This is a genomic window from Pectobacterium carotovorum, from assembly GCA_016415585.1.
GTDB classification, from domain to species: Bacteria; Pseudomonadota; Gammaproteobacteria; order Enterobacterales; family Enterobacteriaceae; genus Pectobacterium; species Pectobacterium carotovorum_K.
In genome coordinates this window covers 1-57671 of record CP066552.1, presented here as the reverse complement: position 1 = coordinate 57671, position 57671 = coordinate 1, and the positions used below count along the sequence as shown (strand labels likewise).

The window sequence follows — 57671 nt, the reverse complement described above, 5'->3', positions numbered from 1 at the left end:
CTTCCCTGGCAGGAATTCATCAATAGCGTGGAAGAGACGCGGTTCCTGTCACGTAAGGACAACTTCGACCCATTGCATCTGATCACAGAAAAATACAGCACGCTGCGTAAATACGTCCCCCGGATGCTGTCCGCGTTGCAGTTCAGGGCAGCCCCCGCCGCAATGAAGCTTAGTGATGCGCTGGATACCGTCAGAGAGATGTATCGAAAGCAACTCCGAAAAGTACCGTCTTCCGCGCCAACCGGGTTCATCCCGGAAAGCTGGAGAAAGGTTGTGATCACGTCCAACGGCATTGACCGAAAATATTACGAATTTTGCGTGCTGAATGAGCTGAAGGGAGCTTTACGTTCAGGTGACATCTGGGTGAAAGGATCTCGTCGCTACAGGAATTTCGATGATTATTTGATCCCTTCTGGCGATTTTGAAAAATCACTCCGGGATAACCAGTTACCTCTCGCTATTCCAATCGATTGCCATGAATACATCGAGAACCGTATGACGCTTCTGGCATCGCGTCTGGAGGAAGTGAATGCAATGGCGCTGGCCGGTGATTTGCCCGATGTTGATATCTCGGATAAAGGCGTCAAAATTACCCCGCTGGATAACAGTGTTCCTTCAGCAGCATCCCCCTTTGGTGATGTGGTTTATGGCATGCTCCCTCACCCTAAAATTACTGAAATGCTGGATGAAGTGGATGGCTGGACGGGTTTTACCCGCCATTTCACCCATCTCAAAAATAATCACGTCAGACCTAAAGACAGAAAATGGTTACTGACCACCATCCTGGCCGATGGCATCAACCTTGGGCTGACAAAAATGGCCGAATCCTGCCCGGGAACGACAAAATCGTCACTTGAGGGCATTCAAGCCTGGTATATCAGGGATGAAACTTATTCAGCCGCACTGGCCGAGTTGGTCAATGCCCAGAAAAAACGACCTCTGGCGGCATTCTGGGGCGATGGAACAACGTCATCGTCTGACGGACAGAACTTTCGAGTAGGGAGTCATGGGCGTTATGCGGGTCAGGTCAATCTGAAATACGGTCAGGAGCCAGGCGTGCAGATTTATACGCATATTTCGGATCAATACAGCCCGTTTTACACCAAAGTCATCAGCCGCGTGCGGGACTCAACACACGTGCTTGATGGTCTGCTGTACCACGAAACCGATCTGAATATTACAGAGCATTACACCGACACCGCAGGCTTCACTGAGCATGTATTCGCGCTAATGCATCTGCTCGGATTCGCTTTTGCGCCAAGGATCAGGGACCTTCATGACAAACGGCTGTTTATTCATGGAAAAGCGGACTTGTATCCGGGGCTTCAGTCAATCATCTCCTCAACAAACCTGAATCTTAAGGAAATTGAAACCCACTGGCATGAGGTACTGCGTCTGGCAAGTTCTATAAAGCAGGGAACGGTAACAGCATCACTGATGATGAAAAAGCTGGCCAGCTATCCGAAACAGAATGGTCTGGCAAAGGCTCTGAGGGAGATTGGCCGCATCGAAAGGTCATTGTTTATGCTGGACTGGTTCCGGGATCCTTCCCTACGTCGACGAGTACAGGCAGGGTTGAATAAAGGTGAGGCCCGCAATGCCCTTGCTCGAGCAGTCTTTATGCACCGACTGGGGGAAATCAGAGACCGGGGACTGGAAAACCAGAGCTACCGGGCCAGTGGGCTGACATTGCTGACTGCGGCGATCTCACTGTGGAATACGATATATATAGAAAGAGCCATTGATGCTCTGAAGCGAAAAGGGATTCAGGTAAATGAACAGCTTATTGCTCATCTGTCCCCGTTGGGATGGGAGCACATAAATCTGAGTGGGGATTACGTCTGGCGAACAAATCTCAAGCTGGGACAGGGTAAATACCGCTCATTACGCTCAATGGATAGTAGTTTGTACAAAAAACAGGCTTAGCGTAGGATATTTTCCGTTTTCCAAACGGACCCCAATATCTATCGCCCAGTTTGCTACGGGTGTGATTTGAATACCGGCACCGTAAGCAAAGCGCGTTTCCTTCTCACTACCAAAATCAGCAAAAGTACCGTAATCGTATTTCCAATCCACTTTGCCGTGACCAATGCCCGCAAGGCCATAAACACTAATGACATCATTAAAACGGTAAGATGGCCCAGCCATCAAGGAGTAGTATTTAATTTTAGTCGTATCATTGGAGTTGAAGTCACGATCATAATAATCTTATTTTGCTCCCAGATAAGTGAAAGAACCGATAATACCAAGCGCAGAATCGCCCTGATAATGGTATTTGGCCGTAATCCCTTTTGGATCTTTAAAGTTATCAACTTTCGCCTGAGCATAACCCAAAGACACTGTTTGTGTCGCCTGAGCAGCAGACATTCCCATGGCACAAGCAATCAAAGTGGAGAGTAGCAGTGTTGTTTTTTTCATGATCGAAACATCTTCCATATTTGAATAAAAAGACGGCTTCAACAAAGCAAATATATAAGTATCGCGAATGTTGTCCGCACATAAACTTACATTTAAATACGGGTAGGTAAAGTCAGTATTATTCTTAAATAACTGGAATTGTTTTTATTTAAACCATTAAAAAACAAAAAGATAGGTATTGTTTATAATAATTAACGTGCGGTTTTTCACGCTATTTTTGGGAGCATTCTTAACTGAAAATAGAGGGCATATGGAAATTTCCGACGATAAAGAACACGGAGATAAAACCCTGTATTTATAAAGGACAACGTTCACAATCGACTATTTTTTAAACGAAAACGCTCTTAAAACGAGACTATTTTTAAACAAATAGTGTGCATAGACTTTTAAACAAATAGTGTGCATAGACGATGATTGAAACGGGAGAAAAACTAAGAATGACTTACTGAGGAAGTGTGTTGGTCGGCGAGAGAGGATTCGAACCTCCGACCCACTGGTCCCAAACCAGTTGCGCTACCAAGCTGCGCTACTCGCCGAATGCGGGCGCATATTACTGCTACCTTATTAGAGCGTCAATACCTTTTTAGCAAAAGGACTTCAGCTGCCGTTAAAGTATCCATCTCTTGTATTTACAGCCTGAAACCGACGTCCTTGTCCGTGATTCATATCAATTAGCGGGTTTCTGACACCAGTTATTTTTAGGGTTAATACCACCATCAGGCGACGTGTATCCCACACATCCAAGAATCGTATCAAACAGCTCTTCATGACGATGTGTTTTGCCAACGCGCTGCTGAGCCTTCAACTGCTCGAACGCATGCTGATTATCGGCGTCAGCTAGGAATTTATCTGAAGTCCAGACCATCATCGGTGAACGGAACTGCTCGGGTGGTGCCATCTCACGCGGCGTGCCGTGCAAATGGTAGTTATCATCAATGGATTCACCGTGATCGGAGGCATAAAACACGATCGCTTTCTTATCCCGAACCTGATCGATCACGCTATCGATAAAGCTATCGGTATAGAGCACGCTATTATCAAACGCATTAATCAACTGCTCACGGGTACAGGAGGCATCAACGCCCATGCACTCTGGTTGATAGCGCGCATAGCTGCGGGGATATCGCATGGAATACAGGTAGTGAGAGCCTTTGGTATGCAGCACAATCAGATGCTTACCTTTGGGGTAACGTGCCAGCGACTCCTTGACCTCATCGACCAGCAACATATCCTGCACCGATTTACCGTCATTGTGTTTCTCTGACGCAATCATTTCGCGGAAGGAATAGTTATTCGCCTCAATGCTATTGTAAAACCACACCTCACTTTGCATAGCAAACAGCTCAGAGGTAAAGCCCAACTCTTTCATTACAGCAAAGATGTTCCGCTCTTTCAGCGTTCGCTGCGGGTTGTCTTCCGTACCGCCTTCTCGCACAAACATACAGCGCATGGAAAGCTTGGTTGAGGTATCACACGACTGACCACGGAATGCGACCAGGTTTTTTTCTTTTGATAGCTTTGGCGTCGTGTCTCGCTCGTAGCCTAACAGCCCCATATGATCCCAGCGGGTTGTTTCACCGATAATGAAAACCACGTAGGTATCGTCAATGCCTTTCGGCGGGACATAGGTAAAATGCTGAGCCGGATCGAAAAGATTGGAGGAATCCTGGTTCTCGTCATACTTGGTATACGCAAATAATCCTAATGCAGACAACCAGTTAGAAGGGAGATACGAGTGAGCCACTACGCCGCCATAGCTGGGTAAATCCACATTGGATTCTAGCTCGGACACTGACTGAACGTTGTCCATATAGCGAAGCGGCATCCAAACCAGCGCAACAACAGCGGCAAGAACCACAAGAGGAACCAAACGCTTTCCCGGTGATTTAAGCTGTTCGATCAGCGTATGACGCAGCGAGTTCTTCCAGATCAAAAACAGCGGCAGCGCACTCACCGCCAGCATCCACAGGAAAAAACGAAAACCAATAACTTCTTTAGAAAGATCAATATCCGTAGTCATGACCGCCGCAATAATGCCATAGCCAATCACGACATTAAAAAATGTCATGTAATAGCTGGCAGCAACGGAAATCAACACCAAAAGAGACGCGAGAATCCGATAAAAACGACGTCCCCCGAGTGAAATAATTCTCATCAGGAAAAAGGTGAATAAGATACTCACGGTCAATTCGACAAGAGCGGGAATAAACGTTGGAACCTGGCTACCAGCAGAGAGTGAAAAATAATCAAATCGGCGATAATACACTGAGATATTGAGAAAAAGGCCAATATAAATTGCCAGGACAAACGATAACTTGGGTTGCGAAAAAGATGCTACAAACTTCATTATGACAAGTGCTCCAACAAAACCTTTCTTATTATCTGAAGCTATACGACAACATCTCTATGCCTGAGTTCAACGGAAATAATCTGGCTCTCAGGCATTTCTATATCGCAAACAGCAAATAGGCTCATACCATTTAATTCGTAAATTTTACTTATGATTACATGAAGAAAACAGGAAAAGATTATCCTTTTATGTGAATGAATCCACGAAAAAATAAAAAGCACGACCCCTGCATTTTCTTAAAATTCACTACCGCTTATCTATGTATGCCTTCACGATGTAATCGAGTGATTAATTCCACAACGATGGGGTGTTTCAGGAATGCCATAATCTCTTCTGCACGCCGTTCTCCAATCCCTGAAAGTTGTCGCCACTGTTGCACAGTCCATTGCTGTAACGCCAGCCAATCTACATTATCCAATGCGCGACTTGCTGAGCGGGGAACAGGAATACCCAGTGCAAACAACCAGCGGGATAGCGGCATCTGCCGTGCCGATTGCAAACTCTCATAGATATCTCGCGCCCGTTTATCGCCCATGCCATTAACCGCATTAAGCTGTGCCTCCGTCAGAGATAGCCATGACAGCACATCCTCCAGTAAATCATGTTGTATCAGGCGCAGCCACATCCCTTCACGCACTCCCGCCAGATTTAAACCGTGATCTCCACTCAACCAGACTAAACGCGCCAGAAATTGCTGCTGGCAAACCGCGCTATACCGAAAACAGCTAAAAGCATGGAAATCATGTTCATTAGGGGAAACAATGGCAGGCCGCTCAGAACCACGCCATACCACATTATCCAGACGTGGAATCCCCTGCCCGGCCAGACTGATGCTCACCCGATCACCGGGCAACACGTCCCACTGTTTCCAACGCGACAGCGAGCCCACATTCACCCGACTGACCGATTTGTCATCCAATTTAAGAGGATTGAGTTTTAACACCACGGCGATCTTACCCGTCCGCCCGACAGAAAACATCACATCAACCACTTCCGCAACCTGATGAACAGGCGGGTATTTCCATGCGATCGCCCAGTCGGCCGATGTATTACGCCAATAGCGCCCCTGCGGCTCTTTAGTCTGGCGGATAACTACGCCATCCGTCACAAAAGGCAGCGGACCGTGATACCAGTCATGACGCCATTTCTCCGCGTCGGTGAATGACCTAATAGCGTGGGTATAGTCCGCCGCCATGGCAAACCCCATTTCCTTCAATTTCTCCAGACGTTCAGGCATCGTCTTTGGGCCATCCGGCCATTCCCAGACAAACAGACCAATCTGCGACAACACAGGAGATGGCTGATGCCGACGCATTTCACCGGCCACGACCGAGCGGGCATTAACGCCGCCCTGAGTACGCTGCCGATGATCGGTCATCTTCAGGAAAAGCTCCCCTTGTAGTACCAATGAGGGAGGCGCATCGGTTAGTAAATGAGGGATGCCTGGGATCTGGCGCACTTTTGCCGTCCAGTCTTCGCCTTGCAGACCGTTGCCTCTGCTAACCGCAGACACGAGCTTACCGTGCTGGTAGACCAGCGTAACAGCCACACCATCAACTTTTGGCTGAATCCATAAATCCTCACGCTGTGCGATCCATTGCATCAACTGTCTACGATCGGACAATTTTTTCAGTCCCGTATGGGCAACAGGATGAGGCTGCTTGCCATTATCGGGTAACCGGACGGGAATAGGGTTTTGGGGCTGAAAACACCCTAGCCACTGGTTTAACTGTTCCCGAAGCTGATCATAAACATCATCTTCTATCGGGCTTCTCCCTTCGGTGTAATACACGTCATCCCACTTTTCTAACTGGTGACGCAATGCATCAATTTCTTTGCCGGAACGCGTGCTATCCCAATCGGGGCACACTGCAGCCACGGCAGGGAAATTGCTAATGCCCCCCATGACGATGATGATCAAAAATATACGGATCCTGAGCCACATAGAACCTCCTGCCATCCATTAGCGAAGGGCCGCAGTACATAGCAACGCAGAGGAAAATACGAGGCGAAAAAAGGAGAGATGCCAAGCGCGCCGCAAGATGATTCATCGTTTGCAGCACCGATAAAAAAGATGGGAACGTGCTTCGCAATCTAAAAAAGAAACGTTGGAAAGAAGTTTTCCTGATGGCATAACGAAAAAACAGTCAGCGGAGAATTTATCGCAGCGCGACTGATGACATATAGGCGTGTATAATACGGAGAAATGCGCATTTTTCTGCGGCATATCACCATTCACCATCGTAACCGTTAATAAAACTTCATTATGGCTCAAGGCACGTTATATATCGTTTCTGCTCCCAGTGGAGCTGGGAAATCCAGCCTGATTCAGGCGTTATTAAAAACTCAGCCGCTTTACGACACTCAGGTATCGATTTCGCATACCACGCGAGCGAAACGACCGGGAGAAAACCACGGCGAACACTATTTCTTCGTCGAAGTCGATGAATTTAAGCGTATGATTCAGGATAACGAGTTTCTGGAACACGCTGAAGTCTTTGGCAATTACTATGGTACATCCCGGCCGGCAATTGAGCAGGTATTAGCGACTGGCGTTGATGTTTTTCTGGATATCGACTGGCAAGGAGCCAAGCAAATCCGTGCCCAAATGACGCACGCGCGCAGTATTTTCATCCTGCCGCCGTCAAAAGAAGAGTTGGCTCGCCGCCTGCGTGGGCGTGGACAAGACAGCGATGAAGTGATTGCCCGCCGTATGTCTCAGGCAGTGGCTGAAATGACGCACTACGGCGAGTATGATTACCTGATTGTGAATGATGATTTCGATCTGGCGCTGCTCGATCTAAAAACCATTATTCGTGCCGAACGTCTGCGTTTGAGCAGACAACAGGTTCGGCATGATGCATTAATCACCAAACTATTGGCAGACTGACGCCTCTTTCAGTATGATGCGCAGTCATTTTATTTCCTGTGGAGTAGCACATTATGGCACGCGTAACTGTTCAAGACGCTGTAGAGAAAATTGGTAACCGTTTTGACCTGGTGTTGGTCGCTGCTCGTCGCGCCCGTCAAATCCAGACTGGCGGCAAAGATCCGCTGGTTCCTGAAGAAAACGATAAGTACACCGTGATCGCACTGCGTGAAATCGAAGAAGGTCTGATCAACAACCAGATTCTGGATGTTCGTGACCGTCAGGAACAGCAAGAGCAGGAAGCCGCAGAGATTCAGGCGGTTACCGCGATTGCTGAAGGCCGTCGTTAATCACACCACGAGTCGCCCTTGTACATTTTTGAAAGCCTTAATCTGCTGATTCAACGTTATCTGCCAGAAGATCAAATCAAACGTTTACAGCAGGCTTACTTAGTTGCACGTGATGCTCACGAGGGGCAGACTCGCTCCAGCGGTGAACCCTACATCACACACCCTGTTGCCGTCGCCTGTATTCTGGCGGAGATGCGTCTCGATTACGAAACGCTGATGGCAGCACTGCTGCATGATGTCATAGAAGACACCCCCGCCACCTATCAGGACATGGAACAGCTTTTCGGTAAAAGCGTTGCTGAACTGGTAGAGGGCGTGTCCAAGCTGGACAAACTGAAGTTCCGCGATAAGAAAGAAGCGCAGGCTGAAAACTTTCGCAAAATGATCATGGCGATGGTGCAAGATATTCGCGTCATCCTGATCAAACTCGCAGACCGTACCCATAACATGCGCACGTTGGGCTCATTGCGTCCGGACAAGCGCCGCCGTATTGCCCGCGAAACGCTGGAAATATACAGTCCGCTGGCACATCGACTGGGTATCCATCACCTCAAAACCGAGCTGGAAGAGCTGGGTTTTGAGGCGCTTTATCCGAACCGTTATCGCGTCATTAAAGAGGTCGTCAAGGCCGCACGCGGTAACCGCAAGGAAATGATTCAAAAAATCCTGTCGGAAATCGAAGGGCGTTTGACTGAGGCCGGAATTGCCTGCCGCGTCAGCGGTCGCGAAAAACACCTGTATTCCATCTACTGCAAAATGCACCTGAAAGAGCAGCGTTTTCATTCCATCATGGATATTTACGCGTTTCGGGTCATCGTGAAAGAGTTGGACACCTGCTATCGCGTGCTCGGTCAGGTTCACAGCCTGTATAAGCCGCGCCCAGGCCGGGTAAAAGACTACATTGCCATTCCCAAAGCCAACGGCTATCAGTCGCTGCACACGTCTCTGATTGGCCCGCATGGCGTGCCGGTCGAAGTACAAATTCGTACTGACGACATGGATCAAATGGCGGAAATGGGTGTCGCTGCACACTGGGCCTATAAAGAAGGCGAGAGCAGCACTACTGCGCAGGTACGCGCCCAACGCTGGATGCAAAGCCTGCTGGAACTCCAGCAAAGTGCCGGTAGCTCATTCGAATTTATCGAAAGCGTGAAGTCCGATCTCTTCCCTGACGAGATGTACGTCTTTACGCCGGAAGGCCGTATTGTGGAACTCCCCGCAGGCGCGACGCCCGTCGATTTCGCCTACGCGGTACACACCGATATTGGGCATGCCTGCGTAGGCGCCCGCGTCGACCGCCAGCCTTACCCACTGTCACAGTCGCTCACCAGCGGCCAAACCGTTGAAATCATTACCGCCCCGGGTGCCAGACCGAATGCCGCGTGGCTTAACTTCGTGGTCAGCTCCAGAGCGCGTTCCAAAATCCGCCAGATGCTGAAAAACCTCAAGCGTGATGATTCCGTGAGTCTCGGTCGCCGTTTGCTGAACCACGCATTGGGCAACGGCCGCAAACTCTCCGACATCCCGGAAAAGTCGATTCAGCTTGAGCTTGAGCGCATGAAGCTCGCTACGCTGGACGATCTGATGGCAGAGATTGGTATGGGTAATGCCATGAGCGTCGTTGTGGCGAAAAATCTGCTGAACGAACAATCTGAGCTGGGAACAACTGGGCTACGCAAGTTACCGATCAAAGGCGCAGATGGCGTCATGATCTCATTTGCCAAATGCTGCCGCCCCATCCCCGGCGACCCGATTATTGCCCACGTCAGCCCCGGTAAAGGGTTAGTTATTCACCATGAATCCTGTCGCAACATTCGCGGCTATCAGAAAGAACCTGAAAAATTCATGGCGGTAGAGTGGGATAAGGTGACGGAACAAGAGTTCATCGCCGAAATCAAAGTGGATATGTTCAACCATCAGGGCGCGCTGGCGAACCTGACGGCAGCGATCAACGCCGCGAATTCCAATATTCAGAGCATCAACACGGAAGAGAAGGATGGCCGCGTATACAGCGCCTTTATCCGTCTCACGACTCTCGATCGCGTTCATCTGGCCAATATTATGCGTAAAATTCGCGTGATGCCGGATGTCATCAAAGTTAACCGTAACCGAAATTAATCGTCATGACCCCTCAACGTTATGCACGTATAAAAGAAATGCTCAACTGTCGTCAGCCCGATCTGACGATTTGCATGGAGCAGGTGCATAAACCTCATAACGTTTCTGCGGTTATCCGTACTGCGGATGCTGTCGGTGTGCATGAGATCCATGCGATTTGGCCCACCAGTCGGATGAAAACACTGGTCTCCTCCGCCGCAGGTAGCAATAGCTGGGTGCAGGTTAAAACCCATCGCAACATAGGTGATGCGGTTGGTCACCTGAAGGCCGAAGGCATGCAGGTTTTGGCGACCAATTTGTCTGAACACGCCGTCGATTTTCGGGAAATTGATTACACCCGCCCTACCTGTATTCTGCTCGGGCAAGAAAAAACCGGTATTACAGCCGAAGCGCTCAAACTGGCCGATCGAGATATCATCATTCCGATGACCGGCATGGTGCAGTCGCTGAATGTGTCCGTAGCCTCGGCATTGATCTTGTATGAAGCCCAGCGCCAACGCCAGATCGCCGGTATGTATCAGCGTGAAGACAGTCCGTTGGATGAAGAAGAGCAGCAGCGTCTGCTTTTTGAAGGGGGCTACCCGGTACTGGCACGCGTCGCAAAACGCAAAGGGCTACCTCGCCCCCATATCGACCATCAGGGTCAGATTGTCGCGGATACCCCGTGGTGGGCCGCGATGCAATCCTCGGAGTGCTGATGAAAGGCCGCCTGCTGAACACCCAACCGCTGAGTACACTTACCGGTGTGGGTGCAAGTCAGGCAGCGAAGCTTGCGCGACTCGGGCTGGAAACCGTGCAGGATCTCCTGCTGCACTTACCTCTGCGCTACGAAGACCGTACGCATCTTTATCCTATTGGCGACCTCCTTCCCGGTATGTATGCCACTGTGGAAGGTGAAATCCTACGTAACGACATCACCTTTGGCAGCCGTCGCATGTTGACCTGCCAGATCAGCGACGGCAGCGGTATGCTGACCATGCGCTTCTTCAATTTCAGCGCCGCGATGAAAAACAGCCTCGCACCGGGACAGCGCGTTACCGCTTATGGCGAAATCAAGCGCGGTAAAATCGGTGCGGAGATCATCCATCCTGAATATCGTGTTCAGGGGGATAGTACGCAGGTCGAGTTACAAGAATCACTCACGCCGGTTTACCCCTCCACAGAGGGCGTTCGTCAGGCCACGCTCCGCAAACTTACCGATCAGGCATTGGCATTGCTCGATGCAAACCCCATCGATGAGTTGCTGCCTGAATCCCTGAGCCGATCGCTCATTAGCCTGCCGGACGCGCTGCGCACGTTACATCGCCCCCCGCCGGATATGCAACTCAGCGAGCTTGAGCACGGGAAACACCCAGCACAGCAGCGGTTGATTATGGAAGAACTGCTGGCGCATAACCTGAGTATGCTCGCGGTACGAGCGGGGGAGCAGCGGCATAAAGCTTCGCCGCTACAGGCGCAAGACGGTTTGAAGCAACGGCTGCTCGCTGCCCTGCCGTTCAAACCCACACAGGCGCAAGAACGTGTCGTAGCCGAAATTGAAACGGATATGGCGAAAGACTTCCCGATGATGCGTCTGGTGCAGGGCGATGTCGGTTCAGGGAAAACGCTGGTCGCCGCACTGGCAGCATTACGCGCCATTGCCAACGGCAAACAGGTCGCGCTGATGGCACCCACAGAGCTATTGGCCGAACAGCACGCCCATAATTTCCGTCAGTGGTTTGAACCGCTAGGGCTTGAAGTGGGCTGGCTGGCTGGCAAACAAAAAGGGAAAGCGCGTCAGGCCCAGCAGGATGCCATCGCCAGCGGTCAGGTTTCCATGGTGGTCGGGACGCACGCTATTTTCCAGCAGCAGGTTAAATTCAACGGGCTGGCATTGGTCATTATTGATGAACAGCACCGCTTTGGCGTGCATCAACGCCTTGCGCTGTGGGAAAAAGGCGAAGAACAGGGCTTTCATGCCCATCAATTGATTATGACCGCCACACCGATTCCTCGTACGCTGGCGATGACAGCCTATGCCGATCTGGATACATCCGTCATTGATGAACTGCCGCCGGGCAGAACCCCCGTCACCACAGTCGCTATACCGGATTCACGCCGCAGCGACATCATCGAGCGCGTGAATAATGCCTGTCAGCAGGAAGGGCGGCAGGCCTATTGGGTATGTACGCTGATCGAAGAATCCGACCTGCTGGAAGCACAGGCAGCTGAAGCCACCAGCGAAGAGTTGAAGGCTGCTCTGCCAAATCTCAAGGTTGGATTGGTTCACGGCCGCATGAAAGCGCAGGAAAAGCAGGCGGTGATGCAAGCCTTCAAACAGGGCGAACTGCAACTGCTGGTAGCGACCACCGTCATCGAGGTGGGTGTGGATGTACCGAATGCCAGCCTGATGATCATTGAGAACCCGGAGCGCCTGGGTTTAGCACAACTGCACCAGTTGCGCGGGCGCGTCGGACGCGGCGCGGTAGCATCTCACTGCGTGCTGCTCTACAAAACGCCGATGAGCAAGACCGCACAAAAACGGCTTCAGGTTCTACGCGATAGCAACGATGGTTTTGTCATCGCGCAGCGCGATCTGGAAATTCGCGGGCCGGGAGAATTACTCGGTACGCGCCAGACGGGCAATGCCGAGTTTAAAGTCGCTGACCTCCTGCGCGATCAGGAACTGATTCCACAGGTACAGCGCGTTGCGCGCCATCTTCATGAGCACTACCTCGAGCATGCCATCGCGCTAATCGAACGCTGGCTACCAGAGCGCGCACGCTACACCAACGCCTAATCGCAGCAGCGCTTCTTCACTTTTCTTAAAAGTATCCCCTTAAATAATAAGGCCTTGCTTGTTAGACAAAATTCATATCGAAAAGATGAGTTAGCAAACGTTTGCTTTCGGCAAAGAGAGCATTAAAATGCGCTCTTTGTCGTTTCAGGAACGCCAACTTACATCATGACTACCACCACGGAAACGTCCCAAACAGAAGCCGCTGCCGCACCTCAGCGCAGTGAACTCATCTATCATCTTGAAGACCGGCCACCGCTGCCGCAAACGCTGTTCGCCGCCAGTCAGCACCTGCTGGCCATGTTTGTTGCGGTGATTACCCCTGCGCTACTGATCTGTCAGGCATTAGGTTTACCCGCTGAGGATACGCAGCGCATCATCAGCATGTCGCTTTTCGCTTCCGGTCTGGCCTCTATTCTACAAATTAAAACCTGGGGTCCTGTCGGTTCTGGTCTGCTGTCGATTCAGGGCACCAGCTTTAACTTCGTGACGCCGCTGATTATGGGTGGGCTGGCGCTGAAAAACGGCGGAGCAGATGTTCCCACCATGATGGCAGCACTGTTCGGTACGCTGATGGTCGCTTCCTTCACCGAAATCATTCTTTCACGCTTCCTGCATTTAACCCGCCGCATCATTACCCCGCTGGTTTCCGGCATTGTGGTGATGATCATTGGGCTGTCGCTGATTCAAGTCGGCCTGACCTCTATCGGCGGCGGCTATGCCGCAATGGGTAATAACACCTTCGGCGCCCCCAAGAACTTACTATTAGCGAGTGTGGTATTGCTGGTTATTATTCTACTTAACCGCCAGCGTAACCCTTACCTGCGCGTCGCCTCGCTGGTGATTGCCATGGCGGTGGGTTATCTGGGTGCCTGGTTGATGGGAATGCTGCCGGAAAGCGCCCCTGCTCAAAATGACACGGTCATTATGGTGCCCACCCCGCTGCATTACGGTCTAGGCTTTGACTGGAACCTGTTGATTCCGCTGATGCTGGTCTTCATGGTGACCTCGTTAGAAACCATCGGTGACATCACCGCGACCTCCGACGTTTCCGAGCAGCCGGTCAGAGGCCCGCTGTACATGAAACGCTTAAAAGGCGGCGTGCTGGCAAACGGCTTGAACTCCTGTCTTTCTGCCGTATTCAACACCTTCCCCAACTCTTGCTTCGGCCAGAATAACGGCGTCATCCAGCTTACCGGTGTTGCCAGCCGCTATGTGGGCTTCGTTGTTTCACTAATGCTGATCGCACTGGGTCTATTCCCTGCCGTTAGCGGATTTGTGCAGCATATTCCAGAGCCCGTTCTGGGCGGTGCCACTATCGTGATGTTCGGTACGATCGCAGCCTCCGGTGTGCGCATTGTGTCCCGTGAGCCACTGAATCGTCGTGCGATCATGATTATTGCGCTGTCGCTGGCTGTTGGTCTTGGCGTATCTCAGCAGCCGCTGATTCTGCAGTTCGCGCCGGATTGGATTAAAACATTACTGTCTTCCGGTATCGCCGCTGGCGGGATTACAGCAATCGTGCTGAATATCGTCTTCCCACACGAAGAAAAATAGCGCCAGCCCGCAATAATTTCAGTTCATGTAAAAGCGAGCGGTGATGCAACACCGCTCGCTTTTTACTGTCTGTAACAGCATTACCTATTGAGCCTTCAGGGAAATTGCGGCATAAGAACAGTTCTCCCTGACGATTGGCATGGACTGACACGATGAAATTTATCGGGAAATTATTGCTGACCCTACTGCTGCTGGCCTTTTTAGCGCTGGTGGTCGTATATGTATTACTGCAAACCAGTTGGGCAGCAGGCTGGGTTAGTAATTGGGTAAACCAGAATACCGACTACCAGTTGTCACTGGGCAAAATTAATCATGACTGGTCAACAGCCGATCATATCCAACTCACCGATGTCAGTTTTGGCCAAAAAAATCAGCCGCCGACACTCACTGCAAAGCAGGTTTCAGCCGGGTTTAGCGCCCGTCAAATTACCGAACCACGCCATTTCGCTAGCCTGGAGCTGGAAGGCGGCACGCTAAACCTTTCCTCACAGGCCGCCACACTCCCTATCGAAGCCGATGTGCTACAGCTGCGTGCGATGGCGTTGCAGGCAAAGGACGGCGATTGGCGTCTGAATGGTCAACAGATCAACGGCGGAATGATGCCGTGGCAGCCCGAGGCAGGCTATCTGCTGGGTAAACAGGGACAGTTCCAGCTCAGCGCCCGCTCACTCGAACTCAACGATATCCCTGCCAGTCAGGTCTTGGTTCAGGGCGAAATAAACCACAATCAGCTGATTCTGAGCAATTTCGGCGCGGATGTCGCTCAGGGGCAGCTAACGGGCAATGCCAGCCGCGCAGAAGACGGCAGTTGGCAGATCGGTAGCCTGCGACTCAGTAATGTTCGTTTGCAAACGCAGAGAACGCCGGAGGCCTTCTGGCAACCCGTTACTGAACTTCCTTCTGTTACGGTTGACCGCTTTGATCTTATTGATGCCCGTATTGAAGGGCCGGGATGGGCGTTTATTGACCTTGATGTTGCCCTGCAAAATGTCACGTTTAAGCAGAATGACTGGCAGAGCGAAGGGGGAACACTGTCATTCAATGCGACCGACATTGTGAACGGAAACATGCACCTTATCGACCCTATCGTGAATCTGGATTTGTCACCGGCGGGTGTTAACATCAAGCAGTTTTCTACGCGCTGGGAAGGGGGTCTGCTGCGAACCAACGGCAACTGGCTGCGTAGTAACCACCGTTTACAGCTGAATGAGTTTGTTGTCGCAGGAATGGAATACACGCTCCCCGGCGACTGGCGTCAGCGCTGGCAAGCAACATTGCCATCATGGCTGGCAGAAGTGAATGTGCGAAAATTCACGGCGAACCGCAATCTGCTGATCGATATCAACCCGGATTTCCCTTTCCAGCTCACCGCATTGGATGGCTACGGCAGCGATTTGCTGCTGGCTCGCAACCACCAGTGGGGAATGTGGACAGGCTCGTTAAATCTTAATGCCAGCGATGCGACGTTCAATAAAGTCGATGTGCGCCGTCCTTCGATGGCACTGGTAGCCGACGATAACCAGATCGCCATTAACGAACTCAGCGCATTTACGCAAAATGGCATGCTGGATGCCAAGGCAACGATCAACCAGCAACCGGCACGCAATTTCTCCCTGTCGCTGACAGGACGCGCTGTACCGCTGGATGTTCTGACGCGCTGGGGATGGCCAGAACCCGCGACCGCACCGACAGGTAACACGAATCTGCAATTGCAGTTGAATGGGCGACTTGCCGCTGATACACCGCTTAAGCCGACGCTAAGCGGTACGCTGCAAGGTGTGGATAGTAACGACCACCCAATCAGACAGCAAATGCATCAGGGAACCGTGACAGAAACGCCGTAATTATTACGTTTTCAAAATACGTTTTTTTAAATAAGAACTTTCAAAACATCCGCAACGTTGTTGCATGCTGAAACAGCATCATAAACCCCGTGAAAATCACGGGGTACGACGTGTTTCGAGGGTACTGCCAGCGATTGTGAAGCATGATGTACCGATGGGAATAGTGTCATAATACTTGGCTCTCATAATGCTTAGCCGCGGGCTAATCCACTACTGACCCGCCCTCTTCCAGCGGTGCATCCGGTTGAGCAGGCAGCACGATATAAACCCCTTCGAACAATGCCCCTTTATTATCATCACCGAAAAGCTCAACATTGAGCTGCACGCGCGCCTTACGCCCACGCGCGAGACGATCCAGATCGCCACTCAGCGACCCTAAATCAGCAATAGCGTTCGGTCGGCCACTGACTGGCGTACTGTAACGAATGTGCGCATCCGCCAGAATAATCGTTCCACCGAGGTGCCGTTCACGCAGCAACAGCCAGATTAACCCCCACCCAGTGAGCGTAGCGAGAGAAAACATACTGCCGGCAAAAAGCGTATGATGCGGATTCTGGTTGCCCGTTTCAGGCATGGTGGTAATAAATTGCTTTCCGGTGTACTGGCTTATCCGCACGCCCATTTTTTCACTCAGGGGAATGTGCTCGTACCAGGCCTGCTGCAGCTGTCCACACCAGTCAGGGCGATGCAAAATATCATCCAGCGTCGCCACTGGTTTAATCATCAGGAAGTGCCGCACGGGTGTGGTTTGTGGCGCGGTGATCTCCCCCTGATTAACAAAGCCCAGCTTGGAGAAGAAATCCATTGCGTCTTCACGGGCGCTACAGACCACGCGCTTGACGCCTTCCTGACGCGCGACAGACTCCAGGGTAATCGCAAGCAGCGTTCCTAACCCTTTCCCTCGTACGTCGGGGTGAACGGCTAAAAAACGGATTGCCGCTTCATTATCCGCATTGATAGAAAGACGCCCAATCGCGACCAGTCTCCCATGTTCATCAACCACGGTTTGGTGATGTGCCAGAGCATCATAGGCATCACGCTCGGAGCCCAGCGGCTGGCGTAGAGGTTTGCGCAGCATTTCCCAGCGAAATTGATAGTACGCATCAAGTTCTTCCGCGCTTTCAGGTACTCTCAAATGATACATAACCCTTCCTCTATACCGAGATGCCTTATTACATCAGGGTTCATAAAATCAGACTGTTGACGCAAACTTATACGCGGAACGGCAACGATGATAGCTCGTTACAACACCATGACATCGCAGCGCTATGACGTTACAGCCCTATGTCTGTAGCCAGAACGTCACCGGGCCGTCATTCACCAGTGCCACTTTCATATCCGCCGCAAACTGCCCCGTTTCCGTGTGAACGCCTTGCTCACGACACTGTCCGACAAAATACTGATAGAGGCGATCGGCCTCTGAGGGATGCGCACCACGAGAAAAACCTGGGCGCATGCCACGCTGCGTATCGGCAACGAGCGTAAACTGTGAAACCACCAGCACATTGCCGCCAGCCTGGCGAACATTGAGATTCATTTTCCCGTCATCGTCACCGAATATGCGGTAACCCAATACGCGTTCGCAGAGTCGTGTGGCTTTTTGTTCGTCATCGCCCTGCTCAACGCCCAGCAAGATCAGTAAACCTTTATCGATTTCCCCAACCACACTGCCTTCTACCGTAACGCTGGCGCTGGAGACTCGCTGAATTAGCGCAATCATAAAACCCAACTACTCCTGATGTTATCATTCCCAATAAGGGCTGTGTCCGCCCCTGCGATATAAATCATGCTTTGGTCATCGTCGCCTGCATGGCGAAAAAATCCGGCACCACCTGACGATCGGTCACCAGAATGCTGTGAATACCCAGACTTTGTGCCGCATCGACATTCGCGGCATTATCGTCAAGAAAGACGGCTTGCGCAGGCGGAACGCCTTCCTCTGTCAGGACATATTGATAAATCGCCAATTCCGGCTTACGTAATCCAATATCTTGCGACAGATAGATCCTGTCGGCTGCCGTCGCCACTTCTGGGAATAGCGCAGGCCAGTGTGAACAGTGGAGGCGATTGGTATTCGACAGAATCACCACGCGGTGCCCTTCCTGACGCAGACGCTGCATGATGTCGATAACCTCAGGGCGCAACGCGACAAAAATAGCCTGCCAGCCAGCGGTGAATTGTTCGAAGCTCAGGGCGATGCCCATTTCCTGGCACAGTCTGGTGGCAAACTCTTCGTCGCTGATCTCACCCCGCTCATGCTGTTCAAACGCTTCGCCCATGACAAAGCGCTCTTGCAACGTCGCGAGCGGCGCGCTGCTCAGATTACTCCAGACACCCAATACTCTATTGAAATCAATATCTATGACGACATTGCCTAAATCAAAGATATACAGCATGGCAGTGACCTCCTGACGTAATCGTAGGATTTTCACTGTAGCGGGAAATGAAGAAACTGAACAGGGAGGAAATCTAAAGGAAAGGTTAAAGTGGAAGAAAGCGCATAAAATTCAGGGCACCCGAAGGTGCCCTGTTGCGTAACAAGACAAATCCGTCTGAAATTAGACGTCTTTGCTGCCGCGGCTGGCGCGTTTACGATCGTTTTCGGTCAGGTGACGCTTACGAATACGGATAGACTGCGGCGTAACTTCAACCAGTTCGTCGTCATCGATGAACTCCAGCGCTTGTTCCAGAGACATTTTGATCGCCGGAACCAGCGTGGTTGCTTCATCGGTACCCGATGCACGCATGTTGGTCAGTTTCTTACCGGTCAGACAGTTTACTGTCAGATCGTTAGAACGTGAGTGAATACCGATGATCTGGCCTTCATACACTTCTGCACCGTGTCCGAGGAACAGCTTACCGCGATCCTGCAGGCTGAACAGTGCAAACGCGACGGCTTTACCCTGACCGTTAGAGATCAGTACGCCGTTCTGACGCTGGCCGATTTCACCCGGACGCACGTCATCGTAGTGGCTGAACGTGGAGTACAGCAGACCGGTACCAGACGTCATAGTCATGAATTCGGTACGGAAACCGATCAGACCGCGAGCTGGGATCAGGTAATCCAGACGGATACGACCTTTGCCATCTGGGATCATGTCTTTCACATCACCCTTACGCTCACCCATGGCTTGCATGACTGAACCCTGGTGCTGTTCTTCGATGTCCAGCGTCACGTTTTCAAACGGCTCTTGGTTACGACCGTCGATAACGCGGTTGATAACTTTCGGACGTGATACGGCCAGTTCAAAGCCTTCACGACGCATGTTTTCGATCAGAACTGACAGGTGCAATTCACCACGGCCAGAAACGCGGAACGCATCAGCGTCTTCGGTTTCGTCAACGCGCAGGGCAACGTTGTGCACCAGCTCTTTGTTCAGACGCTCCAGAATCTGGCGCGACGTGACATACTTACCTTCTTTACCGCAGAATGGTGAAGTATTGACGTTGAAGAACATGGTAACGGTAGGTTCATCGACGCTCAGTGCTGGCAGCGCTTCGACATTCTGCGGATCGCAGATGGTGTCGGAAATGTTCAGCTCGCCCAGACCGGTGATCGCGATGATATCGCCTGCTTCCGCTTCAGTCGCGTCGATACGCTCCAGACCCAGGTGAGTCAGAACTTTACCGACTTTACCGTTACGGGTTTTGCCTTCGCTATCAACAATAGTGACTTGTTGGTTAGGCTTAACTTTACCGCGCTTGATACGGCCGATACCGATAACGCCAACATAGTTGTTGTAGTCCAGCTGAGAGATCTGCATCTGGAACGGCGCATCCATCTCAACCTGAGGCGGAGAAACGTGATCGACAATCGCCTGATACAGCGGAGTCATATCTTCCGCCATGTCGGTATGGTCGAGACCCGCGATACCATTCAGCGCAGAAGCATAAATGATCGGGAAATCCAGCTGCTCGTCAGTCGCATCCAGGTTCACGAACAGGTCGAATACCTGATCGACAACCCAGTCAGGACGCGCACCAGGACGGTCAACTTTGTTGATAACCACAATTGGCTTCAGACCGTTGGCAAATGCTTTTTTGGTCACGAAACGCGTTTGCGGCATCGGACCATCCATCGCATCAACAACCAGCAGTACCGAGTCAACCATCGACATTACACGCTCAACCTCGCCGCCGAAATCGGCGTGTCCCGGGGTATCTACGATGTTAATACGGTAGTCTTTCCAATTAATGGCGGTATTTTTTGCGAGGATGGTAATTCCACGCTCTTTCTCCAAATCGTTGGAGTCCATTACACGCTCGGTTGCTTCGACACGTTCACCGAACGTTCCGGATTGTTGCAACAGCTTGTCAACCAGGGTGGTTTTCCCATGGTCAACGTGCGCAATAATGGCGATGTTACGCAAATTTTCGATCACAGCTTTGCCTCAGGCATTTAGAAATAGCGCGCTATTGTACACGTATTAATCGAGGGACTAAACAAGATCACAAGCATCTATGATAAACAACCTAGAGCTGCCTGCTTTGTGATCCCTTTCACGGTGCAAAAGCGCTACAAGCGAACATGAGTGCACCAAATAAGTGCAATAATTCACATATGGAGCACCATTTTGGTGCTTTAGACTATAATGGTGCAGTGGGTTTACGTGAGAAAGCCCCAAGGAGCAACACATTGCACACATTTAAAAAGTTGGCACACTTTTAGCTTTAGTCTACTCACGGCAACAACATCAATCCACAACGATATTCGTTCCACGACGATAAATGACCAATCGGGAGAACCAAGTATGTCCGCAGAACATGTTTTGACGATGCTGAATGAGCACGAAGTGAAGTTTGTTGATTTACGCTTCACTGATACTAAAGGTAAAGAGCAGCACGTCACCATTCCGGCTCATCAAGTCAATGCCGACTTCTTCGAAGAAGGTAAAATGTTTGATGGTTCTTCGATTGGCGGCTGGAAAGGTATTAACGAGTCAGACATGGTTCTGATGCCCGATGCCAGCACGGCGATGATCGATCCGTTCTTCGAAGATTCTACACTGATCATTCGTTGTGACATCCTTGAGCCAGGCACGATGCAAGGCTATGACCGCGACCCGCGTTCTATCGCGAAACGTGCGGAAGATTTCCTGCGTTCTTCCGGCATTGCCGATACCGTACTGTTCGGGCCTGAGCCAGAATTCTTCCTGTTCGATGACATCCGTTTCGGCAGCAGCACGTCCGGTTCTCACGTTGCTATCGACGACATCGAAGCTTACTGGAACTCCGGTAAAGCATACGAAGGCGGTAACAAAGGTCACCGTCCAGGTCTGAAAGGCGGCTACTTCCCAGTTCCACCAGTCGATTCATCACAGGACATCCGTTCTGCTATGTGTCTGACCATGGAGCAAATGGGTCTGGTTGTTGAAGCTCACCACCACGAAGTGGCTACCGCGGGTCAGAACGAAGTGGCTACCCGCTTCAACACCATGACCAAAAAAGCTGACGAAATTCAGATCTACAAATATGTCGTGCATAACGTGGCTCACGCCTACGGTAAAACCGCGACCTTCATGCCAAAACCCATGTTCGGTGATAACGGTTCTGGTATGCACTGCCACATGTCTCTGTCTAAAGACGGCACTAACCTGTTCGCTGGCGACAAATACGGCGGCCTGTCTGAATTGGCGCTGTTCTACATCGGCGGTGTTATCAAGCACGCTAAAGCCATCAACGCTCTGGCGAACCCGACCACTAACTCCTACAAGCGTCTGGTCCCTGGCTACGAAGCACCTGTTATGCTGGCTTACTCTGCCCGTAACCGTTCTGCTTCAATCCGTATCCCAGTGGTTGCTAGCCCGAAAGCACGTCGTATCGAAGCACGCTTCCCGGATCCAGCAGCTAACCCATACCTGTGCTTCGCTGCACTGCTGATGGCTGGCCTCGACGGCATCATCAACAAAATCCACCCTGGCGATGCGATGGACAAAAACCTGTACGACCTGCCGCCAGAAGAAGAAGCAGAGATTCCAAAAGTTGCAGGTTCTCTGGACGAGGCCCTGGCTGCACTGAACGAAGACCGCGAGTTCCTGACTCGTGGTGGCGTGTTCACCGACGATGCTATCGACGCGTACATCGAACTGCGTAAATCTGAGATTGACCGCGTTCGTATGACGCCGCACCCAGTTGAGTTCGAACTGTACTACAGCGTCTAATAACTAAGCGTCTAATTTCTACCTCGGCGTGGTTGGGTGTGCTGATACCCGACCATGACCGGTAACCAACAGAATACTAAGAAGTTTTTTTGTGATGTGCTATCCATGCCCATCACCCCTGTAGGGGCCGTCGCAGAGCGACGTCAAAAATTTTTCCTGAAAATTTTTTGTTGCCGTGGAAACGCTTCAGCCCATCTTCGGATGGGCTTTTTTCACCACCGGCATTGGCCGTTGCGACGTAACATCCATCATCCACACTACAATGCACCACGACGGTGCGGGAGTCTGCGTTATGGCAACAGGCACGCTGCCCGATGCTGGGCAGATCCTAAATTCCCTGATAAACAGCATCTTATTGCTGGATAACGATCTGGCGATTCACTATTCCAACCCGGCAGCACAGCAATTACTGGCACAAAGTTCGCGTAAATTATCCGGCACGCCGCTGCCCGATTTGCTGGGATACTTTTCTCTGAATATCGATTTACTGCGTGAAAGTCTGGATTCAGGACAAGGTTTTACGGATAACGAAGTCACCATCGTCGTAGATGGCAAAGCGCACATCATGTCGCTCACCGCTCAGCGGGTACAAAACGATTTTATCCTACTGGAAATGGCGCCGATGGATAACCAGCGCCGTCTCAGTCAGGAACAGCTTCAACATGCGCAGCAGCAGGCCGCACGTGATTTGGTCCGAGGCCTGGCGCATGAGATAAAAAATCCGCTTGGCGGATTGCGCGGTGCCGCACAGTTGCTTGCCAAAGCATTGCCCGATCCGGCGTTGACGGAATACACCAAGGTCATTATCGAACAGGCGGATCGCCTGCGTAATCTGGTTGATCGCCTGCTCGGGCCACAGCAGCCCGGCTTGCACGTCACCCAAAGCATCCACCAGGTCGCTGAACGCGTTTGCCAGCTTGTCTCTCTGGAAAAGCCCGATAACGTGACGCTGGTGAAAGACTATGACCCCAGCCTGCCGGAACTGACGCACGACCCCGATCAGATTGAACAGGTACTGCTGAATATTACCCGCAATGCTCTACAAGCGCTGGGCGAGGAAGGCGGGACGATTACGATACGTACCCGCACGGCTTTTCAGCTCACGTTACACGGTGTGCGCTATCGTCTCGCCGCTCGAATTGACGTGGAAGATGACGGCCCCGGCGTACCCGCTCAGCTACAGGACACGCTGTTTTACCCGATGGTGAGCGGACGCGAAGGAGGCACCGGTTTAGGGCTTTCCATCGCCCGCAGTCTTATCGACCAGCACTCCGGTAAAATTGAATTTAACAGTTGGCCAGGACACACCGAATTCTCGGTTTATCTGCCTATTCGCCAGTGAGGTTACAATGCAACGAGGGATAGTCTGGATTGTCGATGACGATAGCTCCATCCGTTGGGTGCTTGAGCGCGCGCTTGCTGGTGCGGGTTTAACCTGTGCAACGTTTGAGAACGGAAATCAGGTACTGCATGCGCTGGCGACACAAACGCCTGACGTTCTGCTGTCCGACATCCGTATGCCAGGAATGGATGGATTAGCGCTCTTACAGCAAATCAAACAGCGCCACCCAATGCTCCCGGTCATCATTATGACGGCACATTCCGATTTGGATGCCGCAGTTAGCGCTTATCAACAGGGTGCGTTCGACTATTTGCCGAAGCCATTCGATATTGATGAAGCCGTTGCGCTGGTTGAGCGCGCGATCAGCCATTATCTGGAACAGCAGCAGCCGGTACGTAACCAACCGATCAACGGTCCGACAACGGACATTATCGGCGAAGCCCCTGCGATGCAGGATGTCTTTCGCATCATCGGCCGCCTGTCTCGCTCGTCGATAAGCGTACTGATTAATGGCGAATCGGGAACCGGTAAAGAGCTGGTAGCACACGCCCTGCATCGCCACAGCCCGCGTACCAAAGCCCCTTTTATCGCACTGAATATGGCGGCCATACCCAAGGATCTGATCGAATCAGAACTGTTCGGCCATGAAAAAGGCGCGTTTACGGGCGCAAACCAGATTCGTCAGGGCCGCTTTGAGCAAGCCGATGGCGGTACACTGTTTCTGGATGAAATCGGCGATATGCCGCTAGACGTACAAACACGTCTGTTACGCGTATTGGCAGACGGGCAGTTTTATCGCGTTGGCGGTTATGCTGCGGTAAAAGTGGATGTTCGTATTATCGCGGCAACGCACCAAAATCTTGAACAACGCGTGCAGGAAGGCAAATTCCGCGATGACCTGTTTCATCGCCTGAATGTGATCCGCGTTCATCTGCCACCACTACGTGAACGTCGGGAAGATATCCCCCGCCTGGCGCGTTATTTCTTGCAGGCTACGGCCAAAGAGCTGGGCGTCGAGCCGAAGAATCTGCATCCAGAAGCGGAAACCGCGCTAACTCGTTTACCGTGGCCTGGCAACGTGCGCCAATTGGAAAACACCTGTCGCTGGTTGACCGTCATGGCCGCAGGTCAGGAAGTACTTATTCAGGATCTGCCTCCTGAACTGTTCGAGACCACCGCGCCGGATTCCACCGTGCATATTCTGCCGGACAGTTGGGCAACGCTGTTGGCACAATGGGCCGATCGCGCGCTGCGTTCCGGTCATCAAAACCTGCTAGCGGAAGCACAACCGGAAATGGAAAGAACGCTGCTTACGACAGCATTACGGCATACGCAGGGGCATAAACAGGAAGCGGCAAGGTTGCTGGGATGGGGTAGAAATACCCTGACGCGTAAATTAAAAGAGCTGGGAATGGAGTAGCAAGATTGCTTTTTTATTGCTCAGTTGTTAACAAACAAATTGGTGATAAAAAATACAATCTGGCGCACGAAATTGTCATTAATTTGTACTTTACTTGCCTCGGGTCAGCAGTATGATCGTGTCGCTGATTCGGGAGGAACACCATGCTGGACTCATTGATTTCCGCTGCAACACTTTCTGTTGCAACACATGGCGCTGAAATTGGCTCCGCGGCAAGCCATTCGCCGCAGGCTGCTATTGCCGCCGTTTTGTGTGCCGCACTGATTAACTTCTTTAGTTAATCCAATATACCCTAAATAATTCGAGTTTCAGGAAGGCGGCAAGAGAAGGAATCCCGATGAGCTTACTCAGGTAAGTGATTCGGGTGAGTGAACGCAGCCAACACACCTGCAACTTGAAGTATGACGGGTATAAAACGTTTGAGAACAGCCAGTCGGTACTAACATCGACTGGCTGTTTTTTTTGACTAAATCACGCGGGAAAATTGCTGTGTTCTGAGCTTGTTACGTAGATAGACATCAAAGCACATGCAGATATTGCGAATCAGCAGACGTCCTTTCGGCGTCACCACCAGCCCGTCTTCCTGACTATCAACCAGCCCATCGGCCACCAGCGGTGCCAGCAGCGCTAAGTCCTGCTCAAAGTAGGTTTTAAAATCGATAGCATATTCCGCTTCAATGGGTGCATAGCTGAGCTGGAAATTACAAATAAGCGTCTTAATCACATCGCGGCGGAGACAGTCATCACGCGTCAGCTGTAATCCACGCCACAAACCATTTCCTTGGTCTTTGACCTGCGCATAATACTGCTTCAGCTCTTTCTGGTTCTGAGCATAGCTATCACCGATCATACTAATCGCCGAAACGCCCATACCGAGAAGATCGCTATCGCCCTGCGTCGTATAGCCCTGGAAATTGCGATGCAGCTTCCCTTCGCGCTGCGCCACCGCCAGCTCATCATCTGGACGAGCAAAGTGATCCATACCGATAAACTGATAGCCCGATTCCGTCAGTGACCCAATCGTCTGTTGCAGAATATCCAGCTTTTGCTCCGCGCTCGGTAAATCCGCTTCTTTAATCTTGCGCTGCGCGGCGAACAGGCTGGGTAAATGCGCATAGTTAAAGACGCTAAGCCGGTGCGGGTTTAATTCCGCAACGCGCTGTAGCGTAAAAGCGAAGCTTTCCGGCGTTTGTTTCGGCAGGCCGTAAATCAAATCGATATTGGTTGAGGTGAAGCCAAGCGCCTTTGCCCGCTCAATAAGGGCAAAAATAAAGTCTTCATCCTGCTCGCGATTGACCAGCTTCTGAACGTCTTTATTAAAATCCTGCACGCCCATGCTAAGGCGGTTGAACCCTTCAGCCCGCAGATGATCGAGGACGTCCAGCTCAATTTCTCGCGGATCGACTTCAAGCGACAGCTCAGCCTGATCGGAAAAAGAAAACAGCTCGCGCAGCAGCGACATCAATCGGCTGATTTGTACTTTATTCAGGTAGGTTGGTGTCCCGCCGCCCCAATGCAATTGCGTCACTGTTCGTCCGACGAATAGCGGCGCACGCTGGCGAATTTCCAGCTCCAACACATCAAGGTATTCATCCGCTTTATGCTGCTGACGCGTAACCAGCTTATTACAGCCGCAGAAATAGCACAGCCGATGGCAAAAAGGGATGTGGATATACAACGACAGCGGTCGCTGCGGATAACGGGCGATGGCCTGCTGAAACGCCGGCTCATCGTAAGCTTCACTGAATTCTAACGCTGTGGGATAAGACGTATAACGCGGCCCAGAATAGTTATATTTTTGAATCAGGGCCAGATCCCAGTCAACGGACGGTATCGACATATTCGCTCACTCCTTCCAGTTTTTACTCGGTGGGTTATCCTTCCCCTCCTTCAGATCACCAAAAAATGGCGTTCAAAAACGCTCCCGGCGTTTTGCTACTCGTCTCATCCCTGAAACTCGCCCTAAAGGGCCGTCACATTGTGACGTTCAAAAACGCTCCCAGCGTTTTGCTACTCGTCTCATCCCTGAGACTCGCCCTAAAGGGCCGTCACGCTGTGACGTTCAAAAACGCTCCCAGCGTTTTTGTCTTGGGCGTCGCACCTGATTCATGCGCCCGTTAAACAGGGCGCGATGCAACCGATGCTTACGCTTCGACAATAGCCATAGTTTACTGAACAGACAGAGCAGATAAAACGCAACCAGCAATATCAGGAACAGAAACAGCCATTTCATTGATTAGAACGTGTCTTTCGGGTTATTACGCTTCAAAAGCTGCAACATATCTTCCTGCTGCTCTTCTTCGTCATCATCACCCAGCTCGATCCCAAGCTCTTCCATCAGGATATCGATACGATCCAGCGTTTCATCAACCCATGACTGATCTTTGGCACTCAGCGTCTCGCCGCTATCCAGACGATCCAACAAGGCATCCAGACGCGCATCGTTTTCTAACATTTCCAGCTCTTCTTCCGGTGACATTGTCGGCTTGGCAACAACGACTTTCTCAACAGGCTCAGAAGGCTTCGACTTAGGTTTCGGTTTAGCCACAGCGCTGTCTAACACGCCAAGCTGTACAGGCTTTTTGCTGCCGATACGCGGATCGGCGACTTTACGCTGACCAGAACGCTGATCGGTAGACGCTTTTTCCTGAGTTCGGCTACCCGACGCGTTGCCACGATGCTTTTTATCTTTTTTCCGCTCGCGCGCTTCACGCTCCAGCTCTTCGCGGGTCTTTCTTTTCACTTTGGGTTTCCCTGCCTTATCGGCAGCCCCTTTGACAGGTCGGTTCATAATATTGTTCTCAGGTACACAGATATAAGGGAAGTGCGGCGGAATCTAGCAGAAAGCCCACTAATAAAAAAGCGTCCACATCAGACAGCTGAGCTTTTCTTTTCGCATCAGTCTGCTGCATTTCGAGACAGATAAAACCGCCTTTATTGTCAGTTACAGGTATAATCCCCAACCAGACAGAGATCCAGATAGAGATAACCATCGTGACGCAGCAATATAACTACCACATGACGCGTTTTATCATCAGCGCCCCGGATATTCGCCATCTGGCAACAGATAGCGGTATTGAAGTGGCCTTTGCTGGGCGCTCTAATGCCGGAAAATCCAGCGCGCTTAACACGTTGACCAACCAGAAAAATCTGGCACGAACCAGTAAAACGCCGGGCCGTACTCAGTTGATTAACCTGTTCCAAGTGGTAGACGGCGTGCGTTTGGTCGACCTTCCCGGCTATGGTTATGCCGAAGTGCCGGAGCAAATGAAGATCAAATGGCAACGTGCGCTCGGTGAATACCTGCAAAAGCGTAACAGCCTTAAGGGGCTGGTTGTACTGATGGATATTCGCCATCCGCTGAAAGATCTCGATCAGCAAATGATTCAGTGGGCTGTTGATGTCCAGCTCCCAGTCTTAGTGCTGCTGACCAAAGCCGATAAGTTAGCTTCAGGCGCACGTAAGACACAGTTGAACATGGTTCGCGAGGCTGTCTTGCCATTTATGGGTGATATTCAGGTCGAAGCATTTTCGTCACTGAAAAAGCTCGGCGTCGATAAACTACGACAGAAACTGGATAACTGGTTCAGCACGCTGGAACACGCTGAAGAAGAACAAGAAGCAGAGTAATCCTTTCGCGTGGTGTAGAGTATCATCACTCGCATCACGCCCCCACTTTCCCGCAACGATCGCCCACCCGAGATGTTCTTTTCACACGCGAAACCGTGCTAACCCGCAGCAACCTATCAGGCAGTTACTGGCGTTGTAAGGGCAAAAAAACCTGGATAAAGCCCATAAAAAACGCCCCGCTCAAAACTGAGCGGGGCGGCTAATATTCAGCCAAATCCGATTACGTGAAGTAAAAGGTCTGAAAGATAGAACATCTTACCTCTGTACCCTACGTCTTTAACTCTACCCTATTTTTTCACGGGAACAAAGGCTTTTTTGTTGTTTACTTTCATAGAAAATGGTTATCGATTACACAAAGTTAAACCAGGTCACACAATACTGTTATTTAATTACAGAAACAGCGCAAGAATCGGCCATTAATGTGCTTCATCCCAGTTCATGCCCGTACCGATGTCTACCTGTAATGGAACATTCAATTGCATACAACCTTCCATTAATGCTTTGATTTTACTAATGGATTCTTCAATAACCGAATCATGAATCTCGAAAACCAATTCATCGTGAACCTGCATGATCATCTTCACCTTCGGCGTGTCTTTCTGTAGCCAATCGTCAATCGCGATCATCGCTTTCTTAATAATATCAGCAGCGGTGCCCTGCATTGGGGCGTTAATCGCCGCACGTTCCGCACCTTTGCGCGCCATCGCATTACGAGAATGGATATCAGGCAGATAGAGACGGCGACCGTCAAGCGTGGACACATAGCCATGTTCCGCGGCCTGTTGGCGTGTACGCTCCATGTAATCCTGCACACCGGGATAACGCTCAAAATACAGGTTCATGTATTTCTGCGATTCGCTACGGGGAATATTCAACTGACGCGACAAGCCAAACGCGCTCATGCCATAGATCAGACCGAAGTTGATCGCTTTCGCACTGCGACGCTGTTCCGATGTCACCTTATCCAGCGCGGTACCAAACACTTCTGATGCCGTTGCCCGGTGGATATCCAGCCCGTTCGCGAACGCATTCAACAACCCTTTATCACCCGATAAGTGTGCCATGATACGCAGTTCGATCTGCGAGTAGTCCGCCGCAACAATGCTGTAGCCCTTAGGCGCAATGAACGCCTGACGAATACGGCGTCCTTCGTCATTACGCACCGGGATGTTTTGCAGGTTCGGATCGCTGGAAGACAAACGCCCGGTCGCAGTAACTGCCTGATGATAAGACGTATGCACACGCTTCGTCGCCGGATTGATCATCAGCGGCAGCTTATCGGTGTAAGTAGATTTCAGCTTGGCCAAACCACGATATTCCAAGATCAGCTTCGGCAGAGGGTAATCCAGCGCCAGTTCAGCCAACACTTCTTCATTGGTTGACGGCGCGCCTTTTGGCGTTTTCTTCAGAATCGGCAGCTTTTGCTTTTCATACAGAATGCCCTGTAGCTGCTTGGTCGATGAGAGATTGAACTCTTCGCCCGCCAGCTCATACGCTTGTGTTTCCAGCTCCGCCAAACGGATTGTGAGCTCTTTTGAGTGTTCCGCGAGAATGGCAGGATCGATCAGCACGCCCGTACGCTCGATGCGGGATAAAACCGGCACCAACGGCATATCAATAGTCTGGAAAACCTGGCACAGATCGGTATGCGGCTGGAGTTTCCCCCAGAGCTTCTGGTGCAGATGCAGCGTAACGTCCGCATCCTCGGCTGCATAAGGCCCAGCCTGTTCCAGCGCAATCTGATTAAACGTCAGCTGATTTTTTCCCTTACCCGCGATCTCTTCAAAAGTAATGGTTTTGTGGCTCAGATAGCGTTCGGCCAGGCTATCCATATCGTGGCGGCCCGCCACGCTGTCGAGCACGTAAGATTCAAGCATGGTATCAAACGCGATGCCGCGTAAATCGATGTCATACCGCTGCATCACGCCTTTATCAAATTTGAGATTCTGACCAATCTTAAGCAGCTTCTCATCTTCCAGCAGCGGTTTGAACAAGGCCAACACCTTGGTGCGATCCAACTGTTCTGGCGCATCCAGATAGTCATGCGCCAACGGCAGATAAGCCGCTTCACCTGGCTTAATCGCAAATGACAGACCAATCAGATTGGCGGTGAGCGTATCCAGCCCGTCGGTTTCCGTATCAAAAGCGAAAACCTCAGCCTGTTTTAAACGTTCAACCCAATCGAGCAGCGTTTTTTCATCAAGAATCGTGACATAACCGTCGGCAGAAAGCGTAGGCGCGTTATCTTCTTCAGCAACTTGCTCAACCACCGCGTTACTCACCGCCTGAACAGGCTGGCTGCTCTTTTTACCTTGCATCCAGGTGCCTGATTCAACATCTGATAACCAGCGTTTAAATTCATAACGGGAAAAAAGACGATGTAGCTCATCTACATCCAGCTCGTTAACGGTGAGCTGATCGCAGCTGAGCTCCAGCTCGACATCCGTTTTAATGGTGGCCAGTTGATAAGAGAGGTAGGCCACTTCTTTGTGCTGTTCCAGCTTCGGCGCCATGGTTTTCGCACCACGGAAGGAAAGTCCGGCAATTTTATCAAGATTGGCATACAGCGAGTCCAGCCCACCGAGCCCTTGCAATAGTGCCTGAGCCGTTTTTTCACCGACGCCAGGTACACCAGGAATGTTATCCGATGCATCGCCCATCAGCGCGAGGAAATCGATAATCAGCTCAGGAGGGATACCGTACTTATCGCACACTTCCTGTGGGCCAAGAATCGAGTTATTCATGGTATTGATGAGCGTCACACTCGGCGTCACCAACTGCGCCATATCTTTATCGCCGGTACTAATCAGCACCGACTTACCCACTTTTTCCGCCTGCACCGCGAGCGTGCCAATCACATCGTCCGCTTCTACGCCGGAAACCGCCAGAAGCGGCAGCCCCATCGCTTTCACCATCTTATGCAGAGGCTCTATTTGCTCGCGTAGATCCTCCGGCATCGGTGGACGGTGAGCCTTATAATTTTCAAACAGTTCATCGCGAAACGTTTTCCCTTTCGCATCAAAAACGACGGCAACGTGGCTGGGCTGATATTGCAACAGCAAACTGCGTAGCATATTCAGTACGCCATACATTGCACCGGTGGCTTCTCCCGCGCTGTTTGTTAACGGTGGGAAAGCGTGATAAGCACGATACAAATAGGATGAACCGTCTACCAGTATTAAAGGATTTTCTGCAATCTGAGCCATAGCCTGCCATGATCGTTGTGGTCTGTCATAGCGCTAAGCATGCCATAGGTCAGGGAAAGAGACGATCCTTAACGTGAGATATTGGCTGATTTTGCATGGATCCTCGCAAGATCTTCCTGTGGATAACTTTGTGAATAGTTTTATCCGCTTAATTGCCAATTTCCCCTATTATCTTAAGTTATTTTTTTATAACCATTAATTTCATGAAGTTATAATATAGCCTGATTATTTTTAAGGCGTAATAAACCGTCATCCAATTTGTGGATATAAACAAAAAAGATAAATAGATATTGCGAGCTGATGAGATATAAAAGATAAGAAGATGAATCGCGGGAAGGTATAAGGTCATGCGGTTTTACCCGCATGACTTATTAAATAATTACTTCTTGGTAATGAGGAACTTCACCACGTCAGCGTACTGTTTTACATACCCATCCATTGAACTGGTATCAAGACCATCATTCTTGATCATATATTTACCGTTAACGAACATGGCTGGAACGCCGCGTAATTGTAAATCAGCGGCCGCTTTTTCCTGCTGGGCAACCAGAGATTTCACAACAAAGCTATTCAGAGCACCATCAAATTCTTCCGCACTCACGCCGGCTTTCACAAAGACTTCGCGAATATCTTCCGGTTTTTGTACAGTCTGTGTTTTCTGAACCGCATCAAACATCAGCGGGGTAATTTTATCTTCGACGCCCAGCGCCATAGCGACAGCCCATGCCTGCGTCAGGTTTTTACCCAATGGACCCAAGAAGTCCACGTGATAACGTGTCATCTTCGTACCCTCTGGCAACGCTTTTTTTACTGCATCTGGAACGTGGTAAACCTGTTCAAATTGATAGCAGTGCGGGCAATAGAATGAGAAGAACTCTAGAACCTGAGGCTCTTGGGTTGCAGGTTTATCTAATTCTACATATTGCTTGCCGTCAGAAAACTCTGCAGCAGAAGCACTAAATGCCAGAACAACGCCAATCAGCGCAAACCATAATTTTTTCATAAATTTCACTCTCTCCATTTAATTTCAGTACATTGGCATTAGCTGTAGAGGAGGTTCCTGCAACAGCTGAGTTTGCCCAATAAATATTGCCGTTTGCTTCGACCAGAAATCAGCATCCGTCATCCAAGGGAAATTTTTCGGAAAAGCGGGATCTTCCCAGCGACGGGCAACCCAAGCCAGATAATAAACCTGCCGCATCGCACGAAGAGGCTCAATCAGCGCGAGCTCTTTCTCCTGAAATTCCGCAAATTCGCTATAGGCTTCTAACAAGATATCCAGTTGAATACGTTGTTCACGACGGTCACCGTGCAACAGCATCCATAAATCCTGTATTGCCGGGCCATTGCGGGCATCATCCAAATCCACAAATAGCGGGCCATCACGCCACAAAATATTGCCTGGATGACAATCCCCATGCAGACGCAGTGGCCGCCAGTCGTTATGCCAATAAGTTTCAACTGTATCAATCAGTTGACGAGTCGCCTGTAAAAAATCATGTCGATGTATTTTCGGTATTAGCGGACATGTCTCCAACAGCCGATAAGGTTCATGCAGATATTCATTTACCCCAATCGTCGGACGCTCGATGAATAACGATTTCTGTCCCGTCTGGTGAATCCGGCCGAGAAAACGACCGACCCACTCTAGCTGGTCTTCATTATCCATTTCATACTGCCGCCCGCCCACGCTGGGGAATACGGCAAAATGAAATCCTTCGTAGACATTCAGCGTTTGCCCATTAAGCAAGATGGGAGCAACAATAGGAACTTCATCTTGTGCCAATTGCTGGGCAAAAATATGCTCTTCCTGAATCTGTGCGGCGCTCCACCGTTCCGGGCGATAAAATTTCACCACGAATCGTTTACGATCTTCATCCGCAAACTGGTACACCCGATTCTCATAACTGTTTAATGCCGTTAAACCAGAATCAACGCGCAGCCCAACATCCAGCAAGGCATCCACGATCAGATCTGGGAATAGCGTCTGAAAATTAAATATCGAACTATTCATCACGGCCACAAATGGTTAGAGGCGATGTAAGAGATATGCGTGCAATAGTTAGCATCATGAACGTGTTAATCCTTTCCACTAGTCTTTAATAACTCCCCGGGCACGAAGCAAAGCTGTCTTAAAATCTTCTTCGTAGTCCTTCTTCAAACCGGGGATGACTTGTTCTTTATCTGCATCACGCATTTTTAGATGGTAAATAAGGATATCATCAGTCAGTTCATTTAACTGCCCCTCGAACCCCGCCTCCTGTGCAAGGTTTTGTAAAAATTGCACCAGATTTAAATCGGGTTCTTTTTGCCAGGCTGGGTGCAACAGTTCAATAAGCTCATTAACGCGATGACATTTCATTTTTTTCTCCTTAAAAACGATTTGTACTCAATAAATTTCAATATGCAGGAAGCGACTTGAGCGATATTGAGTATATAGCGATAAAAATAACAGCCTTGCGCATATGAGGAAAGAACTTGGTCTTCTGCGAAAGTTTTCAGAGAATAACGCATGGTTTATCCCCCACAAACTTTCGATACAGAGGAAAGTGGGCATCAATAATTGGAAAGTGAAATGATTACAGGCGTTATTCTCGCTGGCGGACGGGCAACACGTATGGGCGGGCACGATAAAGGTCTGATAGCACTGAACGGTGTGCCGCTATATCTGCACGTTCTATCCCGGCTTAAAGCACAAGTCGATGAGGTCATTATCAGCGCTAACCGCAATCAGGCTGTGTATGCGCAAAGTGGCTGCCGCATTATTGGTGACTTTGATACAAGCTTTCCAGGCCCGTTGGCAGGTATTCTGAGTGGGTTATATGCCTCACCATCCGAATGGGTCGTATTCGTCCCTTGCGATGTCCCTGCTCTCCCCCTCGATCTGGTGCACAGATTGTGGGAAGCACGCGGGGAGGCAAATACGATTTATGCCACTGATGGAGAACGGCCACATCCCACATTACTCTTAATCAATAAAAACCTTATTGAATCACTCGAGACCTATCTGCATCTCGGAAACCGTAAGCTGATGTTATTTATGGAACAGGTTGGAGCAAACGCCGTTTCATTTAGCGATCAGCCTGAAGCTTTTCGCAATATGAATTCGCCTGAAGATTTATCCAATTGGCAGGAGCAACACCGTGAATCCTAATCGTGCCCCCTTGCTCGCTATTACTGCTTATAGCGGTACAGGTAAAACGACATTACTTAAACACGTCATCCCACTGCTGACTCATCATGGTGTTCGAGTCGGACTTATTAAACATACACATCATCAAATGGATATTGATACGCCAGGTAAAGATAGCTATGAGCTCCGTAAAGCAGGCGCAGCACAAACGATTGTCGCCAGCAGCCAAAGGTGGGCGCTAATGACGGAGACTCCTGATCAGGAAGAACCAAATATTTACCATCTAGCTGGAAAAATGGATGCGTCTACTCTCGATCTGGTGCTGGTTGAGGGGTTCAAATACGAGAGGATCGCTAAAATAGCCTTGTTTCGCCAATCGTTGGGTAGAGAATTAAGTGATTTGATCGATGAGTATGTCATCGCGATTGCAGCAGATGGTGAGATCGACACCATGCTTCCAGTGCTTGATATCAATCAACCAGAGCAGGTTGCTACTTTTATCCACCAATGGCTCAAAAATAATAATCTGCAGTGCGGAATAGACAACCGTTAACACTGGACCATTGGGTAATGTCTGGTAGGACGTCTATTTCCGCCCCGCTCCCCTTGGCGGCCAGGTTATCTGCCGGATACACCGCAATAAATACACAACCAGAAAATCTATTGCAGATAAAAACAAAAATACCCCATAGCAAAAAGCCCCTGTCTTTCGACAGGGGCTTTCCACGTAGTTGATGCCTGGCAGTTCCCTACTCTCACATGGGGAAGCCCCACACTACCATCGGCGCTACGGCGTTTCACTTCTGAGTTCGGCATGGGGTCAGGTGGGACCACCGCGCTATCGCCGCCAGGCAAATTCTGTTTCATTCCAACCGCCATGCTTTGCTCTCGCTCTCGCATAACCATCAGAACCAATCCTAAAACAAGCTGATTATCAAAATCTCTTTGAGTCCATCTCAAAACACCTTCGGTGTTGTAAGGTTAAGCCTCTCGGGTCATTAGTACTGGTTAGCTCAACGTATCGCTACGCTTACACACCCAGCCTATCTACGTCGTCGTCTTCAACGGCCCTTCAGGGGCATCTAGTGCCCAGGGAAGACTCATCTCGAGGCAAGTTTCCCGCTTAGATGCTTTCAGCGGTTATCTCTTCCGCACTTAGCTACCGGGCAATGCAATTGGCATCACAACCCGTACACCAGTGGTGCGTTCACTCCGGTCCTCTCGTACTAGGAGCAACCCCTCTCAATCTTCCAACGCCCACGGCAGATAGGGACCGAACTGTCTCACGACGTTCTAAACCCAGCTCGCGTACCACTTTAAATGGCGAACAGCCATACCCTTGGGACCTACTTCAGCCCCAGGATGTGATGAGCCGACATCGAGGTGCCAAACACCGCCGTCGATATGAACTCTTGGGCGGTATCAGCCTGTTATCCCCGGAGTACCTTTTATCCGTTGAGCGATGGCCCTTCCATTCAGAACCACCGGATCACTAAGACCTGCTTTCGCACCTGCTCGAGCTGTCACTCTCGCAGTCAAGCTAGCTTATGCCTTTGCACTAACCTCCTGATGTCCGACCAGGATTAGCTAACCTTCGTGCTCCTCCGTTACGCTTTGGGAGGAGACCGCCCCAGTCAAACTACCCACCAGACACTGTCCGCAACCCGGATTACGGGTCTACGTTAGAACATCAAACATTAAAGGGTGGTATTTCAAGGTTGGCTCCACGCAGACTGGCGTCCACGCTTCAAAGCCTCCCACCTATCCTACACATCAAGGCTCAAGGTTCAGTGTCAAGCTATAGTAAAGGTTCACGGGGTCTTTCCGTCTTGCCGCGGGTACACTGCATCTTCACAGCGAGTTCAATTTCACTGAGTCTCGGGTGGAGACAGCCTGGCCATCATTACGCCATTCGTGCAGGTCGGAACTTACCCGACAAGGAATTTCGCTACCTTAGGACCGTTATAGTTACGGCCGCCGTTTACCGGGGCTTCGATCAAGAGCTTCGCCTTGCGGCTGACCCCATCAATTAACCTTCCGGCACCGGGCAGGCGTCACACCGTATACGTCCACTTTCGTGTTTGCACAGTGCTGTGTTTTTATTAAACAGTTGCAGCCAGCTGGTATCTTCGACTGATTTCAGCTCCATGAGCAAGTCACTTCACCTACCATCAGCGTGCCTTCTCCCGAAGTTACGGCACCATTTTGCCTAGTTCCTTCACCCGAGTTCTCTCAAGCGCCTGAGTATTCTCTACCTGACCACCTGTGTCGGTTTGGGGTACGATTTGATGTTACCTGGAGCTTAGAGGCTTTTCCTGGAAGCGTAGCATTGGTTACTTCATCACCGTAGTGACTCGTCATCACGCCTCAGTGTTAATAATGACCCGGATTTACCAAAGTCATCCACCTTCACGCTTAAACCGGGACAACCGTCGCCCGGATAACCTAGCTTTCTCCGTCCCCCCTTCGCAGTAACACCGAGTACAGGAATATTAACCTGTTTCCCATCGACTACGCTTTTCAGCCTCGCCTTAGGGGTCGACTCACCCTGCCCCGATTAACGTTGGACAGGAACCCTTGGTCTTCCGGCGTGCGGGTTTTTCACCCGCATTATCGTTACTTATGTCAGCATTCGCACTTCTGATACCTCCAGCAACCCTCACAGGCCACCTTCGACGGCTTACAGAACGCTCCCCTACCCAACAACACCTGAGTGTCGCTGCCGCAGCTTCGGTGCATGGTTTAGCCCCGTTACATCTTCCGCGCAGGCCGACTCGACCAGTGAGCTATTACGCTTTCTTTAAATGATGGCTGCTTCTAAGCCAACATCCTGGCTGTCTGTGCCTTCCCACATCGTTTCCCACTTAACCATGACTTTGGGACCTTAGCTGGCGGTCTGGGTTGTTTCCCTCTTCACGACGAACGTTAGCACCCGCCGTGTGTCTCCCGTGATAACATTCTTCGGTATTCGTAGTTTGCATCGGGTTGGTAAGTCGGGATGACCCCCTAGCCGAAACAGTGCTCTACCCCCGAAGATGAATTCACGAGGCGCTACCTAAATAGCTTTCGGGGAGAACCAGCTATCTCCCGGTTTGATTGGCCTTTCACCCCCAGCCACAAGTCATCCGCTAATTTTTCAACATTAGTCGGTTCGGTCCTCCAGTTAGTGTTACCCAACCTTCAACCTGCCCATGGCTAGATCACCGGGTTTCGGGTCTATACCCTGCAACTTAACGCCCAGTTAAGACTCGGTTTCCCTACGGCTCCCCTATACGGTTAACCTTGCTACAGAATATAAGTCGCTGACCCATTATACAAAAGGTACGCAGTCACCCTGATTAATCAAGGCTCCCACTGCTTGTACGTACACGGTTTCAGGTTCTATTTCACTCCCCTCGCCGGGGTTCTTTTCGCCTTTCCCTCACGGTACTGGTTCACTATCGGTCAGTCAGGAGTATTTAGCCTTGGAGGATGGTCCCCCCATATTCAGACAGGATGTCACGTGTCCCGCCCTACTCATCGAACTCACAATTTGTGCATTTTTGTGTACGGGACTATCACCCTTTACTGTGCGACTTTCCAGACGCTTCCACTAACACACAAACTGATTCAGGTTCTGGGCTCCTCCCCGTTCGCTCGCCGCTACTAGGGGAATCTCGGTTGATTTCTTTTCCTCGGGGTACTGAGATGTTTCAGTTCCCCCGGTTCGCCTCATTACGCTATGTATTCACGTAATGATAGTGTGTCGAAACACACTGGGTTTCCCCATTCGGGTATCGTCGGGTATAACGCTTCATATCAGCTTACCGACGCTTATCGCAGATTAGCACGCCCTTCATCGCCTCTGACTGCCTAGGCATCCACCGTGTACGCTTAGTCGCTTAACCTCACAACCCGAAGGTGTCTTTGATAAATCAAAGTCACTGTCGTGCTGCGATTATTTGAGAGACTCATTGACACACTGATACACCATTCATACCTGAAGGTACCAATGCATGTTCAGCTGTCATGTTTCAATTTTCAGCTTGTTCCAGATTGTTAAAGAGCAATATCGTAAACATGACTCCGAAGAATCATCTTTAAGATATTCATGATAATGTCTTTCACTCATTATCGGATTGGCGTCCCCAAGGGGATTCGAACCCCTGTTACAGCCGTGAAAGGGCAGTGTCCTAGGCCTCTAGACGATGGGGACACGAAAAATCCGTACCGAATCAGAAATTCGGCACTATCGCGTCAGCATGAGTTTACACTCATCGCATCAACAGGTGCGCTTGCTCAGTATTTTCATCAGACAATCTGTGTGAGCACTTCACTTAACACACATCTTCTTGGTAAGGAGGTGATCCAACCGCAGGTTCCCCTACGGTTACCTTGTTACGACTTCACCCCAGTCATGAATCACAAAGTGGTAAGCGCCCTCCCGAAGGTTAAGCTACCTACTTCTTTTGCAACCCACTCCCATGGTGTGACGGGCGGTGTGTACAAGGCCCGGGAACGTATTCACCGTAGCATTCTGATCTACGATTACTAGCGATTCCGACTTCATGGAGTCGAGTTGCAGACTCCAATCCGGACTACGACGTACTTTATGAGGTCCGCTTGCTCTCGCGAGGTCGCTTCTCTTTGTATACGCCATTGTAGCACGTGTGTAGCCCTACTCGTAAGGGCCATGATGACTTGACGTCATCCCCACCTTCCTCCGGTTTATCACCGGCAGTCTCCTTTGAGTTCCCGACCGAATCGCTGGCAACAAAGGATAAGGGTTGCGCTCGTTGCGGGACTTAACCCAACATTTCACAACACGAGCTGACGACAGCCATGCAGCACCTGTCTCACAGTTCCCGAAGGCACTAAGGTATCTCTACCAAATTCTGTGGATGTCAAGAGTAGGTAAGGTTCTTCGCGTTGCATCGAATTAAACCACATGCTCCACCGCTTGTGCGGGCCCCCGTCAATTCATTTGAGTTTTAACCTTGCGGCCGTACTCCCCAGGCGGTCGATTTAACGCGTTAGCTCCGGAAGCCACGCCTCAAGGGCACAACCTCCAAATCGACATCGTTTACAGCGTGGACTACCAGGGTATCTAATCCTGTTTGCTCCCCACGCTTTCGCACCTGAGCGTCAGTCTTTGTCCAGGGGGCCGCCTTCGCCACCGGTATTCCTCCAGATCTCTACGCATTTCACCGCTACACCTGGAATTCTACCCCCCTCTACAAGACTCTAGCCTGTCAGTTTTGAATGCAGTTCCCAGGTTAAGCCCGGGGATTTCACATCCAACTTAACAGACCGCCTGCGTGCGCTTTACGCCCAGTCATTCCGATTAACGCTTGCACCCTCCGTATTACCGCGGCTGCTGGCACGGAGTTAGCCGGTGCTTCTTCTGCGAGTAACGTCAATCGATAAGGTTATTAACCTTACCGCCTTCCTCCTCGCTGAAAGTGCTTTACAACCCGAAGGCCTTCTTCACACACGCGGCATGGCTGCATCAGGCTTGCGCCCATTGTGCAATATTCCCCACTGCTGCCTCCCGTAGGAGTCTGGACCGTGTCTCAGTTCCAGTGTGGCTGGTCATCCTCTCAGACCAGCTAGGGATCGTCGCCTAGGTGAGCCATTACCTCACCTACTAGCTAATCCCATCTGGGCACATCTGATGGCGAGAGGCCCGAAGGTCCCCCTCTTTGCTCTTGCGAGGTTATGCGGTATTAGCTACCGTTTCCAGTAGTTATCCCCCTCCATCAGGCAGTTTCCCAGACATTACTCACCCGTCCGCCGCTCGTCACCCAGAGAGCAAGCTCTCTTGTGCTACCGCTCGACTTGCATGTGTTAGGCCTGCCGCCAGCGTTCAATCTGAGCCATGATCAAACTCTTCAATTTAAGATTTGTTTGATTTGCTGAACTCGTCAGCGATGCTCAAAGAATTAAAACTGTTTATTCGTAATGAATTTACTGTTGTTCACTCTTCAAGACTTTTTTATATCGTTAAGATACGGTCTTGTGAGTGCCCACACAGATTGTCTGATTAAATTGTTAAAGAGCAGTGCCACTTCATCGGTGGCGCGGGCTGCATATACTATGCTTTTCCGCTGTGAAGTCAAGTCATTACTGACTGCCTTCGTTGAATCTTTTTTCCTGTCACCACAACCGCGTGTCGCTGTTGCCGTGTCAGTGGAGGCGCATTATAGGGACTTCTCGCACGCTGACAAGCGCTAAATGCAAAAAAAATTACCGAGTGGTTTTTTTTTCAGCAAAGCGAATTAAAAGACGCCGTTATGCCGGATTTTTCGCCGCTAATTGAGAGGAAACCTCATCGGACAGACTGACGCACCATCAATTCCGGCGTCAACACCAGCGCATTAGGTTCAGTATTGGGATGCTCTAGACGATACAAAAGTGTATCAACCGCTAATTCGCCAAGTTCATCCTTCGGTTGATGTACGGTAGTAAGAGGTGGAGACATATAACGAGCCAGCTCAATGTCATCGTAGCCAATAACTGCCATGTCTTGAGGAATTGAAAGCCCAGCCTGATAAAGCGCATGGTAAACACCAACGGCCATCGCATCATTACTGGTGAACACCGCTTCAGGTTTATCTTCCAGCGCTAACAACTGCTGCATAGCGCGATAGCCCGCTTCAAACTCAAAATCGCCGAAAATTTCATAATCAGCGGGAACGAATAGCCCAGCAAGCTGCATCGCCTGTCGATAACCTTCTAATCGGTTATAAGCTGTCGTCTTATCTTTCGGACCCGCAATGCAGGCTATCTTTTTATAACCACGGGAAATGAGGTAATTGGTCGCGATCTCTCCACCGAGCAGGGAGTTATCTTTAATGACGTCCATAACGCCTTCAAAAGGTGCCCAATCCATCATGACCATAGGTATAGAAGGATAGCGACTCATCATTTCGGGCAAAGGGCGATGACTTTCGGTGCACATCAACAGTACGCCGTCGACCCGCTTTTGCAGCAGCGTTTCGAGACTATGGCTCATTCTGTCGCGATCGCCTTCGGTGTTGCACAGAATCAGGCTATAGCCTCTTTCATAACAGCAGCGCTCTACGCCACGCACCACTTCGGCATAAAACGGGTTATTACTGGCAGTGAGCAACATGCCGATGGTGCGGGTCTGGTTTATTTTCAGACTTCTGGCCAGCGCAGACGGCGCATAGTTGAGATCCTCAACGGCCTTCATCACTTTTTCGCGAATGGTATCACTGACAAAGCGATTGTTATTAATGACGTGAGATACGGTAGAAGTAGAAACGCCCGCAAGACGGGCGACATCTTTCATGGTGGCCAAAGATCACCCCTGGGTTTGCAAAAATGCGTCGATCTCTTCACGCCACGGGACAGAGGGCTGAGCACCCCGGCGAGTAACGGCTATCGCAGCTGCCGCATGAGCAAATTTTACTGCGGAGGACATGGGCTTATTTTCAAGTAATGCGGTCACTAACGCGCCATTAAAAGTATCTCCAGCGGCGATAGTATCCACGGCTTTTACACGATAACCCGGAATACGCTGCCCCTGACCGTTTTCACTTAGCCATACGCCACGGCTACCCAATGTAATGAGAACCGTTTCGATGCCTTTATCGTGCAGAACCTGTGCTGCACGAGCCGCATCGTCTTCCGTCTCAACGGTAATTCCTGTCAGGAACTGTGCTTCGGTTTCATTCGGCGTGATCATATTGACCAGCGATAACAGTTCATCGGGTAGCTCGCGGGCAGGAGCGGGGTTCAGAATCACTTTTGTTTGGTTTTCATGCGCGAGTTTAGCGGCCGCAATAACCGTTTCCAACGGCGACTCAAGCTGCATAAGCAACGCTGAAGCATCAATAATGTGTTGCTGATGACGATGAAGGTAATCAGGCGTCACCGCAGCATTTGCGCCTGCATTAATCGCAATCATGTTCTCAGCCTCGGCGTTAACAAAAATCAGCGCAACGCCGGTTGTTTCCCCAGAGATAGCCTCAACAGCGGAAACATCAATATTGTCCTTGGATAGCTGCTGGCAAATACGGGTGCCGATATCATCTTCTCCGACGCAGGCAATAAAGGCGATGTCTGCACCGCTTCGGCCAGCAGCAACGGCCTGATTGGCACCTTTCCCACCGAAAGCAACGCTATATTGCTCACCGATCACCGTTTCGCCTGGGCGGGGAAATTGCTCAAGATTGAGAATATGGTCAGCATTAATACTGCCCAGCACCACCAGCTTACCCGTTTTCATTATGTCGAATCCCGCTACGTTAATAATGCGCCACCACAAACGGGTGGCGCGAGCCCTGCTTTATTCTTTAATTATTTTGCAACCAGCTTCAGGTCAACCGGAATGATGGCCTGCGTTTTTTCGCCTTTCAGCACTTTTGCAGCCGTTTCGATACCGATTACACCGATCTGATCAGGACGCTGAGCAACGGTTGCAGCCAGCTTGCCTGACTCAACGGCCTTCACGCCATCCTGAGTGCCGTCAAAGCCAACGACCAGCACATCTGTTTTACCTGCGGTTTGCAGTGCACGCAGTGCGCCCAATGCCATTTCATCGTTCTGGGCAAATATGGCCTGAACGTCAGGGTGCGCGGTCAGCAGGTTCTGCATCACGTTCAGCCCTTTAGTACGGTCGAAGTCAGCCGGTTGGCTGGCCAGCATAGCGAATTTATTTTTCTCAGCAGATTTCATGAAGCCCGCCCCACGCTCACGCGCAGCAGACGTTCCGGCAATTCCTTCCAACTGAATCACCTTGGCACCTTCACCCAATTTCTTGGCAATGAAGTCACCAGCAACTTTACCGCCGAAGGCGTTATCAGAAGCAACGTGGCTCACCACTTCACCACTGCTGGCAACGCGGTCCAGCGTAATAACAGGGATCTTGGCCTGATTGGCCATTTTAATCGCATTACCTACCGCATCAGAATCGGTTGGGTTGATCAGCAGAACTTTGGTTCCACGCACCGTCAAATCCTGAACGTTAGCCAGTTCTTTTGCTGGGTTATTCTGGGAATCCAGCACAATCAGCTCGTAACCCAGTTTGTCAGCTTCTTTCTGTGCACCCTCTTTCATTGAAACAAAGAACGGGTTATTCAGCGTAGAAACCACCAGAGCAACCGTATCTTTGGCCAAAGCATTAGCACTGACAGTCGCGCTCAGCGCAACAGCGGAAACCAGAGTAGCCAGCTTTTTCATATTCATAACTCAATTCCTGTGTGAATGAAGGTTATTTACTGCTTTTGTTATCTACCAGAACCGCCAGCAAGATGACGACTGCTTTAACGATCATTTGGTAGTAAGAAGAAACACCTAATAAATTCAGTCCGTTGTTGAGGAAACCAAGGATAAGTGCGCCGATCAACGTGCCAACGATACGCCCTTTTCCTCCAGCCAGACTGGTGCCGCCCAATACTACAGCCGCGATAGCATCCAGCTCATACCCTGTACCCGCCGTCGGCTGTGCAGAGGACAAACGTGCGACTTCGATAATTCCCGCCAAGGCAGACAGCAGCCCACACAGGGAATAGACAATAATCTTGATTTTATCAACGCTGATGCCGGACAAACGGGTTGCGGATTCATTGCCGCCCAGCGCATAGATATAGCGCCCCAGACGCGTATGGTGCAGCATGTACCAGGCCGCCGCGAACACGATAGCCATGATCCAAATTGGCGTTGGAATACCCAGCGGACGGCCGATACCAAACCAGCCAAACGCGTCTGCTACGTCAGAAAAACCAGTATTCACAGGGCTGCCGTTGGTATAGACCATCGTCACACCACGCAACAACAGCATCATAACCAGCGTAGCGATAAAGGCCTGCACTTTACCTTTGGATACAATGACCCCCGTACCCGCACCAATCAGCGCACCCAGCGCCAGTGCGCCAAACACCGCCACTAGCGCATTCACTTCAAGCCCGACGATGGAAGCCGCTACGGCACCGGTCAATGCCAGCAGTGAACCCACCGACAAATCGATTCCTGAGGTCAGTATCACCAGCGTCATGCCTACGGCCATGATGGCGTTAACCGACGTCTGCTGAAGAATATTGAACAGGTTGTTCAGGGTAAAAAAGTTAGGGCTCATGGCGGACACAACCGCAATCAGGATCAGGAGCGCGATCAGCGATTTCTGCTCCAGTAACCACTCTTTGCTGAACCAGCGTTTTGCCGCGATAGATTGAGAACTCATGTCTGACTTACTCCTGCTTTGCGCCGTATTGCTTACCAACGGCCGCAGCCATCAGTGCTTCCTGGGTTGCTTGCTCAATAGGGAAATCACCGCTCAAGCGCCCTTCATGCATCACAATGATGCGATCGCTCATTCCCAAGACTTCGGGCATTTCGGATGACACCAATATGATGCTCAGCCCTTCTTCTTTGAATTGATTGATTAACTGGTAAATCTCTTTCTTCGCCCCGACATCGACGCCACGCGTCGGTTCATCGAGGATCAGGACATTCGGGCGCGTCATCAGACCACGGGCAATCGCCACTTTCTGCTGATTACCGCCGGAAAGCAGGCCGATAGGCTGCTCCATCGAAGGCGTTTTCACGTTGAACAGCCGAATAAAATCGGCAACCGTCAGTTGCTCTTCGGCGTGTTTCAGGCGACCGCCCGCATGGCTGAAATAGCGCAGTGCGGTTAAGGACATGTTTTCTTTTACTGACATGCCCAGCACCAAGCCATCGCGTTTGCGGTCTTCGGAAATGTAAACGATGCCGTTCGCCAGGCCATCCTGCGGTTTACGGGTCACTACGTCGCGGCCATCCAGCGTCACATTGCCGCCAGTTCGTGGCAGCGCGCCGTAGAGAATCTTCATCAGTTCGGTACGGCCCGCGCCCATCAGCCCTGCGACGCCCAGAATTTCGCCTTTCCGCACCGTAAAGCTGACGTTGTCGACGCCCGGCCCAGACAGGTTCTGCACCTTAAGGCGAACCTCTCCCGGCGCTTTATTCGAACGCGGGTACTGATCTTCCAGTTTACGGCCCACCATCATTTCAATCAGCGTATCTTCCTCTAAGTCACTAACCGGACGCTCGCCGATAAACTGACCATCGCGGAAAACAGTAATGTCATCGCAGATTTCAAAGATTTCTTTCAGGCGGTGGGAAATATAGACAATGCCGCATCCCTGAGATTGCAGCTCTTTGATCACGCTGAATAGCGAAGCGGTTTCGGTATCCGTCAGAGCATCGGTCGGTTCATCCATGATGATGACTTTCGATTCAAAGCTCAGCACCTTGGCAATTTCTACCATTTGCTGATCGCCAATCGATAAATCCCCGACCATACGACGACTGTCGTAGCGCAGATTAAGGCGCTTCAGCAGCTTATCGGCTTCCGCATACATCTTGTTCCAGTCGATACGACCGAAGCGGTTGGTAAATTCACGACCAAGGAAGATATTCTCGGCAATCGTGAGTTGGGGAATCAGGTTAAGTTCCTGATGGATAATACCGATACCTGCTTCTTGGGACGCTTTCGGCCCGCTGAAATCCACCTCTTGTCCCAGAAAATGGATGCTGCCGGCATCTTTACGATAGATCCCGGTCAGGACTTTCATCATGGTGGACTTGCCCGCACCGTTTTCGCCCACCAGCGCCATCACTTTTCCCGGATAGACATTGAGTGCCGCACCGGAAAGCGCTTTAACGCCGGGAAAAGATTTCGTGATGCCTTGCAGTTGCAGTAAAGGTTGCATTGATGCCTCAGAACGTTACGCCAGCACAAAGGATGATATTGGCATACGGGGAACACTCTCCGCTGCGAATGATCGCCCGGCTTTTGCCGCTTTGGGTTTTAAATTCTTCATGGCTAACATAGTGCAATGCAATTGAGTTTCCCTGGTGTTGTTCAAGTTGCTTCAATTGATCGAGTAATGCGTCATGGACAGCGGGGTTCTTTTCAATAATCTCTTCCGCCAGAATAGCGGCCTCGACCTGCATTTCGCTGGTGACAACGCTAACAACCTGCAAGAACGTCGGCACGTTATGCGTCAACGCCAGATCGATACGGGTCGTCGTTTCAGGAATCGGTAAACCGGCATCGCCAATCACAAGGCTATCGGTATGCCCCAGTCGAGAAATCACGGAAGAAATATCTGAATTCAATAATGTTGCTTTTTTCATCTTCTCACCCCACCAGCGAAACGTTTCGCTAATAACATTCTAGAAAAAGAAGCAAGAAAGGCAATGAAGAGATAAAAAAAATGTGATCACTATCGAAACGTTTCGCTAACAAAAAAAGAAAGGTAGCGAGAGGCCGTTATAGAAGGTTGATAAATAGAGAAATGGCGGACCAAAGCCCGCCAATAAGGAACTGAGGATAATGCGTTAGAGTTTACGAATCTGCTTCACATCCACCCCGACAGCGTTGAATTCTTTATCCAACTCGCCTGAAATTTCCACTTTATCGGTAGGTGAAACCATCTGGCCATTCCAGCGTTTGTGATCAATCTCGACTTCCATCGTGCCCGTTGAATCGCGGAACAGGTAGTTTTCATCGCCGAGCCGTTTTTCAATATTCCCTCTCAGCGTCACCCAACTGTCATCACGCAAATCTTTAGCTTTATCTACCGTGGTGAGGGAACTCTGCGAATCGGTGAATCCCCCTTGATGTGTACCAACGGCTGGTGTTTCTGGATTGACAAAACCACCGCCACTTTGTGCAGCAAATGCTGGTGCAGAAATCAGAGCGGTAATGGCGAGTAACGCAGCTGCTTTTTTCATATTTACCTTCCTTATTTGCCTGTCGTTTCAAAGTTAACTGTTTCGCAGTCAACCTGCGGGAGTAATCGGTCTTCGATAAGGATTAAAGCAAATCGTTCTTAACAGAATCTTAAGGTACCAACTTTCGCATTGTTGTTTTTTTATATTGCCGGATATTGCCCAATTTCAGTGATTTGGCCTGTACACACCGGCTCTCTATTTCGTATAAAACCGGAAAAGACATAAACGCAACAGCAGCATTCCCTGCGAGGCAGCCATGAGAATATTGTTAATCGAAGACGATCGCTTGATTGGTGACGGCCTGAAAGCTGGGTTGAACAAACTGGGCTTTAATATCGACTGGTTTATGGAAGGTAAAGCAGGTGACGCGGCATTGAAGGCTGCCCCCTATGATGCGGTGGTGCTCGATCTCAGCCTGCCGGGCATGGACGGGATGGATATTCTGCGCCAGTGGCGTCAGGCGGGACATGACGAACCGGTGCTGATTCTGACCGCCCGCGATGCGCTGGAACAACGTGTGGAAGGGCTACAGCAGGGTGCCGATGATTATTTATGTAAGCCCTTTGCGCTGACAGAAGTGGCCGCTCGCCTGCAGGCGCTGATTCGCCGTCGTCACGGCCAACTTCAACCGACATTAACGCACGGTGCGGTTTCCCTTGAGCCGGGATCGCGGAGCGTCACCCTTAACAACGAACCGCTAATACTAAAATCTCGCGAACTGGCGTTACTGGAACTGTTTTTGCTCAATCCAAACCGCGTACTCACGCGCGCGCAGTTGGAAGAAAAGCTTTATGGGTGGGATGATGATGTCTCCAGCAACGCGGTAGAAGTGCATATCCATCACCTGCGCAAAAAGCTGGGTGGCGGGTTTATCCGTACCGTGCATGGCGTTGGCTACATTCTGGGAGATGCACCATGAACCGACTCAGCCTGCGTTTACGCCTGATTGCTGGTTTTACGCTGCTGACATTGATTTGCTGGGGCGTAGCCAGTCTGCTTTCGTGGTATCAAACGCGTCATAACATCAATGAGCTATTTGATACCCAGCAAATGCTGTTTGCCAAACGTCTTGCCACGATGAACCCCGATGAATTGCGAATTCAGTCGACTTCTCTGCCCAAAACCAAAAGTCTGGTACATAAGGATCGAGGCAAGCAGGACGACGATGCCCTAGCCTTCGCCATTTTTACCCGCGATGGGAAGATGGTGCTGAACGATGGTGAGAACGGCAAAGATTTTATTTTTGACTACCAGCGAAATGGCTTTACCGACGGCAGGTTACGCGATGACAACGACGCCTGGCGCATCGTCTGGTTAACGACAGCAGATGAACGTTATGTGATCGCTGTCGGACAAGAGTGGGAATACCGTCAGGACATGACGCTGGATATTGTAAAAACCAACCTGATGCCCTGGCTGTTCGCACTGCCGATCATGCTGGCGCTGCTGTTCTGGCTGGTAACGCGTGAACTCTCGCCGCTAAAACGCATTACCGCCGAGCTTCAACAGCGTTCACCGGACGAAAGCACGCCGCTGGCAACGCAGCACGTCCCACAGGAAGTCCGCCCGCTGGTCAACGCGCTGAACCATCTGTTTTCCCGCATCAGCGACATGCTGGTTCGTGAACGCCGTTTTACCTCCGATGCCGCTCACGAATTGCGTAGCCCGCTGGCAGCGTTGAAAGTCCAAACCGAAGTCGCACAGCTGGCGCATGATGATGAAGCCATGCGGCACCATGCGCTGGTCAATCTGGATAAAGGCATCGATCGGGCCACACGGCTGGTGGATCAGCTCCTGACGCTGTCGCGGTTGGATGCCGAATCATCTCCCGAAGGGATGCAGCCCGTCCAGTTCAATGAACTACTGCAACAGGCGGTGATCGCGCACTACCACACGGCGCAAACCGCAGGTATCGAACTGACGCTGGATTTACCGGACACCCCGGTTATCCGGCAGGGCCACCCGCTGCTGCTGACTCTGCTGGTACGCAATCTGCTGGATAACGCTATTCGCTACAGCTATGAAGGGGGAACGGTAAGCCTGACGCTGACAGAGCGCGGCTTTCAGGTTGCCGATAACGGACCGGGCATTAGCGAGGAGGCGCTGGCAAGAATTGGCGAACGTTTTTATCGTCCGCCGGGGCAAGAGAAATCCGGTAGCGGTCTGGGGATTTCCATCATCAACAACATCGCTAAATTGCACCACATGCGGGTCACGTTCACCAATCAGCCCGGAGGCGGGCTGATTGTGTCGGTGAATTGGTAAAGGTTGTTAGACGTTACGTTGGGGTAAGATCGAGATACACGGTCGACCACGGGGCGAGGTATCCCTGCGGGAACCTCATCCCCGTGTTTCCCTAATAACAAACAACGAGTCGCTGTCAGTGTGTTAACGATAGATAATTTAGTGGGATCACTTAAATCTCAACCTGTATCCCCAGCTCAATCAGCCTGTTCGGCGGTATTTCAAACTGATCCGCCGCTCGCAGCGCATTTCTGCTGAGCATCATGAATAGCTTACCGCGCAAGCGCAGATACCACGGGCGCTCACCGATAATCAGCGATTCATTGGACATAAAGAAAGACGTTTCCATCATTTGGCAGGTTAACCCATCCTGCCAGCAGCGCTGAAAGACCTCTTCCACATCCGGCGTCTCACGCCAGCCATAGTTGGCAATCACGCGCCAAAACGTCGGCGAAAGCTGTTCAACCGTCACTCGCCGCGCGTTCAGCACATAGGGCGCATCCTCCGTTCGCATGGTCAACAGCACCACGCGCTCGTGCAGGATCTTGTTATGTTTGAGGTTATGTAACAGCGCGAACGGGATCACGCGCGTCGCACGCGAGAAATACACGGCGGTCCCTGGCACACGCGTCGGCGGCGTTTTCTCCAGTGACGCAATCATGGCATCCAGCGAGTTACCATGCTCATGCAACCGGCGCAGCAGCCTGAAACGCTCGCTTTTCCACGTCGTCATAATGATAAACATCACCATACCCAGCGCCAGCGGCAGCCAGCCGCCGGAGAGGATCTTGACTACGTTTGCCAAAAACATCGGCACGTCAATAATCAGCAGGCCAGCCAGCAAAACCCACGCCAGATAGCGATTCCAGAGCCAGTTCTTCACCGCCACCGTACAGAACAGAATGCTGGTAATTACCATAGTGCCCGTTACTGCAATCCCGTAAGCCGCAGCAAGATTGCTCGAATGCTCAAAGCTGACAATCACGATGACGACGGCGATATACAGCATCCAGTTAATGGCAGGGATATAAATCTGACCGGATTCCATATCTGACGTGTGTACGATACGCATCGGCGGCAAGTAGCCCAGTCGCACCGCTTGACGCGTCAGGGAGAACACGCCGGAAATCACCGCCTGCGAGGCAATAATTGTCGCCAGCGTGGCCAATATCATCAGTGGAATCAGCGCCCAATCTGGCGCCAGCAGGAAGAACGGATTTTTGATGGCTTCCGGGTCTTTTAACAGCAATGCGCCCTGGCCGAAGTAATTTAACACCAGCGACGGTAGCACCACCGTAAACCAGGCAAGACGAATGGGGAATTTACCGAAGTGGCCCATATCGGCATACAACGCCTCGACCCCGGTAATCGCCAGCACCACCGCCCCCAGCGCGAAGAACGACACCGCTTTATACTCGACAAAGAAGCGCACAGCGTACATCGGGTTCAACGCCTGCAAGACTTCGGGGTTAGCGATAATGCTGCGTGCGCCCAGCACGCCAAGCGTTAAAAACCAAATCAGCATCACGGGTGCAAACAACTTGCCGACGCTACCCGTACCGTGTTTTTGAATGATAAACAGTAATGTCAGGACGACAATCGAGAGCGGAACGATATAGCTGTCCATCGACGGCGCGGCGATTTCCAGCCCTTCCATCGCCGACATCACTGAGATAGCAGGCGTGATGACGACTTCCCCATAAAAGAAGCTGCCACCGATCAACCCCATGATGACCAGCACGGACGTCATGCGATCGGAGGTATTGCGCCCGGCTAGCGACATTAATGTCAGAATCCCACCTTCGCCTGCGTTATCGGCGCGCATCACATAGGTCAGATATTTCAGCGAAACAACAAGAACCAACAGCCAAAAGATCAGTGAAAGAAAACCAAAGACCGAGTCAGGTTCGACCCCAAAACCAAACTGCCCTGATAAACATTCCCTTAACGTATAAAGAGGGCTGGTTCCTATATCTCCATAAACCACCCCGATGGCCGCCAGCGTGACAGCCGGAAGCGAACGTTTATGTTCTGAGCTCATAAACCTATCTTCTGTTGTTAATCAGTCCGCGAAGCGCGTCATTCACAGTAACTCGTCCAAAAGCGCACAGTATGCACAAATCAGGGTAAAAACCCATTTTTATTGTGCGGTCACCTGTATACGAAACATCCTGTAAAGGGTGGTTTATTGCTTACTTACCCCGTTAGGGTGAATAATCCGTAAAAGTATTCTAATAAAAATCTGTGATCTGCCGTTTATTATTACTATTGTCTTTCTGAAAGTAGGGTTTTTCTGAGACACCGCTTTCAGTAGAGCAACCAAATTCAAAAATAAACGATTTCAGTACATCACATCATGGGACTAACGGATTAATTATGCGTCAAACCGCGGCATTGGCTGAAAGAATTTCTCGCCTCAGCCATGCGCTAGAACATGGGCTCTACGAAAGACAGCACGCCATTCGTCTCTGTCTGCTGGCAGCGCTAAGCGGGGAAAGTGTTTTTCTCCTAGGGCCGCCAGGTATAGCCAAAAGTATGATTGCCCGGCGCCTTAAATTCGCTTTTCGTCATGCGAATGCGTTTGAGTACCTGATGACCCGCTTTTCCACTCCGGAAGAGGTATTCGGCCCCCTTTCCATTCAGGCATTAAAAGATGAAGGGCGCTATCAGCGTCTGACCGCCGGTTATCTGCCAGAAGCCGAAATCGTATTTTTGGATGAAATCTGGAAAGCGGGTCCCGCTATTTTGAACACCCTGTTGACGGCCATTAACGAACGACGTTTCCGTAATGGCAACAGCGAAGATACGATCCCCATGCGCCTGCTGGTCGCAGCCTCGAATGAACTGCCAGAGGCGGATGGCGGTCTGGAAGCGCTCTACGACCGAATGCTCATCCGTCTGTGGCTCGATCGCGTACAGGAAAAACAGAATTTCCGTGCGCTGCTTGTGAATAACAGCAGCGAACGCGATAACCCCGTTCCATCCGCCCTTAGCGTCAGCGATGAAGAGTACCAACAGTGGCAGAAGGATATTGAACATATCGCATTGCCGGAGTTCGGTTTCGAGCTGATTTACACACTGCGTCAGCAGCTCGATGCGCTGGAAAAGGCGCCTTACATTTCCGATCGACGTTGGAAAAAAGCCCTGCGCCTGCTTCAGGCCAGCGCATTTTTCTGCGGACGGGACACCATTACGCCGGTTGATATCATTCTGCTGAAAGACTGCCTCTGGCATGACCAAAGCACGTTGACGCTCATCGAACACCAGCTTGAGCTACTGATTACCGAGCACGCTTACCAGCAGAAAAGTCTGCTGTTCCGGTTGCAACAGGCGAATACCAAACGTCAGCAATATCAGCGTGAACAAAGCGAATTACAGGCATTTTCGGTAGAGAAACAGGGGCACTTCCTTGGCCGGAAATTCCATTACACGTTGCCTGACACGATCGTCGCTGAAACGTTGGATCTGGTGTTGCAACGCCCGCTGATCCTGCACGATATTGAAGTCAATCACCTGGTCATTGAGAAGCATGCTTTGCAGGGCTGGTTACAAAAAGGGGGAGAAATCCGGGGCAAGCTCAACGGCATCGGCTTTACTCAACGTCTCGATCTGCTGGTGGACGATCGCCAGCATCTGACGGTTCGCGATATCAGCCTGCAATCCTCCATTCTTTCTCTGCCGGAAAAGCGCGACTGTGCGCTGCCTGCCGACATTACCGATGAATATGAAAAGCTGAACATGCAGTTGCGCGAACAGCGCCGCTTATTCAGCCAGCATCAGCCTTGTCTGTTCGTCCCCGCGGAGTGGCTAGCGAAAATAGAAGCCAGCCTGCAACAGGTTGCCGAGCAGATCCAGCAATCAGAGCAACAGGACTAACGCCGATGATCACGCTGGAATCACTGGAAATGCTGCTGTCTATCGATGAAAACGAACTGCTGGACGATCTTGTCGTCACGCTGTTGGCAACGCCGCAGCTCGCTTTCTTCTTTGAAAAGTATCCCAGCCTGAAGTCCGCGTTACTCAACGATCTTCCTCACTGGAAAGAAACCTTAAAGCAGCGCCTGCGCACCACGCAGGTACCGCCAGAACTGGAAAAAGAATTTAGCTGCTACCAACGTTCACAATCGATCGACAACCAGGCTTTTCAGACACGCCTGCCTGCGATTATGGATATGCTGAACAACGTAGAATCCCCCTTTCTGGCACAGGCCTCGCAGCTCATTACCTCTCCAGAGAGAACCTTAGGGCAGAAGATCACCAGTGGGCTCCACGCGCTCTTTCTGCAGCGCTGGCGGCTAAGCCTCACACTGCAAACCGTTTCACTGCATCAGCAGTTGATGGATCAGGAGCGGGAAATCCTGCTGGATGAACTGCAACAACGCCTGACTCTCAGCGGCAAACTCGAACCTATTCTGGCCGAAAACGAAAACGCAGCCGGGCGGCTCTGGGATCTCAGTGCAGCACAGCGTATTCACACCGATCCCCGCCCGTTACTGGATTTCGGTGTCTTCCTGCAACGCCAGCCCGCATTACAAAAACTGGCGGAACGCTTAGGTCGCAGCCGAGAAACCAAATCCATCCTCACGCAAGAGGCGCCACAAGAAGCCTTCCGGGTAAGAGTACGAGAACCGGCCACCGTGCCCGAGCAGGTGAGCGGCGTGCATCAGAGCGATGACATTTTGCGTTTGATGCCGACGGAGCTGGCCACGTTGGGCATTAGCGAATTGGAATATGAATTCTATCGTCGCCTGCTAGAGCATCGTCTGCTGACCTATCGCTTACAAGGGGAGAGCTGGCGCGAGAAAATCACCGAGCGCCCCGTTGTCCATCAGCAAAATGAACAGCAGCCGCGTGGCCCGTTTATCGTCTGCGTTGATACGTCAGGCTCGATGGGCGGCTTTAATGAACGCTGTGCCAAAGCCTTCTGTCTGGCGCTGATGCGCATCGCGCTCGCCGACAACCGCCGTTGCTACATCATGCTGTTTTCTACCGGCGTGGTTAAATATGAGCTTACGTCTGCGGACGGCTTAGAGCAGGCGATACGTTTTCTCAGCCAGTCCTTCCGCGGCGGCACGGATATGAGCGCCTGCCTGTCAGCATTATTGGATAAGATGGACGATGCACTCTGGCATGATGCCGATGCGGTAGTGATTTCGGATTTTATCGCCCAGCGGTTGCCGGATGAGGTGGTAAATAAGGTGAAAAGCCGCCAGAAGCAGCTACAGCACCGTTTCCATGCTGTAGCGATGTCCGATCATGGCAAACCCGGCATCATGCACATCTTTGACCATATCTGGCGCTTTGATACCGGGTTAAAAAGCCGCTTAATGCGCCGTTGGCAACACGGTAAAGCTGATTAAAGCAGGCCGGAAACTGACTCACGCAGCGGCTGTGGCCATACGCCGCACTGAACCTGACCAATGTGTGGCAATTGCAGTAACAGCATGACCAAACGAGACTGACCGATTCCCCCACCGATCGTTTGCGGCATTTCACCGCGCAGCAGTGCCTGATGCCATTCCAGCTTCAGACGTTCTTCATCCTGCGTCAGCGCTAACTGGCGTGTTAAGGCTTCAGCATCAACGCGGATGCCCATTGATGAAATCTCAAACGCATCGTTCAGGACCGGGTTCCACACGACGATATCGCCGTTCAAGCCCGCCAATTCCTGCTCGCCTGGCGTTGTCCAGTCATCGTAATCCGGCGCACGCACATCGTGAGATTCCCCGCTGGATAGCTTACCGCCAATCCCAATCAGGAAGACCGCACCCAGTTCTTTAGCGATAGCTCGCTCACGCCCTTTGGCATCCAGATCGGGATAGCGCTGCAGCAGCGTTTCGGTATGCACAAAATGAATCTGTTCTGGCAGGAAAGGCTGAATGCCAAACGCCTGATGTACTGCCGCTTCCGTTGCTTTAATGCCCTGATAAATACGCGTCACCGTCGATTTCAGATACTCGGCATTGCGCTCGCCATCCCCCATCACGCGCTCCCAGTCCCACTGATCGACATAGACAGAGTGAATCGGGCTCAGACGATCTTCGTCCGGGCGCAGTGCCTTCATGTGGGTATAGATGCCTTCGCCGAAGCTAAAGTCATACGCGCCCAGCGTTTTACGTTTCCATTTCGCCAGTGAGTGAACCACTTCAAATGTGGCATCCGGTAGGGCTTTAACCTTAACCTGCACCGCTTTTTCCGTACCGGACAAGTTATCCTGAGTACCATCACCGATACGGCTGAGAATCGGTGCCTGGACTTCAATCAATCCCAGAAGCTGCTCCAGTTGGCTGGAGAAGAAAGACTTAACGAAGCTGATTTGCTGTTGTTTTTCGATGTACTGCTTTTTCATTGCCGCGTCTCTTATTCATCGTATTTAGTTATTCATTAAGCAATAAAAACTGCCTGTCATTCAATAATCTTATGGATAAATTGCACTTGTACTTTTAATCCGTCATTTTATAGCGGTATAAAATCATTATTCGATAAAATAGGGGGCTCAAAGTGGCAGAAATTTATCAGATCGATAATCTCGATCGCGGCATTCTTTCCGCCTTAATGGAAAATGCACGCACGCCTTATGCCGAACTGGCAAAACAATTTTCCGTCAGTCCAGGTACGATCCACGTTCGGGTAGAAAAAATGAAGCAGGCGGGCATCATTGTCGGTACACGTCTGGATGTGAATCCAAAACAGCTGGGCTACGACGTATGCTGCTTTATCGGCATCATCCTGAAAAGCGCCAAAGATTATCCCTCCGCGCTGGAGAAGCTGAACAATCTGGAAGAAGTCGTCGAGGCCTACTACACCACCGGGCATTACAGCATCTTTATTAAGGTCATGTGCCGCTCGATCGAGGCGCTGCAACATGTGCTTATCAACAAGATCCAAACAATTGATGAAATTCAGTCCACTGAAACGCTGATCTCCCTGCAAAACCCCATCATGCGGACGATCGCGCCGTAATGCTTTTTTCCTATACCCATATTATCCACAGGTAGATCCCAGCCAGATCACAGCGTACAATGTCCCGTCTTTTATCGGATGGGATAGCTATGGCAGACATTACCTTAATCAGTGGCAGTACCCTTGGCAGTGCCGAATATGTTGCAGAACATTTGGCCGAACTGCTGGAGAAGGATGATTTTTCCACTGAAACTCTCCATGGCCCCACGCTTGATGCACTGCCTGAAAGCGGTATATGGCTGGTGGTGACATCTACACACGGTGCAGGGGAATTCCCTGACAACCTGAAAGCACTGTTTGAACAGCTGGAACAGCAAAAACCCGATCTTTCTCAGGTGAGTTTCGGTGCAGTGGGGATCGGTAGTAAAGAGTACGACACATTCTGTGGCGCGATCCAAACAACGGATCGTGTACTGGCTCAATTAGGGGCCAAACGGATCGGTGAAATCCTCGAGATCGACATCACCCAACATCAAATTCCAGAAGATCCAGCAGAAGAATGGCTAGGATCGTGGGTTAATTTACTCAAATAAGATGAAATATTCGGCAGTTGAATGTGGATAA

Annotated in this window: 43 protein-coding genes, 2 tRNA genes, 3 rRNA genes and 1 pseudogene (1 of these 49 running past the window's edge); 21 read left to right on the top strand and 28 right to left on the bottom strand. The window is 50.8% G+C overall.

The window, feature by feature from the left end; all coding sequences use genetic code 11:
- Nucleotides 1-1926, top strand: the 3' portion of a protein-coding gene (locus JFY74_00245; GenBank protein QQG28549.1) for a Tn3 family transposase. It extends 1059 nt beyond the left edge of the window; the window shows 1926 of its 2985 coding nt (coding positions 1060-2985); its start codon lies off the left edge, out of view; it ends in the stop codon at nt 1924-1926.
- A 30-nt stretch (nt 1927-1956) separates the two neighbouring features.
- Here JFY74_00245 and JFY74_00240 read toward each other — a convergent pair.
- The 4 genes and pseudogenes from JFY74_00240 to ligB all read right to left on the bottom strand — a co-directional run bounded on the left by JFY74_00240 (nt 1957) and on the right by ligB (nt 6713).
- Nucleotides 1957-2418, bottom strand: a pseudogene (locus tag JFY74_00240) (Ail/Lom family outer membrane beta-barrel protein).
- 459 nt (nt 2419-2877) lie between these two features.
- A tRNA-Pro gene (locus JFY74_00235) sits at nt 2878-2954 on the bottom strand.
- Between the two features lie 131 nt (nt 2955-3085).
- Complete coding sequence (eptB, locus tag JFY74_00230) at nt 3086-4765, bottom strand: kdo(2)-lipid A phosphoethanolamine 7''-transferase (protein QQG28548.1); 1680 nt, start codon at nt 4763-4765, stop codon at nt 3086-3088.
- 256 nt (nt 4766-5021) lie between these two features.
- Complete coding sequence (gene ligB / locus JFY74_00225) at nt 5022-6713, bottom strand: NAD-dependent DNA ligase LigB (GenBank protein ID QQG28547.1); 1692 nt, start codon at nt 6711-6713, stop codon at nt 5022-5024.
- Between the two features lie 321 nt (nt 6714-7034).
- Between ligB and gmk the strand changes: the two genes are divergently transcribed.
- The 7 genes from gmk to JFY74_00190 all read left to right on the top strand — a co-directional run bounded on the left by gmk (nt 7035) and on the right by JFY74_00190 (nt 16282).
- On the top strand, nt 7035-7658 hold the full coding sequence (gene gmk / locus JFY74_00220) for a guanylate kinase (protein QQG28546.1): 624 nt from the start codon (nt 7035-7037) through the stop codon (nt 7656-7658).
- A gap of 53 nt (nt 7659-7711) precedes the next feature.
- A complete protein-coding gene (rpoZ, locus tag JFY74_00215) occupies nt 7712-7987 on the top strand; it encodes a DNA-directed RNA polymerase subunit omega (GenBank protein ID QQG28545.1) in 276 nt (91 codons plus the stop codon).
- Between the two features lie 18 nt (nt 7988-8005).
- Nucleotides 8006-10105, top strand: coding sequence for a bifunctional GTP diphosphokinase/guanosine-3',5'-bis pyrophosphate 3'-pyrophosphohydrolase (gene spoT, locus JFY74_00210; GenBank protein ID QQG28544.1), 2100 nt, complete (start codon nt 8006-8008; stop codon nt 10103-10105).
- 5 nt (nt 10106-10110) lie between these two features.
- Nucleotides 10111-10803, top strand: coding sequence for a tRNA (guanosine(18)-2'-O)-methyltransferase TrmH (trmH, locus tag JFY74_00205; GenBank protein ID QQG28543.1), 693 nt, complete (start codon nt 10111-10113; stop codon nt 10801-10803).
- Nucleotides 10803-12884: an ATP-dependent DNA helicase RecG gene (recG, locus tag JFY74_00200; GenBank protein ID QQG28542.1), complete on the top strand. Its 2082-nt coding sequence runs from the start codon at nt 10803-10805 to the stop codon at nt 12882-12884. The genes trmH and recG overlap by 1 nt, the downstream gene beginning before the upstream one ends.
- A gap of 165 nt (nt 12885-13049) precedes the next feature.
- Nucleotides 13050-14438, top strand: coding sequence for a uracil-xanthine permease (locus JFY74_00195; GenBank protein ID QQG28541.1), 1389 nt, complete (start codon nt 13050-13052; stop codon nt 14436-14438).
- Nucleotides 14439-14590: 152 nt separating this feature from the next.
- A complete protein-coding gene (locus JFY74_00190) occupies nt 14591-16282 on the top strand; it encodes an AsmA family protein (GenBank protein QQG28540.1) in 1692 nt (563 codons plus the stop codon).
- 202 nt (nt 16283-16484) lie between these two features.
- Here JFY74_00190 and fabY read toward each other — a convergent pair whose 3' ends face one another.
- From fabY to typA, 4 genes are all read right to left on the bottom strand, one after another.
- On the bottom strand, nt 16485-17426 hold the full coding sequence (gene fabY, locus JFY74_00185) for a fatty acid biosynthesis protein FabY (protein QQG28539.1): 942 nt from the start codon (nt 17424-17426) through the stop codon (nt 16485-16487).
- 138 nt (nt 17427-17564) lie between these two features.
- A complete protein-coding gene (gene dtd, locus JFY74_00180) occupies nt 17565-18002 on the bottom strand; it encodes a D-tyrosyl-tRNA(Tyr) deacylase (GenBank protein ID QQG28538.1) in 438 nt (145 codons plus the stop codon).
- Between the two features lie 64 nt (nt 18003-18066).
- On the bottom strand, nt 18067-18678 hold the full coding sequence (yihX, locus tag JFY74_00175; protein ID QQG28537.1) for a glucose-1-phosphatase: 612 nt from the start codon (nt 18676-18678) through the stop codon (nt 18067-18069).
- A gap of 162 nt (nt 18679-18840) precedes the next feature.
- Nucleotides 18841-20664 carry a ribosome-dependent GTPase TypA gene (gene typA, locus JFY74_00170; protein QQG28536.1) on the bottom strand — a complete coding sequence of 608 codons (1824 nt, stop codon included), beginning with the start codon at nt 20662-20664 and terminating at the stop codon, nt 18841-18843.
- A 369-nt stretch (nt 20665-21033) separates the two neighbouring features.
- Between typA and glnA the strand changes: the two genes are divergently transcribed.
- The 4 genes from glnA to JFY74_00150 all read left to right on the top strand — a co-directional run bounded on the left by glnA (nt 21034) and on the right by JFY74_00150 (nt 25486).
- Nucleotides 21034-22443: a glutamate--ammonia ligase gene (glnA, locus tag JFY74_00165; protein ID QQG28535.1), complete on the top strand. Its 1410-nt coding sequence runs from the start codon at nt 21034-21036 to the stop codon at nt 22441-22443.
- 292 nt (nt 22444-22735) lie between these two features.
- Nucleotides 22736-23785, top strand: a complete 1050-nt coding sequence (gene glnL, locus JFY74_00160; protein ID QQG28534.1) for a nitrogen regulation protein NR(II) — start codon at nt 22736-22738, stop codon at nt 23783-23785.
- A gap of 7 nt (nt 23786-23792) precedes the next feature.
- Complete coding sequence (gene glnG / locus JFY74_00155) at nt 23793-25205, top strand: nitrogen regulation protein NR(I) (protein ID QQG28533.1); 1413 nt, start codon at nt 23793-23795, stop codon at nt 25203-25205.
- 143 nt (nt 25206-25348) lie between these two features.
- Complete coding sequence (locus JFY74_00150; GenBank protein ID QQG28532.1) at nt 25349-25486, top strand: YshB family small membrane protein; 138 nt, start codon at nt 25349-25351, stop codon at nt 25484-25486.
- Between the two features lie 185 nt (nt 25487-25671).
- On the opposite strand, the gene hemN is transcribed toward JFY74_00150, so the two are convergent.
- The 3 genes from hemN to yihI all read right to left on the bottom strand — a co-directional run bounded on the left by hemN (nt 25672) and on the right by yihI (nt 27996).
- Complete coding sequence (gene hemN, locus JFY74_00145) at nt 25672-27045, bottom strand: oxygen-independent coproporphyrinogen III oxidase (GenBank protein ID QQG28531.1); 1374 nt, start codon at nt 27043-27045, stop codon at nt 25672-25674.
- Nucleotides 27046-27267: 222 nt separating this feature from the next.
- Nucleotides 27268-27438 carry a hypothetical protein gene (locus JFY74_00140; GenBank protein QQG28530.1) on the bottom strand — a complete coding sequence of 57 codons (171 nt, stop codon included), beginning with the start codon at nt 27436-27438 and terminating at the stop codon, nt 27268-27270.
- Nucleotides 27439-27441: 3 nt separating this feature from the next.
- Nucleotides 27442-27996 (bottom strand): Der GTPase-activating protein YihI, encoded by a 555-nt coding sequence (yihI, locus tag JFY74_00135; GenBank protein ID QQG28529.1) that lies wholly within the window; start codon nt 27994-27996, stop codon nt 27442-27444.
- Nucleotides 27997-28199: 203 nt separating this feature from the next.
- On the opposite strand from yihI, the gene JFY74_00130 reads away from it, so the two are divergent.
- Nucleotides 28200-28835 carry a YihA family ribosome biogenesis GTP-binding protein gene (locus JFY74_00130; protein ID QQG28528.1) on the top strand — a complete coding sequence of 212 codons (636 nt, stop codon included), beginning with the start codon at nt 28200-28202 and terminating at the stop codon, nt 28833-28835.
- 416 nt (nt 28836-29251) lie between these two features.
- On the opposite strand, the gene polA is transcribed toward JFY74_00130, so the two are convergent.
- The 4 genes from polA to JFY74_00110 form a co-directional block, all read right to left on the bottom strand.
- Entirely contained in the window at nt 29252-32041 is a 2790-nt protein-coding gene (gene polA, locus JFY74_00125; protein QQG28527.1) for a DNA polymerase I, read from the bottom strand.
- Nucleotides 32042-32420: 379 nt separating this feature from the next.
- Entirely contained in the window at nt 32421-33044 is a 624-nt protein-coding gene (dsbA, locus tag JFY74_00120) for a thiol:disulfide interchange protein DsbA (GenBank protein QQG30409.1), read from the bottom strand.
- A gap of 24 nt (nt 33045-33068) precedes the next feature.
- Entirely contained in the window at nt 33069-34055 is a 987-nt protein-coding gene (locus JFY74_00115) for a serine/threonine protein kinase (protein ID QQG28526.1), read from the bottom strand.
- A gap of 78 nt (nt 34056-34133) precedes the next feature.
- On the bottom strand, nt 34134-34403 hold the full coding sequence (locus JFY74_00110; GenBank protein ID QQG28525.1) for a YihD family protein: 270 nt from the start codon (nt 34401-34403) through the stop codon (nt 34134-34136).
- Nucleotides 34404-34616: 213 nt separating this feature from the next.
- Between JFY74_00110 and mobA the strand changes: the two genes are divergently transcribed.
- Nucleotides 34617-35195, top strand: a complete 579-nt coding sequence (gene mobA / locus JFY74_00105; GenBank protein ID QQG28524.1) for a molybdenum cofactor guanylyltransferase MobA — start codon at nt 34617-34619, stop codon at nt 35193-35195.
- Nucleotides 35185-35727, top strand: a complete 543-nt coding sequence (mobB, locus tag JFY74_00100; GenBank protein ID QQG28523.1) for a molybdopterin-guanine dinucleotide biosynthesis protein B — start codon at nt 35185-35187, stop codon at nt 35725-35727. Before mobA ends, mobB begins: the two co-directional genes overlap by 11 nt.
- A gap of 183 nt (nt 35728-35910) precedes the next feature.
- Here the strand turns inward: mobB and rrf are convergent.
- The 11 genes from rrf to JFY74_00045 all read right to left on the bottom strand — a co-directional run bounded on the left by rrf (nt 35911) and on the right by JFY74_00045 (nt 47900).
- Nucleotides 35911-36026: ribosomal RNA gene (gene rrf, locus JFY74_00095) — 5S ribosomal RNA — on the bottom strand.
- A gap of 125 nt (nt 36027-36151) precedes the next feature.
- Nucleotides 36152-39061: ribosomal RNA gene (locus JFY74_00090) — 23S ribosomal RNA — on the bottom strand.
- A gap of 232 nt (nt 39062-39293) precedes the next feature.
- A tRNA-Glu gene (locus JFY74_00085) sits at nt 39294-39369 on the bottom strand.
- Nucleotides 39370-39509: 140 nt separating this feature from the next.
- Nucleotides 39510-41051, bottom strand: a 16S ribosomal RNA gene (locus tag JFY74_00080).
- The 16S, 23S and 5S rRNA genes sit together here with 1 tRNA gene alongside, the layout of an rRNA operon.
- Before the next feature lie 430 nt (nt 41052-41481).
- The gene (gene rbsR / locus JFY74_00075; protein QQG28522.1) at nt 41482-42477 is read right to left on the bottom strand and encodes a ribose operon transcriptional repressor RbsR; all 996 of its coding nucleotides are present in this window, start codon (nt 42475-42477) and stop codon (nt 41482-41484) included.
- A gap of 3 nt (nt 42478-42480) precedes the next feature.
- Complete coding sequence (gene rbsK / locus JFY74_00070) at nt 42481-43407, bottom strand: ribokinase (GenBank protein QQG28521.1); 927 nt, start codon at nt 43405-43407, stop codon at nt 42481-42483.
- 71 nt (nt 43408-43478) lie between these two features.
- Nucleotides 43479-44366: a ribose ABC transporter substrate-binding protein RbsB gene (gene rbsB, locus JFY74_00065; GenBank protein ID QQG28520.1), complete on the bottom strand. Its 888-nt coding sequence runs from the start codon at nt 44364-44366 to the stop codon at nt 43479-43481.
- 25 nt (nt 44367-44391) lie between these two features.
- Nucleotides 44392-45360, bottom strand: a complete 969-nt coding sequence (gene rbsC / locus JFY74_00060; GenBank protein QQG28519.1) for a ribose ABC transporter permease — start codon at nt 45358-45360, stop codon at nt 44392-44394.
- Between the two features lie 7 nt (nt 45361-45367).
- Entirely contained in the window at nt 45368-46873 is a 1506-nt protein-coding gene (gene rbsA / locus JFY74_00055) for a ribose ABC transporter ATP-binding protein RbsA (GenBank protein ID QQG28518.1), read from the bottom strand.
- Between the two features lie 7 nt (nt 46874-46880).
- Nucleotides 46881-47300: a D-ribose pyranase gene (gene rbsD, locus JFY74_00050; protein QQG28517.1), complete on the bottom strand. Its 420-nt coding sequence runs from the start codon at nt 47298-47300 to the stop codon at nt 46881-46883.
- A 204-nt stretch (nt 47301-47504) separates the two neighbouring features.
- Nucleotides 47505-47900, bottom strand: coding sequence for a YgiW/YdeI family stress tolerance OB fold protein (locus tag JFY74_00045; GenBank protein QQG28516.1), 396 nt, complete (start codon nt 47898-47900; stop codon nt 47505-47507).
- Between the two features lie 256 nt (nt 47901-48156).
- On the opposite strand from JFY74_00045, the gene JFY74_00040 reads away from it, so the two are divergent.
- Together JFY74_00040 and qseC are read left to right on the top strand one after the other, a co-directional pair.
- Nucleotides 48157-48819 carry a response regulator gene (locus JFY74_00040; protein ID QQG28515.1) on the top strand — a complete coding sequence of 221 codons (663 nt, stop codon included), beginning with the start codon at nt 48157-48159 and terminating at the stop codon, nt 48817-48819.
- The gene (gene qseC, locus JFY74_00035; protein ID QQG28514.1) at nt 48816-50165 is read left to right on the top strand and encodes a two-component system sensor histidine kinase QseC; all 1350 of its coding nucleotides are present in this window, start codon (nt 48816-48818) and stop codon (nt 50163-50165) included. The genes JFY74_00040 and qseC overlap by 4 nt, the downstream gene beginning before the upstream one ends.
- Nucleotides 50166-50316: 151 nt before the next feature.
- Here qseC and kup read toward each other — a convergent pair whose 3' ends face one another.
- Nucleotides 50317-52185, bottom strand: coding sequence for a low affinity potassium transporter Kup (gene kup, locus JFY74_00030; GenBank protein QQG28513.1), 1869 nt, complete (start codon nt 52183-52185; stop codon nt 50317-50319).
- A 335-nt stretch (nt 52186-52520) separates the two neighbouring features.
- Here kup and ravA point away from each other — a divergent pair, with 335 nt between their 5' ends.
- Nucleotides 52521-54020, top strand: coding sequence for an ATPase RavA (gene ravA, locus JFY74_00025; protein QQG28512.1), 1500 nt, complete (start codon nt 52521-52523; stop codon nt 54018-54020).
- 5 nt (nt 54021-54025) lie between these two features.
- Nucleotides 54026-55504 carry an ATPase RavA stimulator ViaA gene (gene viaA / locus JFY74_00020; protein ID QQG28511.1) on the top strand — a complete coding sequence of 493 codons (1479 nt, stop codon included), beginning with the start codon at nt 54026-54028 and terminating at the stop codon, nt 55502-55504.
- Here the strand turns inward: viaA and asnA are convergent.
- The gene (gene asnA, locus JFY74_00015; protein QQG28510.1) at nt 55501-56493 is read right to left on the bottom strand and encodes an aspartate--ammonia ligase; all 993 of its coding nucleotides are present in this window, start codon (nt 56491-56493) and stop codon (nt 55501-55503) included. The genes viaA and asnA overlap by 4 nt on opposite strands.
- A gap of 152 nt (nt 56494-56645) precedes the next feature.
- On the opposite strand from asnA, the gene asnC reads away from it, so the two are divergent.
- Nucleotides 56646-57107, top strand: a complete 462-nt coding sequence (asnC, locus tag JFY74_00010; protein QQG28509.1) for a transcriptional regulator AsnC — start codon at nt 56646-56648, stop codon at nt 57105-57107.
- A gap of 89 nt (nt 57108-57196) precedes the next feature.
- Nucleotides 57197-57640, top strand: a complete 444-nt coding sequence (gene mioC, locus JFY74_00005; protein ID QQG28508.1) for an FMN-binding protein MioC — start codon at nt 57197-57199, stop codon at nt 57638-57640.
- Nucleotides 57641-57671 lie beyond the last annotated feature (31 nt).

What these genes read in the sequence shown, in the direction of transcription:
- glnA (QQG28535.1), top strand. Translation starts at nt 21,034, where the DNA reads ATGTCCGCAGAACATGTTTTGACGATGCTGAATGAGCACGAAGTGAAG.
- JFY74_00115 (QQG28526.1), bottom strand. Translation starts at nt 34,055, where the DNA reads ATGAATAGTTCGATATTTAATTTTCAGACGCTATTCCCAGATCTGATC.
- mobA (QQG28524.1), top strand. Translation starts at nt 34,617, where the DNA reads ATGATTACAGGCGTTATTCTCGCTGGCGGACGGGCAACACGTATGGGC.
- JFY74_00195 (QQG28541.1), top strand. Translation starts at nt 13,050, where the DNA reads ATGACTACCACCACGGAAACGTCCCAAACAGAAGCCGCTGCCGCACCT.
- recG (QQG28542.1), top strand. Translation starts at nt 10,803, where the DNA reads ATGAAAGGCCGCCTGCTGAACACCCAACCGCTGAGTACACTTACCGGT.
- rpoZ (QQG28545.1), top strand. Translation starts at nt 7,712, where the DNA reads ATGGCACGCGTAACTGTTCAAGACGCTGTAGAGAAAATTGGTAACCGT.
- JFY74_00140 (QQG28530.1), bottom strand. Translation starts at nt 27,438, where the DNA reads ATGAAATGGCTGTTTCTGTTCCTGATATTGCTGGTTGCGTTTTATCTG.
- fabY (QQG28539.1), bottom strand. Translation starts at nt 17,426, where the DNA reads ATGTATCATTTGAGAGTACCTGAAAGCGCGGAAGAACTTGATGCGTAC.
- eptB (QQG28548.1), bottom strand. Translation starts at nt 4,765, where the DNA reads ATGAAGTTTGTAGCATCTTTTTCGCAACCCAAGTTATCGTTTGTCCTG.
- JFY74_00040 (QQG28515.1), top strand. Translation starts at nt 48,157, where the DNA reads ATGAGAATATTGTTAATCGAAGACGATCGCTTGATTGGTGACGGCCTG.
- yihX (QQG28537.1), bottom strand. Translation starts at nt 18,678, where the DNA reads ATGCTGTATATCTTTGATTTAGGCAATGTCGTCATAGATATTGATTTC.
- ravA (QQG28512.1), top strand. Translation starts at nt 52,521, where the DNA reads ATGCGTCAAACCGCGGCATTGGCTGAAAGAATTTCTCGCCTCAGCCAT.
- dsbA (QQG30409.1), bottom strand. Translation starts at nt 33,044, where the DNA reads ATGAAAAAATTATGGTTTGCGCTGATTGGCGTTGTTCTGGCATTTAGT.
- kup (QQG28513.1), bottom strand. Translation starts at nt 52,185, where the DNA reads ATGAGCTCAGAACATAAACGTTCGCTTCCGGCTGTCACGCTGGCGGCC.
- gmk (QQG28546.1), top strand. Translation starts at nt 7,035, where the DNA reads ATGGCTCAAGGCACGTTATATATCGTTTCTGCTCCCAGTGGAGCTGGG.
- dtd (QQG28538.1), bottom strand. Translation starts at nt 18,002, where the DNA reads ATGATTGCGCTAATTCAGCGAGTCTCCAGCGCCAGCGTTACGGTAGAA.
- asnA (QQG28510.1), bottom strand. Translation starts at nt 56,493, where the DNA reads ATGAAAAAGCAGTACATCGAAAAACAACAGCAAATCAGCTTCGTTAAG.
- glnG (QQG28533.1), top strand. Translation starts at nt 23,793, where the DNA reads ATGCAACGAGGGATAGTCTGGATTGTCGATGACGATAGCTCCATCCGT.
- ligB (QQG28547.1), bottom strand. Translation starts at nt 6,713, where the DNA reads ATGTGGCTCAGGATCCGTATATTTTTGATCATCATCGTCATGGGGGGC.
- rbsK (QQG28521.1), bottom strand. Translation starts at nt 43,407, where the DNA reads ATGAAAACGGGTAAGCTGGTGGTGCTGGGCAGTATTAATGCTGACCAT.
- JFY74_00045 (QQG28516.1), bottom strand. Translation starts at nt 47,900, where the DNA reads ATGAAAAAAGCAGCTGCGTTACTCGCCATTACCGCTCTGATTTCTGCA.
- polA (QQG28527.1), bottom strand. Translation starts at nt 32,041, where the DNA reads ATGGCTCAGATTGCAGAAAATCCTTTAATACTGGTAGACGGTTCATCC.
- rbsB (QQG28520.1), bottom strand. Translation starts at nt 44,366, where the DNA reads ATGAATATGAAAAAGCTGGCTACTCTGGTTTCCGCTGTTGCGCTGAGC.
- qseC (QQG28514.1), top strand. Translation starts at nt 48,816, where the DNA reads ATGAACCGACTCAGCCTGCGTTTACGCCTGATTGCTGGTTTTACGCTG.
- rbsC (QQG28519.1), bottom strand. Translation starts at nt 45,360, where the DNA reads ATGAGTTCTCAATCTATCGCGGCAAAACGCTGGTTCAGCAAAGAGTGG.
- glnL (QQG28534.1), top strand. Translation starts at nt 22,736, where the DNA reads ATGGCAACAGGCACGCTGCCCGATGCTGGGCAGATCCTAAATTCCCTG.
- rbsD (QQG28517.1), bottom strand. Translation starts at nt 47,300, where the DNA reads ATGAAAAAAGCAACATTATTGAATTCAGATATTTCTTCCGTGATTTCT.
- trmH (QQG28543.1), top strand. Translation starts at nt 10,111, where the DNA reads ATGACCCCTCAACGTTATGCACGTATAAAAGAAATGCTCAACTGTCGT.
- JFY74_00150 (QQG28532.1), top strand. Translation starts at nt 25,349, where the DNA reads ATGCTGGACTCATTGATTTCCGCTGCAACACTTTCTGTTGCAACACAT.
- JFY74_00190 (QQG28540.1), top strand. Translation starts at nt 14,591, where the DNA reads ATGAAATTTATCGGGAAATTATTGCTGACCCTACTGCTGCTGGCCTTT.
- hemN (QQG28531.1), bottom strand. Translation starts at nt 27,045, where the DNA reads ATGTCGATACCGTCCGTTGACTGGGATCTGGCCCTGATTCAAAAATAT.
- JFY74_00110 (QQG28525.1), bottom strand. Translation starts at nt 34,403, where the DNA reads ATGAAATGTCATCGCGTTAATGAGCTTATTGAACTGTTGCACCCAGCC.
- viaA (QQG28511.1), top strand. Translation starts at nt 54,026, where the DNA reads ATGATCACGCTGGAATCACTGGAAATGCTGCTGTCTATCGATGAAAAC.
- mioC (QQG28508.1), top strand. Translation starts at nt 57,197, where the DNA reads ATGGCAGACATTACCTTAATCAGTGGCAGTACCCTTGGCAGTGCCGAA.
- rbsA (QQG28518.1), bottom strand. Translation starts at nt 46,873, where the DNA reads ATGCAACCTTTACTGCAACTGCAAGGCATCACGAAATCTTTTCCCGGC.
- yihI (QQG28529.1), bottom strand. Translation starts at nt 27,996, where the DNA reads ATGAACCGACCTGTCAAAGGGGCTGCCGATAAGGCAGGGAAACCCAAA.